General features: G+C 59.5%; 52 protein-coding genes (1 of these 52 cut by a window edge). 25 read left to right on the top strand and 27 right to left on the bottom strand.

Translation table 11 applies throughout. The features are described from left to right. The 3 genes in view from H281_RS0111940 to H281_RS0111930 are tightly spaced (at most 3 nt apart) and all read right to left on the bottom strand, a layout consistent with a single transcriptional unit that may run on beyond the window. On the bottom strand, positions 1–23 hold the 5' portion of the coding sequence (locus H281_RS0111940) for an SEL1-like repeat protein (RefSeq protein WP_020067342.1). It extends 1,285 nt beyond the left edge of the window; only the first 23 of its 1,308 coding nucleotides appear in the window; it begins with the start codon at positions 21–23; its stop codon lies beyond the left edge, outside the window. A 2-nt stretch (positions 24–25) separates the two neighbouring features. Then, the gene (locus H281_RS0111935; protein ID WP_020067341.1) at positions 26–2,011 is read right to left on the bottom strand and encodes a phospholipase D-like domain-containing protein; all 1,986 of its coding nucleotides are present in this window, start codon (positions 2,009–2,011) and stop codon (positions 26–28) included. A 3-nt stretch (positions 2,012–2,014) separates the two neighbouring features. After that, positions 2,015–4,870, bottom strand: coding sequence for a type VI secretion system Vgr family protein (locus tag H281_RS0111930; RefSeq protein ID WP_027804512.1), 2,856 nt, complete (start codon positions 4,868–4,870; stop codon positions 2,015–2,017). Positions 4,871–5,517: 647 nt separating this feature from the next. Between H281_RS0111930 and H281_RS35420 the strand changes: the two genes are divergently transcribed. From H281_RS35420 to eutC, 4 genes are all read left to right on the top strand, one after another. Next, positions 5,518–5,907 (top strand): hypothetical protein, encoded by a 390-nt coding sequence (locus H281_RS35420; protein ID WP_020067339.1) that lies wholly within the window; start codon positions 5,518–5,520, stop codon positions 5,905–5,907. 952 nt (positions 5,908–6,859) lie between these two features. Continuing rightward, positions 6,860–8,263, top strand: coding sequence for an ethanolamine permease (eat, locus tag H281_RS0111915; RefSeq protein ID WP_020067337.1), 1,404 nt, complete (start codon positions 6,860–6,862; stop codon positions 8,261–8,263). Between the two features lie 43 nt (positions 8,264–8,306). Then, positions 8,307–9,701 carry an ethanolamine ammonia-lyase subunit EutB gene (locus H281_RS0111910; protein WP_020067336.1) on the top strand — a complete coding sequence of 465 codons (1,395 nt, stop codon included), beginning with the start codon at positions 8,307–8,309 and terminating at the stop codon, positions 9,699–9,701. After that, positions 9,698–10,525, top strand: coding sequence for an ethanolamine ammonia-lyase subunit EutC (gene eutC / locus H281_RS0111905; protein WP_020067335.1), 828 nt, complete (start codon positions 9,698–9,700; stop codon positions 10,523–10,525). Before H281_RS0111910 ends, eutC begins: the two co-directional genes overlap by 4 nt. Before the next feature lies 1 nt (position 10,526). On the opposite strand, the gene H281_RS0111900 is transcribed toward eutC, so the two are convergent. Beyond that, positions 10,527–10,922, bottom strand: a complete 396-nt coding sequence (locus H281_RS0111900) for a DUF779 domain-containing protein (RefSeq protein WP_020067334.1) — start codon at positions 10,920–10,922, stop codon at positions 10,527–10,529. A 71-nt stretch (positions 10,923–10,993) separates the two neighbouring features. After that, a complete protein-coding gene (gene adh, locus H281_RS0111895) occupies positions 10,994–12,514 on the bottom strand; it encodes an aldehyde dehydrogenase (RefSeq protein WP_020067333.1) in 1,521 nt (506 codons plus the stop codon). Positions 12,515–12,857: 343 nt separating this feature from the next. Here adh and H281_RS0111890 point away from each other — a divergent pair, with 343 nt between their 5' ends. Continuing rightward, positions 12,858–13,919 carry a helix-turn-helix domain-containing protein gene (locus H281_RS0111890; RefSeq protein ID WP_033379547.1) on the top strand — a complete coding sequence of 354 codons (1,062 nt, stop codon included), beginning with the start codon at positions 12,858–12,860 and terminating at the stop codon, positions 13,917–13,919. Positions 13,920–13,956: 37 nt separating this feature from the next. On the opposite strand, the gene H281_RS0111885 is transcribed toward H281_RS0111890, so the two are convergent. Beyond that, a complete protein-coding gene (locus H281_RS0111885; RefSeq protein ID WP_408416060.1) occupies positions 13,957–16,380 on the bottom strand; it encodes a heavy metal translocating P-type ATPase in 2,424 nt (807 codons plus the stop codon). Here H281_RS0111885 and cadR point away from each other — a divergent pair. The 6 genes from cadR (at position 16,331) to H281_RS0111850 (ending at position 21,903) form a co-directional block, all read left to right on the top strand. Further along, positions 16,331–16,762, top strand: a complete 432-nt coding sequence (cadR, locus tag H281_RS0111875) for a Cd(II)/Pb(II)-responsive transcriptional regulator (protein WP_020067329.1) — start codon at positions 16,331–16,333, stop codon at positions 16,760–16,762. The two genes, H281_RS0111885 and cadR, sit on opposite strands and share 50 nt — an antisense overlap. Positions 16,763–16,806: 44 nt before the next feature. Then, on the top strand, positions 16,807–17,007 hold the full coding sequence (locus H281_RS0111870) for a hypothetical protein (protein WP_020067328.1): 201 nt from the start codon (positions 16,807–16,809) through the stop codon (positions 17,005–17,007). Positions 17,008–17,042: 35 nt separating this feature from the next. Then, a complete protein-coding gene (gene dbpA / locus H281_RS0111865) occupies positions 17,043–18,446 on the top strand; it encodes an ATP-dependent RNA helicase DbpA (protein ID WP_020067327.1) in 1,404 nt (467 codons plus the stop codon). Between the two features lie 410 nt (positions 18,447–18,856). Next, the gene (locus H281_RS0111860) at positions 18,857–20,011 is read left to right on the top strand and encodes a pyridoxal phosphate-dependent aminotransferase (protein WP_020067326.1); all 1,155 of its coding nucleotides are present in this window, start codon (positions 18,857–18,859) and stop codon (positions 20,009–20,011) included. A 120-nt stretch (positions 20,012–20,131) separates the two neighbouring features. Then, the gene (locus tag H281_RS0111855; RefSeq protein WP_020067325.1) at positions 20,132–20,926 is read left to right on the top strand and encodes an ABC transporter substrate-binding protein; all 795 of its coding nucleotides are present in this window, start codon (positions 20,132–20,134) and stop codon (positions 20,924–20,926) included. A gap of 131 nt (positions 20,927–21,057) precedes the next feature. After that, positions 21,058–21,903: an AraC family transcriptional regulator gene (locus tag H281_RS0111850; RefSeq protein ID WP_020067324.1), complete on the top strand. Its 846-nt coding sequence runs from the start codon at positions 21,058–21,060 to the stop codon at positions 21,901–21,903. A gap of 18 nt (positions 21,904–21,921) precedes the next feature. On the opposite strand, the gene H281_RS0111845 is transcribed toward H281_RS0111850, so the two are convergent. The 5 genes from H281_RS0111845 to H281_RS0111825 form a co-directional block, all read right to left on the bottom strand. Next, complete coding sequence (locus tag H281_RS0111845; RefSeq protein WP_020067323.1) at positions 21,922–22,509, bottom strand: LysE family translocator; 588 nt, start codon at positions 22,507–22,509, stop codon at positions 21,922–21,924. A 127-nt stretch (positions 22,510–22,636) separates the two neighbouring features. Beyond that, positions 22,637–23,707, bottom strand: coding sequence for a rhodanese-like domain-containing protein (locus H281_RS0111840; RefSeq protein ID WP_027804509.1), 1,071 nt, complete (start codon positions 23,705–23,707; stop codon positions 22,637–22,639). Between the two features lie 77 nt (positions 23,708–23,784). Continuing rightward, on the bottom strand, positions 23,785–24,438 hold the full coding sequence (locus H281_RS0111835; protein WP_020067321.1) for a peroxiredoxin: 654 nt from the start codon (positions 24,436–24,438) through the stop codon (positions 23,785–23,787). A 285-nt stretch (positions 24,439–24,723) separates the two neighbouring features. After that, positions 24,724–25,410 carry a Fe2+-dependent dioxygenase gene (locus H281_RS0111830; RefSeq protein ID WP_020067320.1) on the bottom strand — a complete coding sequence of 229 codons (687 nt, stop codon included), beginning with the start codon at positions 25,408–25,410 and terminating at the stop codon, positions 24,724–24,726. A 94-nt stretch (positions 25,411–25,504) separates the two neighbouring features. Beyond that, positions 25,505–27,718 (bottom strand): TonB-dependent receptor, encoded by a 2,214-nt coding sequence (locus H281_RS0111825; protein ID WP_027804508.1) that lies wholly within the window; start codon positions 27,716–27,718, stop codon positions 25,505–25,507. Between the two features lie 570 nt (positions 27,719–28,288). Here H281_RS0111825 and H281_RS0111820 point away from each other — a divergent pair. The 8 genes from H281_RS0111820 (at position 28,289) to H281_RS0111775 (ending at position 35,811) form a co-directional block, all read left to right on the top strand. Next, the gene (locus H281_RS0111820) at positions 28,289–29,689 is read left to right on the top strand and encodes a tyrosine-type recombinase/integrase (RefSeq protein WP_020067317.1); all 1,401 of its coding nucleotides are present in this window, start codon (positions 28,289–28,291) and stop codon (positions 29,687–29,689) included. Between the two features lies 1 nt (position 29,690). After that, positions 29,691–30,002 carry a hypothetical protein gene (locus H281_RS37650; RefSeq protein WP_020067316.1) on the top strand — a complete coding sequence of 104 codons (312 nt, stop codon included), beginning with the start codon at positions 29,691–29,693 and terminating at the stop codon, positions 30,000–30,002. Positions 30,003–30,135: 133 nt separating this feature from the next. Beyond that, positions 30,136–30,351 (top strand): hypothetical protein, encoded by a 216-nt coding sequence (locus tag H281_RS37645; RefSeq protein WP_408735238.1) that lies wholly within the window; start codon positions 30,136–30,138, stop codon positions 30,349–30,351. Positions 30,352–31,086: 735 nt separating this feature from the next. Then, the gene (locus H281_RS0111800) at positions 31,087–31,890 is read left to right on the top strand and encodes a hypothetical protein (RefSeq protein ID WP_033379529.1); all 804 of its coding nucleotides are present in this window, start codon (positions 31,087–31,089) and stop codon (positions 31,888–31,890) included. 207 nt (positions 31,891–32,097) lie between these two features. Then, positions 32,098–32,328, top strand: a complete 231-nt coding sequence (locus tag H281_RS34580; RefSeq protein WP_020067313.1) for a hypothetical protein — start codon at positions 32,098–32,100, stop codon at positions 32,326–32,328. A 2-nt stretch (positions 32,329–32,330) separates the two neighbouring features. Next, the gene (locus H281_RS0111790) at positions 32,331–33,779 is read left to right on the top strand and encodes a DUF3987 domain-containing protein (RefSeq protein ID WP_020067312.1); all 1,449 of its coding nucleotides are present in this window, start codon (positions 32,331–32,333) and stop codon (positions 33,777–33,779) included. A gap of 344 nt (positions 33,780–34,123) precedes the next feature. Further along, positions 34,124–35,233 (top strand): YagK/YfjJ domain-containing protein, encoded by a 1,110-nt coding sequence (locus tag H281_RS0111780; RefSeq protein WP_164701872.1) that lies wholly within the window; start codon positions 34,124–34,126, stop codon positions 35,231–35,233. Between the two features lie 242 nt (positions 35,234–35,475). After that, positions 35,476–35,811, top strand: a complete 336-nt coding sequence (locus tag H281_RS0111775; RefSeq protein WP_164701870.1) for a hypothetical protein — start codon at positions 35,476–35,478, stop codon at positions 35,809–35,811. 114 nt (positions 35,812–35,925) lie between these two features. Here the strand turns inward: H281_RS0111775 and H281_RS0111770 are convergent, their stop codons facing one another. Genes H281_RS0111770 through H281_RS0111760 form a run of 3 tightly spaced genes read right to left on the bottom strand, consistent with a single transcriptional unit; the run spans position 35,926 to position 39,270 of the window. Next, positions 35,926–36,783 carry a plasmid partitioning protein RepB C-terminal domain-containing protein gene (locus H281_RS0111770; protein ID WP_241077866.1) on the bottom strand — a complete coding sequence of 286 codons (858 nt, stop codon included), beginning with the start codon at positions 36,781–36,783 and terminating at the stop codon, positions 35,926–35,928. A gap of 38 nt (positions 36,784–36,821) precedes the next feature. After that, positions 36,822–37,736: a ParB/RepB/Spo0J family partition protein gene (locus tag H281_RS0111765; RefSeq protein ID WP_020067307.1), complete on the bottom strand. Its 915-nt coding sequence runs from the start codon at positions 37,734–37,736 to the stop codon at positions 36,822–36,824. Further along, a complete protein-coding gene (locus tag H281_RS0111760; protein WP_027804506.1) occupies positions 37,714–39,270 on the bottom strand; it encodes a recombinase family protein in 1,557 nt (518 codons plus the stop codon). Before H281_RS0111760 ends, H281_RS0111765 begins: the two co-directional genes overlap by 23 nt. Positions 39,271–39,401: 131 nt before the next feature. Here H281_RS0111760 and H281_RS0111755 point away from each other — a divergent pair, with 131 nt between their 5' ends. After that, positions 39,402–39,776, top strand: a complete 375-nt coding sequence (locus tag H281_RS0111755) for a hypothetical protein (protein WP_020067305.1) — start codon at positions 39,402–39,404, stop codon at positions 39,774–39,776. A 601-nt stretch (positions 39,777–40,377) separates the two neighbouring features. Here the strand turns inward: H281_RS0111755 and H281_RS0111750 are convergent. After that, entirely contained in the window at positions 40,378–41,433 is a 1,056-nt protein-coding gene (locus H281_RS0111750) for a toxin-antitoxin system YwqK family antitoxin (RefSeq protein WP_051120948.1), read from the bottom strand. A gap of 146 nt (positions 41,434–41,579) precedes the next feature. Then, entirely contained in the window at positions 41,580–43,454 is a 1,875-nt protein-coding gene (locus H281_RS0111745; protein WP_027804505.1) for a hypothetical protein, read from the bottom strand. A gap of 268 nt (positions 43,455–43,722) precedes the next feature. Here H281_RS0111745 and H281_RS0111740 point away from each other — a divergent pair, with 268 nt between their 5' ends. Further along, the gene (locus H281_RS0111740; protein WP_123282665.1) at positions 43,723–44,052 is read left to right on the top strand and encodes a helix-turn-helix domain-containing protein; all 330 of its coding nucleotides are present in this window, start codon (positions 43,723–43,725) and stop codon (positions 44,050–44,052) included. Here the strand turns inward: H281_RS0111740 and H281_RS37270 are convergent. The 8 genes from H281_RS37270 to H281_RS0111700 form a co-directional block, all read right to left on the bottom strand. After that, complete coding sequence (locus H281_RS37270; protein WP_020067301.1) at positions 44,030–44,251, bottom strand: hypothetical protein; 222 nt, start codon at positions 44,249–44,251, stop codon at positions 44,030–44,032. The genes H281_RS0111740 and H281_RS37270 overlap by 23 nt on opposite strands. A 418-nt stretch (positions 44,252–44,669) precedes the next feature. Next, the gene (locus H281_RS0111730; protein ID WP_020067300.1) at positions 44,670–44,951 is read right to left on the bottom strand and encodes a hypothetical protein; all 282 of its coding nucleotides are present in this window, start codon (positions 44,949–44,951) and stop codon (positions 44,670–44,672) included. Continuing rightward, complete coding sequence (locus tag H281_RS34570; protein WP_020067299.1) at positions 44,948–45,334, bottom strand: hypothetical protein; 387 nt, start codon at positions 45,332–45,334, stop codon at positions 44,948–44,950. Before H281_RS34570 ends, H281_RS0111730 begins: the two co-directional genes overlap by 4 nt. A gap of 99 nt (positions 45,335–45,433) precedes the next feature. After that, on the bottom strand, positions 45,434–46,369 hold the full coding sequence (locus H281_RS0111720; protein ID WP_020067298.1) for a hypothetical protein: 936 nt from the start codon (positions 46,367–46,369) through the stop codon (positions 45,434–45,436). Then, positions 46,366–47,292, bottom strand: a complete 927-nt coding sequence (locus H281_RS0111715; RefSeq protein WP_020067297.1) for a recombination directionality factor — start codon at positions 47,290–47,292, stop codon at positions 46,366–46,368. The genes H281_RS0111720 and H281_RS0111715 overlap by 4 nt, the downstream gene beginning before the upstream one ends. Positions 47,293–47,360: 68 nt before the next feature. Continuing rightward, positions 47,361–48,356 carry a YqaJ viral recombinase family nuclease gene (locus H281_RS0111710; RefSeq protein ID WP_020067296.1) on the bottom strand — a complete coding sequence of 332 codons (996 nt, stop codon included), beginning with the start codon at positions 48,354–48,356 and terminating at the stop codon, positions 47,361–47,363. Positions 48,357–48,428: 72 nt separating this feature from the next. Next, positions 48,429–49,394, bottom strand: coding sequence for a DUF932 domain-containing protein (locus H281_RS0111705; RefSeq protein WP_020067295.1), 966 nt, complete (start codon positions 49,392–49,394; stop codon positions 48,429–48,431). 87 nt (positions 49,395–49,481) lie between these two features. Further along, positions 49,482–49,970 carry a hypothetical protein gene (locus tag H281_RS0111700; RefSeq protein WP_020067294.1) on the bottom strand — a complete coding sequence of 163 codons (489 nt, stop codon included), beginning with the start codon at positions 49,968–49,970 and terminating at the stop codon, positions 49,482–49,484. Positions 49,971–50,296: 326 nt separating this feature from the next. On the opposite strand from H281_RS0111700, the gene H281_RS0111695 reads away from it, so the two are divergent. Then, the gene (locus H281_RS0111695) at positions 50,297–50,932 is read left to right on the top strand and encodes a hypothetical protein (RefSeq protein ID WP_020067293.1); all 636 of its coding nucleotides are present in this window, start codon (positions 50,297–50,299) and stop codon (positions 50,930–50,932) included. Positions 50,933–50,993: 61 nt separating this feature from the next. Beyond that, complete coding sequence (locus H281_RS0111690; RefSeq protein WP_020067292.1) at positions 50,994–52,157, top strand: helix-turn-helix domain-containing protein; 1,164 nt, start codon at positions 50,994–50,996, stop codon at positions 52,155–52,157. A gap of 58 nt (positions 52,158–52,215) precedes the next feature. On the opposite strand, the gene H281_RS0111685 is transcribed toward H281_RS0111690, so the two are convergent. After that, positions 52,216–53,553 carry a site-specific DNA-methyltransferase gene (locus H281_RS0111685; protein WP_020067291.1) on the bottom strand — a complete coding sequence of 446 codons (1,338 nt, stop codon included), beginning with the start codon at positions 53,551–53,553 and terminating at the stop codon, positions 52,216–52,218. Positions 53,554–53,629: 76 nt separating this feature from the next. Between H281_RS0111685 and H281_RS35955 the strand changes: the two genes are divergently transcribed. Both H281_RS35955 and H281_RS0111680 read left to right on the top strand, forming a co-directional pair. After that, a complete protein-coding gene (locus tag H281_RS35955; RefSeq protein WP_084690085.1) occupies positions 53,630–54,538 on the top strand; it encodes a DNA adenine methylase in 909 nt (302 codons plus the stop codon). Then, positions 54,538–55,893, top strand: a complete 1,356-nt coding sequence (locus H281_RS0111680; RefSeq protein WP_020067290.1) for an HNH endonuclease — start codon at positions 54,538–54,540, stop codon at positions 55,891–55,893. The genes H281_RS35955 and H281_RS0111680 overlap by 1 nt, the downstream gene beginning before the upstream one ends. Positions 55,894–56,125: 232 nt before the next feature. On the opposite strand, the gene H281_RS0111675 is transcribed toward H281_RS0111680, so the two are convergent. Both H281_RS0111675 and H281_RS0111670 read right to left on the bottom strand, forming a co-directional pair. Continuing rightward, the gene (locus H281_RS0111675; RefSeq protein ID WP_020067289.1) at positions 56,126–56,959 is read right to left on the bottom strand and encodes an ImmA/IrrE family metallo-endopeptidase; all 834 of its coding nucleotides are present in this window, start codon (positions 56,957–56,959) and stop codon (positions 56,126–56,128) included. A gap of 28 nt (positions 56,960–56,987) precedes the next feature. After that, the gene (locus H281_RS0111670) at positions 56,988–57,311 is read right to left on the bottom strand and encodes a helix-turn-helix domain-containing protein (RefSeq protein WP_004536357.1); all 324 of its coding nucleotides are present in this window, start codon (positions 57,309–57,311) and stop codon (positions 56,988–56,990) included. Between the last annotated feature and the right edge of the window lie 141 nt (positions 57,312–57,452).

Genomic DNA, 57,452 nt, shown 5'->3' with positions numbered 1-57,452 from the left:
GCGATCAAACATTTTCCGAGCATGGTCAGTCCGAATAACTGCGAACGTTGGAGGTTCGCATAAAACCAACAAGAGACGCATACGGTGGCTTTTTGCCTGCGCTTTGCAATTCCGTATTGTTTGTAATGATGTCGCGCCACGCGCCAAAAGCTGCTTTGGGGTCATCGCTCGCACCTAAACCAGCAGTGTGAAGACTCCACAACCGGCGCCGTAGATCCCCGGAAACATTTCCATTATCGTGGCAGATGTTCAACTCGCTGTCGGCTTCCATGCTACGCGTATTGATGTTCGCCGAGCCCAACGTCATGAATGCGTCGTCGACGGTCATCAGCTTCGCGTGCACGTATACCGGGAGCCAATTTCCCGGTAGCGAATCGGGAGCGACCAACGTGCAGACATGAACCTTGAGTCCCGTGATCTCCGTTGGAACAATTTGCTTGCTGCGGTCGGCCACGTCGCGGCGCTTTTGTTTGATATCAGCCAGCTTTTGCCAAAGATCCTGTTGAATCATCCGGCTCTGCTGGAGGTACTGCATCGCGCCAGCAACGGATGAAAAGTCGACTCCAGTGGTTTCTACTTTCTTTTCAGCCTGCTGTTCGCGCTCAAGTTGTGCTTCCACATCTTTTTGCTCTTTCGCCAGGCTATCGGTCTGCTCGAGGCGGCTCACCTCAGGGATCGAATCATCGCGGCCCAGCGCATGAAGCATCCGGTACGTATTGACCGTTCCCGTACCTACCGCTGCATCGGTGGAATTCGTGACGACAAAGAGGTAGATAGGATTTTTGGCGAGATCGCGCCCCCAGGTGGCTTGCTGCTTGACGGCCTGTTTGATCTTTTCGGCAAGCGGGGGCCATCTGAAATACTGGTTTTCGATAAAAATGTGCTTTGTGACATTGTTCACTGCCTGCAGATACATCTTTTCGATGTCACGACTTCCCGCCTGTGATTGCGTACGCAGCACCTGCGCCATCAGGGGTGTGTCGCCTGACGTGTTGCGATACGCGCATAGTTGCGTGGGAGAGCGCTTGCGCGATTTGCCCAGACTTTGGCCCGTCGCGTCGTCCCATGCCTGGCAGAAGTTGTCGTTGAGAAATTGCAGCACAGGGCCTGTGACCCGGCTCGAGATATCCTGCCATGGAGAAGGACCGCTGCGCCCAAAGCGGGGATGCATCCGTGCGAAACTGTGCGCGTCAGTATCCCAATACTGATCCAGCATGTTATGGCCCATGACGAAGCCAAGCGCCAGATCAGGGTATTCATAGTCGACCAGCACCATTTTCTGATGATGAGTGGGTTCGAGCGCGCCCATTGAAGCACTATTTTGAGCTGCAGTTCGTGTACTCCGTGCCGAGTCTTCACCGTGCCAAAAGGTACGCCACGCTATTTCTATTCGATTGACCGGGTTGAAGTCTCGCGTGGCGAACTCAAAATTCTTGAATGCCTCTTTCTGATCAATCCGTCGAACTGCCGCGTCAGCCAATGCACCGGGTGTGGGTAGACGCGACGTCACATTGGTCAGGTTGGCACGCCTGTACCACTCGGTGTCGAACTCCCGTTCGGTGTTATTTTGATAGTCGGGTGACAGCATCGACATGTGAGCGTAGACCGATTTACCGAGGTAGGGCTTTACTGCGGTTGCCGCATTGTTACCCGGCATGTTGTTTTCGCTCCACTCCGCCAGATGGATGTCATCCTGCCAGCAGAGCAGTCTCACCTTGACTCCTTCCTCTCCCTTCTGAACGAGGAGTTGCCCAATCGGCACACCACTACCGTTACGCTTGAAAAGCATCGATGGCTGAAAGCCCCAGCAAATGATATCGACGGAATGTTTTGCAAGTACGATTGCGTCATATACCGCGCCGAATGCTTCTTCTCCATTCACCAGCGGTCTGAACGCACAGGGCGCTGGATCGTACTCGGTTTTTTGCACGAACCACGGCAGAGTTGCCGTAGCGCTTTTCGTGCAGTTCAAGGCAATTGGTGTGGTAATGGTCGGATTCGGTGTTGCCATGACCTATGCGTCCGAAGAGGGGTTAAGCAGATCGTTGTATGCCTGCCGATGTACGGCCCGGTCTGCCGAGGCAAATTTGCTCCCCGGCATGCTTTCATGAAATTGGAACCCTTGATTCGCCAGCGTGCCATTGGCCGCATCACCCCGATAGTCGGCGGGCACGGGAACCTCATGAGTAACACCGTTCGCCAGCTCCAGTCTATATTGTTGCGTGGTGACATGATGATCAATGGGAACCTGGCCAGTGCTGTCAATGACCCCTTGCTTTACCAGCGCGCCGTCCGCAAAGAGCTTGTACGGCATACCTTCTGGAATGACACTCGTTGCAGAGGGCGACGCGATGGTGTTGATCATCAATCGCTGAGTGGGCATGTCTTTGAACGACGGGCTGGTGACATCCATCCGCGTTGGGCCGCTAAATGAGTGTTGTGCACCCTTGATATCGATCTTTCCCGGCGCATGAATCTCAATGTTGCCGTCCTTGACCCGGATATATGCACCGCTCGACGTTATAAGAATCTCCTGTTTTGCAGCGGCCTGTAGCACGTCGGTCGCAGAGAGTAGTCTCAACGTTTTCTGGGCAGTCATCTCAACATTGTCTGCGTGCGCCTGAACCTGGACCTTCCCTTTTGCCGCAAAGAATTTCATACCCGCGCTTTGTGCAAACAGGCTGAGCTTTTCCGTCACGCTCGCAATTAGCGACTTGCCCGTCGCAACGTGCGTGCTCTGTCCACTGACCAGATTGACGTGCTGGTCAGCCGTAACATGAACCGACTTCTGCGTTGCGAACGCGATACCCGCGGGCGCAGCCATCAACATCATTGGCTGCCTGAACGTGTTCGCGCTGCCTGTGCCGCCACCTGCCGTGTTACCGCCGGTTGCCATTGCCCCGGTTGTACTGTTTTGTGTGGCATCGGCGAAATTGCGCAGAGCAGCGTGACCGTCCTTCAGACTTTCGGTTTGGGCGGTTTCGCTAGCCTGTGACAGGGCGCTGATCACGCCTTCCGAGTTAGCCAACTGGTTGCTGGCTTCCCGCGCATCAAGCGGCTGACTGACGGCGGGGTGTGCCGAAACATAGAAGCCGCGGCTCGCCCTAAGTGCGCCATATGCATCTGATTTCAGATCGAACCCGCTGCCAAGGTAGCTGCCCCGCATGTTGCCGCTTTGATCGATGAGATACCCCAGATGCAGATGCGCATTCGTGCTGCTGCTATAAAGCTGAATGCGGTTCTGTCCCGTTGCGTCGTCCATCACCATCTGGTTATAGCCGCTGCCCTGATATTCTTTGGATTTGTAGCCAGACAGTAGTCCATTGGAATGCCAGTGCGGTTGCGCCGCGCCGTTATAGACTCGCGCGGTTACCAGTGGTCGATCGCAATCGCCGTCTACCCAATCGACCAGAACCTCTTCGCCGACTCTCGGCACATGGACGGCACCGTATCCGCTGCCCGTATCGGACATGGCGACGCGTACCCAGCAAGTCGACCTCTCGTCGCCGGCATTGAGCCGATCCCAATGAAAATGTACCTTGATCCGATTCAGCGAATCCGTATAGACCTCTTCGTTGCCTGGTCCAACGACGAACGCCGACTGTAGATACATTTTCGGCTTGTTGTGTTCGAATGGGCTGCGATACGGGACGACCTTGCGTTGCGCTTCAATTACAACAAGGAAGAATCCTTCGCTGCCGTCCGCATATATGACCTTTAATTCGTTTTCAGACGCGTGACTGGCACTGACCGACGCCAGTTCGCTCTTTAGGCTATTGGGGAAGTCTGCGGCCTGAGCTGATGCCGGCAGGTTGTTCTCAGCGAACCAGGTGGTCTCGATGATCGCGAATTGCCGGTGCTGCGCGCTATCTGTTTCGTGCTCGGGGTGATTGTCCAGTTGGAACCAGTGGCCGGCATCCGCGCTTCGCGCACCACCTGCACCGAAGTATCGCTTTGCCCTAGATTCCCATTCCTCCATCCGGGTCTTCGAAAGAAGATCGCCGCGGGACTGTTCGCCGTAGGTATAGGCGCCGGTGTATTCGTAGATCTCTGCTTGTTGTGGCAGATTCCCTTGGGTCGTGAGGGTCGGCACAGTCGTGCCTTTCGGATTGTCCGGGGAACTCGGTGCCTTGTAATCGAAGGTGCGTGTTGTGAGCGTCGTGCTTTGCAGTGTCCGCGTGCCGGACCACTGCACGAGCGCGTCGATTTCGCTGTTGGTGCCCGCCCGATAGAACTGAACGGTTTGCGGTGAAAGTGGCGGAAATGAGTCGAGGTTATCTGTGACGACGAGCGTATGCGACTTGCCGTCGGAAGCCTGTTCGAAGTATCCGAAAAGGCCTTCGCTTTCCATTAACCGGTGGACAAAGTTCCAATCGTCCTCATATTGCATGCAGAACGAGCGCGAGGGTAGCGGCTTGCTCAGCGTGAAGCGAAATGCCCCTTGCGCCTGGGGATGCAAGGTAAAGACATCGGCCAGAATCTGGTCCGCGGACTTGTCCTGCCAGATCCGCGCGTCCTTGCGAAAGCGCAGGAAATGCGTCCACGATGCAAAGCCAATCTGGTAGCTTGTCAGTCCGCTTTCCGATCCGAGACGTCGCGCCGTGTGCACGTAGCCATGGTGTGGAAGATAGGATTTGTCAGTTTGCTGGATCCACAACGTGACGGGCTGCGCAATTAAGGTCTTGAGTTCGAGGTTTGCAGATACGGAAACGACGTCGGCAGTAAATTCGAATTGGCGGCCAACGCGTGAATAACCGACAATCCGCTGCGGCAGCAAAATATTTTCGCCGAGTGGGGTGTCCAGTTTCAAGAGGCGCTCACTTTGGGCGAGTCCGCCAGTTATAACCCCGATTATGTCCTGCGCTCCCATGCCGCCTCTTTTTGTTAGCTGACTGAGCCATCGCGCTCAGCGCGAATTCTACAAAACTTCAGACTAATCAGCCAGCCAACTAATATTAACAAGTGTAAAGCGGTATTTATTTCCGCTGCTCGCGTATGTGTTTAGCATATCGGCAAGCTGTCAAACAGTTATTTTGACAGCGTATCCATTTGCAATTTGACTGCAAGACCAAGTTTCTACTGGCGTCAGCCAGATAGCGGGTTTCATCAACTAGGTTGGTAACAATTTCACATGGCAAGTTCGCTGGCGGGGAAGCTGAGAAGCGCGGCAACGTTTCTTCGGAAGCGCTATTCGAAAGACTACGTTGGCTATCCTGAGATGTTTGTTCCCTGTATATGATCACGCTTATTCTGCGCAATGAAGTTTGGGAGTGCAGTTACCCGAAGCAAGTGCTGAAGAACCCAACAAACTGCATCACATCAAAGATCCCAAAGGTCATGGAACACGTTAAGGCAGTACGAAGATCGTTCGCCGCGGCACTCGTGCTATCGGCTCTCTGCGCATGCAATTCGGCTTTCGCTCACCCTCAGGAAAGTTGCATTACAACGTCCGATCTACAGACTTTGCAGCGGGATTTCTTCACGCGTTTTCCCGATGCCAATGCTTTCGCCTGATATGTGGACAAGTCGCGATTCAAATTGCGCACCAATGCGCCCGAGGGACGCCGACTCGAACAAGGGGGGAGCCCGACCGGCGACAAAATCGACTGGCTGATGCGCACATTTAACGATCACAGCGAGCTGTTTTCCGGCTTTGCATTTGAGAAGCCGGACTTCACCTATATGCGGGGAAAGCTCAAAGGTGGCAAGCCGTCAGTCGACAATCTGCGCACATCCAAGCGCTTTCCGAAAGACGAATGCGTTCAGGAAGTCAACTATGACGTGCCCACTGGCCCGTGCGTAATGTTGCAGCAACTGACCAGGCTTTCGATCACCTTTGTGAAAGACGAGCGTCCCCTATCGCTGCGGAGTGTCGAAATGTTCTTCAACGCATGCACAGCCAAATAAGTTCGTCGCCAATGCAAACGGTGCCTTCACTCGCATTGACGTGGTTTGCCTCGAGCACAGGAGGGGCGCGGCGCATCGAAAAAGATGCGGTTTCGGGAGCGAATGGGCTATGAAAATCCGCGGCTGGATTCGTCAGGCATGCAGAATCATCCGCAAAACGGCACATGGCCGAGCAGCGCCGACAATGTGCCTGATCATATTTCGATCCAACTCGGCATTGACCTCTATGCGTCCGCGAAGCCGAACGAGTTGACGACCGACCTTCTGCTTCGCAAGATATCTGCCGTTCCCATGCCTTGGGGCGCAGGTGACGCTGCGGCCAAGAGGCCGCATCAATGCTCCCAGTGACCGACTAGCAAATGCTTTCTCGACGACTTAAATGGATTGTCTTGCTGTGCGCAATCGCGCTGGCTGCATGGTTCTTCTGCCGGCCGGTGATCGTGCTGCACTACTCGGCCGACGCCCAGAAGCCGGTGGCCTATTTCCTGAACGAAAATGATCAAATCACTCGCGGTGAACTGGCACCTGGGCAGACTGAAAAATTCTATACGCCCATGTTTGCATCGCGGGATGCGTGGATCGAATGGTTTCCTTGCCCGCTTTTGATGTTGAAGACGGCGAGTTGTACTGTGGCAGGTGTTGAACCTCTAACAGCTATGTCAGTCGGGTGCGCGTGTCCAAGTAGACGTTGATGATGCTGTTTGGATCCAGCCGAATGCAGCCATGATTTTCTCCACAAGCATCAACGCGCCTGCACATACAAAAATTATAAGAACCAAAGGGGGAGCGCCCACAAACCGCCAGCAAACCACCCACCCCTCCCACCACCCCCATCTTTGCCGAATTTCGATACCACCTCGAATAATGGCTCACTACCATCGGCGAAAGCCTGTCTGCCCGCACACCGCAAAGCCTTGCGGCGTCGAGCAGCGGCAAACTCACGGAGCGCCCGATGAAATCAGAGTCCAGCGGTCAGCACGTCGGTAAAGTCACGCATCACGAGTTGAAGCAGACGCTCGGCACGTGGCAGCTTTGGGGCATCGCGGTTGGCCTCGTGATCTCCGGCGAATATTTTGGCTGGAGCTACGGATGGGCGAGCGCCGGTACGCTCGGCTTCGTCGTCACGGCGATCTTTATTGCCGCGATGTACACGACCTTCATTTTCAGTTTCACCGAACTCACCACGTCGATTCCACACGCGGGCGGACCGTTCGCTTACGCGCGTCACGCGTTCGGTCCGACCGGCGGTTATCTGGCCGGCGCGGCGACGCTCGTCGAATTCGTGTTCGCGCCACCGGCCATTGCGCTCGCAATCGGCGCCTATCTGCACGTGCAGTTTCCTGGCCTCGAGCCGAAACACGCGGCAATGGGCGCGTATCTCATCTTCATGGCGCTGAATATCGTTGGCGTGCAGATCGCGGCGGCTTTCGAGTTGTGCGTGACGTTGCTCGCGATTTTCGAACTGCTCGTCTTTATGGGCGTCGTATCGCCGGGCTTCCAGTGGTCTAACTTCACGAAAGGCGGATGGGCCGGCGCGGATACGTTCAGCATGGGCTCGTTCAACGGCATGTTCGCGGCCATTCCGTTCGCGATCTGGTTCTTCCTCGCAATCGAAGGCGTTGCTATGGCCGCGGAGGAAGCAAAAAACCCGAAACGCTCGATCCCGATTGCCTACGTCGCCGGCATCCTGACGCTCGTCGTGCTGGCCATCGGTGTGATGGTGTTCGCGGGCGCGGCCGGCGACTGGACCAAGCTGTCGAACATCAACGATCCGTTGCCTCAAGCGATGAAGTTCATCGTCGGCGAACACAGCGGCTGGATGCACATGCTCGTCTGGCTCGGCCTGTTCGGTCTGGTCGCGTCGTTTCACGGGATCATCCTCGGCTATTCTCGGCAGATCTTCGCGCTGGCACGCGCGGGCTATCTGCCTGAGTGGCTCTCCAAGGTACATCCGCGCTTCAAGACGCCGCATCGCGCGATTCTGGCCGGCGGCGTGATCGGCATCGCAGCGATCTACAGTGACGAGCTGATCCAGTTCGGCGGGCAGACACTCACGGCGAACATCGTGACGATGTCCGTGTTTGGCGCTATCGTGATGTATATCATCAGTATGTTGTCGCTTTTCAAGCTGCGCCGCACTGAGCCGAACATGGAGCGTCCGTTCCGCGCGCCGCTGTTTCCGCTGTTCCCGGCGTTCGCGCTGGTCGCCGCGGTAATCTGTCTGGCGACCATGGTGTACTTCAACTTTCTGGTGGCAGTAGTGTTCGCAATCTTCCTCGCGCTAGGCTACGTCTATTTCCTGTTGACGCGCCATCAGCGCGAGGCCGCGCCAGCGGACGCATTGCTCGAAGAATGACGGATGAAGCCGCTGCGCGCGCAGCGGCGCTGGAGTCGTAAAAATGAGCTACACGGAGACAATCGGCAGCCGTACCTATCGCTTTGCCGATCTGAAGACACTCATGGCGAAGGCGAGCCCGCAACGCTCCGGCGATCAACTCGCAGGCGTCGCTGCGGCGAGCGAAGAGGAGCGCGTGGCCGCGAAGATGGCCCTCGCCGAAGTGCCGCTACGCACGTTCCTCAACGAAGCGCTGATTCCGTATGAAAGCGACGAAGTCACGCGTCTCGTTATCGACGATCATTCGCCGCAGGCGTTCGCCGAGATTTCGCATCTGACGGTAGGCGACTTTCGCAACTGGCTCCTGAGCACAACGACGAATGCCGATGCGCTCACGCGCATCGCCGCCGGCCTCACGCCTGAAATGGTCGCGGCGGTATCAAAGCTCATGCGCAATCAGGATCTGATCGCGGCGGCGCGCAAGCGTCCGGTGATCACGCGCTTTCGCAACACGGTCGGCTTGCCGGGACACATGTCGGTGCGTTTGCAACCAAATCATCCGACGGATGACGTGAAGGGAATCGCGGCCTCAATGCTCGACGGCCTCATGTACGGCTGTGGCGACGCGATGATCGGCATCAACCCGGCCAGCGACAATCTTGCAGCGATCACCAGACTGCTGGTGATGGTCGATGAATTCCGGCAGCGCTATCAGGTGCCGACACAATCGTGCGTGCTGACGCACGTCACCAACACGATCGCCGCCATCGAAAAAGGTGCGCCCGTCGACCTCGTGTTTCAGTCGATTGCAGGCACCGAAAAAGCGAACGCCGGTTTCGGAATTTCACTCTCGCTGCTTCAAGAAGCGTATGAAGCGGGGCTGTCGCTCAAACGCGGTACTGTGGGCAACAATCTGATGTACTTCGAAACGGGGCAGGGCAGTGCGTTGTCGGCGGACGCGCATTTCGGCGTCGATCAACAGACTTGCGAAGTGCGCGCCTATGCGGTTGCACGTAAGTTCAATCCGTTTCTCGTGAATACCGTGGTGGGTTTTATCGGCCCCGAATATCTGTACGACGGCAAGCAGATCACGCGCGCGGGCCTCGAAGATCATTTTTGCGGCAAGCTGCTGGGCGTGCCGATGGGCTGCGACATCTGCTACACGAATCATGCGGAAGCCGACCAGGACGACATGGACAATCTGCTCACGTTGCTCGGCGTGGCAGGCATCAACTTCATCATGGGCATTCCGGGCGCAGACGATGTGATGCTCAATTATCAGAGCACCTCTTTCCACGATGCACTCTATGTGCGCGATGTTCTCGGCTTGCGCCGCGCACCTGAGTTCGAAGAATGGCTCGAGTCGATGCAGATCGCCGACGCGCGCGGCGCATTGCTGAGCGCGTCGACACAACAACCGTTGCTGGAAGGTGTGCGCGACTGGATGGGTATCGAATGAGCGACTCTGTCGACAAGAACCCCTGGAATGCACTGCGCCAGTTCACCAACGCGCGTATTGCATTGGGTCGAGCAGGCAACAGCCTCCCCACTGCGCCTTTACTCGCGTTCAATCTTTCGCATGCACAAGCGCGCGACGCCGTGCACCATCCGCTCGACACAGACGCATTGCACGCGCAACTGCGTGCGCACAACTTCAGCACGCTAGATGTGCACAGCGCCGCGCCCGACCGCGAGCACTACTTGCGGCGCCCCGACCTTGGCCGGCGCCTATCCGAAGAGAGTCGCGCAGCGCTCGCGCAATTACCCGACGAGTCGCCCGATGTAGTGTTCGTGATCGGCGATGGTTTGTCGGCGTTTGCCGCGTCGAAACAAGCCGTTCCGTTGTTGCAAGCTGTCACTCCGCAACTCGTGGATTGGGCGATCGGCCCTGTTGTCGTCGCGCGGCAGGCACGCGTTGCACTCGGCGACGAGATCGGCGAGTTGCTGAATGCAAAGATCGTCGTAATGCTGATCGGGGAGCGGCCGGGTCTCAGCTCGCCGGATAGTCTCGGCGTCTACATTACCTACGCGCCGAAAGTGGGCTGCAGCGACGCACAACGCAATTGCATTTCAAACGTGCGTCCTGAAGGACTCGACTATCCGCTTGCCGCGCACAAACTACATTATCTGCTTACACATGCACGGCGGCTGGGCGTCACCGGCGTGGGCCTGAAAGACGATAGCGACGCATCGCTGCCGGGCGCGCCGGCAACAGCCGCAATCGGCGCTGAGGCGGCACCAAGCGCAAACCCGAACCCGAATCCAAACTCAACTGCGGAATAACTCACGCATCGACACGCTGTACGGGATGCGCTTCGAGCCACGCATTCTCGTCGTCGTCGAACAAGCGGGAACGCGTCAGAAAGCGCAGACCGCTTGGTCGCTCCAGCGAGAACATGCCACCGTTGCCCGGCACCACGTCGATAATTAACTGCGTGTGCTGCCAGTACTCGAACTGCGAATCGCTCATGTAAAACGGCACGCCTGCCAGGGTGCCGAGTTTCACGTCGGACGAACCGACCATGAATTCGCTCTGCGGAAACAGCATAGGTGCGCTGCCGTCACAGCATCCGGCGGATTGATGAAACAGCACATCGCCATGTTCCGCGCGCAACGAGTCGATCAACTGGATAGCGGCAGGAGTTGCAATTACGCGCGCTACTTCTTTTCCGTCGGTCATCGTACCCTCGCTTAAACACAGCGAGCCGCACAATGCGGCTCGCTGTGTAATTAACACTTCGCAGCGAACGCTTAGAAGAAACCGAGCGGTTTCTCGCTATAGCTGACGAGGAGGTTCTTGGTTTGCTGGTAGTGGTCGAGCATCATCTTGTGATTTTCCCGGCCGATGCCCGATTGCTTGTAGCCGCCAAACGCCGCGTGCGCCGGATACGCGTGATAGCAATTGGTCCACACCCGGCCCGCCTGGATCTGTCGGCCAAAGCGATAAGCGCGCGTGCCGTCGCGAGTCCATACACCGGCGCCCAAACCGTAGAGCGTATCGTTGGCGATCTCGAGTGCTTCCTCTTCGGTCTTGAACGTGGTCACTGAAACAACCGGCCCAAAAATCTCTTCCTGGAAGATGCGCATTTTGTTGTGGCCGCGAAACACGGTCGGCTTCACGTAATAGCCTTTGCTCAACTCGCCGCTCAACGTGTTGCGTTCGCCGCCAATCAGACACTCGGCGCCCTCCTGCTTGCCGAGATCGACATACGACAAAATCTTCTCCAACTGTTCCTGCGAAGCCTGCGCACCGATCATCGTCCGCGTGTCGAGCGGGTGACCTTGCGTGATGGCCGCGACGCGCTTCAATGCTCGCTCCATGAAACTGTCGTAGATCTTTTCGTCGATCAGCACACGCGACGGACACGTACATACTTCGCCCTGATTAAGCGCAAACATCGCGAAGCCTTCGAGCGCCTTGTCGAAGTAGCTGTCGTCCTGATTCATCACGTCGGCGAAGAAAATGTTGGGGCTCTTGCCTCCGAGTTCGAGCGTCACAGGAATGATGTTCTGACTCGCGTACTGCATGATAAGGCGGCCGGTCGTAGTCTCACCGGTAAAGGCGATCTTCGCGATGCGCTTGCTCGAAGCCAGCGGCTTGCCCGCTTCCAGACCGAAGCCGTTCACCACATTCAGCACGCCCGCGGGCAGCAGATCCTGAATCAGTTCCACCAGTACGAGAATCGACGCGGGCGTTTGCTCTGCCGGCTTGAGCACGACACAGTTGCCGGCCGCGAGCGCCGGTGCAAGTTTCCACACCGCCATGAGGATCGGGAAATTCCACGGAATGATCTGACCCACCACGCCGAGCGGTTCGTGGAAGTGATATGCAACGGTGTCGTCGTCGATCTCGGAGATCGAACCTTCCTGAGCACGCACCGCGCCGGCGAAATAGCGGAAATGGTCGATGGCAAGCGGAATATCGGCGGCCATTGTTTCGCGCAGCGGCTTGCCGTTGTCGATCGTTTCAGCAACGGCGAGACGCTGCAAGTTCGCTTCCATCCGGTCCGCAATGCGGTTCAGAATGTTCGCGCGATCGGTCGTCGAGGTTTTACCCCAAGCCGCTTTAGCGCGGTGCGCTGCGTCGAGCGCGAGTTCGACGTCGGCCTCGCGCGAACGTGGGATCGAGGTGAACGGCTCGCCTGTGATCGGCGATACGTTGTCGAAGTATTCGCCCCCTGCGGGCTTCACCCATTCGCCGCCGATAAAGTTCGCATATTGCTTCTTGAAGGGGAATTCGGTCGTCAGAAACTGCATCTCCGCGTGATTCATCTGTGTGCTCCTCACATGTCTGAATGGGCAATAGCCGGCGCGACGTTGCGCTCGGTTGCAATCCGTTGAAGTCGGCCGCGTCACCGTAGAGCCAGATCTATGCCAATGCACCCGGCTGGTGAGACGTGCACGCGCAGCAGGCACCGGCGCACCGGGGCGCGTGTTTTTGCCTCTAGTCGACGGAGGGCGGCGCGTCGTTTCTGATCAACGCGGTTGTTGCTGTTCACGAATTGAACAGCGGCGCGGCGCGTGCCGAGCCAGTCACTGCAGTAAGCAGGCGCGTGCGATCGGCATGGGACTTGCCTTGTTTTTTCTCTTCGATACTCCATTGCGCGGATTCGCCATGACGATCGGAACCCTCAGCAGCAACCCGGCGAGCGCCCCGTGCGCAAGCTCCACGCTCGTGCCGCAGCCAAGCTTTTGCGTGCAGACCCGTGTCGCCCACGACGCAGACGAGCAGGCCCGCAATCTCCATGGCTGGCACCAGACGTACGACCAGTTGACTGCGGGAAGCTTTGTTGGCGGCTTGACGGAGTTGTGCCTGGATCACATGCAGGTGTTCGTTGAAACAACGAGTCACACCTTGAGGCAAACCTGCGAAGTGCAGAAAGACGCGTACTGGTTCGGTATTCCGACGTGCCGCGCGGGCTCCGGTCGCATCGACGCGCAAATCATCGGCGGCGACGCGCTCGCGTTTCGTCCGGGTGGAATCGAGTTCGAACTGCTGACGTCGGCAGGCTACGAGATTTTCGGTGTGGTCGTGAAGGGAGAGATGTTGCGTCGCTACGCGGCGGACGTGGAGCGCGTGAGTCTTGTCGACCCAATGCCGGATACCGAGGTCGTGACGGTCGGCATGGCCCGCAAGGAGCGAATGTGCGCTTTGCTGCGCGAGCTTCTTGCGCATGGTGCTGCGAGCGCTGCGCCGTTGTCGTCGGCTGCGCGGGAGAACTTGCAGGCGTCGGTGCTGGCGGAGCTGTTCGACGCTGGCGCTTTGCCGGCTTCTTCTGAACCGACGGCAATGCCGGCCCGTGCGCGCCGTCAGTCGATCGTCTCTGACGCGCGCGACTATGTGCTCGCCAATCGCGATCGCGCGGTCGGTGTGCCGGAGCTTTGCGAACGTCTGCATGTGAGCCGGCGTACGCTGCAATACTGCTTTCAGGATGTGCTCGGCATGGCGCCGGCAACCTATGTGCGAGCGATCCGCCTGAACGGCGCGCGCCGCGATCTGTGCAATGCGTCGCGAGACTGCCGCTCGGTGCAGGACGTTGCGGCCGCTTGGGGCTTCTGGCACATGAGCCAGTTTGCAACCGATTACCGCAAGCTCTTCGGCATGCGGCCCTCGGATACGTTGAAGGCTGCGATTGGCGCTCAATCCGTCGCGAGCAGCCGTTCATCTGCGCACTAGTTGCCTCACGGCGTGACGCGGGACGCGTTGCGCGTTGCTATTTCCGCAACAAGCGCAGGCCGTTGGCCACTACAAGCAGACTCGCGCCGACATCGGCGAACACTGCCATCCACATGGTGCCGAGACCCATCACGGTCAACACCAGGAACACGCTCTTGATGCCGAGCGCGAGCGCGATGTTCTGCACCAGCACGCCATGCGTCGCTTTGGACAGGCGGATGAAGAGCGGGATCTTGCGCAGGTCGTCGTCCATCAACGCGACGTCCGCGGTTTCGATGGCCGTGCCGGTTCCCATCGCGCCCATTGCAAAGCCAATGTCGGCGCGTGCAAGCGCGGGTGCGTCGTTGATGCCGTCGCCCACCATGCCAATCTTCGCGCCCTCGGCCGACCACTGTGCGATCGCATCGAGTTTGTCTTGCGGCAACTGATTGCCGCGCGCTTCGTCGATACCTACTTGCTCTGCGATTGCGGCAGCGGTATGCGGGTTGTCGCCGGTGAGCATGGCTGTGGCGACGCCCACGCGGTGCAACTCGGCGATAGCGGCGGAGCTTGTCTCCTTTACCGTATCCGCCACGGCAAAGAGCGCGAGGACGCGTTCGGCGTCGCTCAACAACACCACCGTCTTGCCTTGACGTTCGAGCGCGCCGAGCCGCGCTTCGAGTGAAGGCGAGCACCGCCCGAGTTCTTCCGCGAGCCGATGATTGCCCAGCCAGTACGTCAAGCCGTTTATCTCGCCGCGCACGCCGCGCCCCGGAAGTGCTTCGAACGAATCGACAGTGACGTTGCCCACGCCGTCGTTCTTTGCCGCCGCCGCAATTGCCATCGACACAGGATGATCCGAGCGCGCCGCAAGACTCGCGGCAAGCGTGCGGCAACGTGCGGCGTCGGCATCGGCGAGCATTGCGAAATCGGTTTGCACCGGTTTGCCGTGCGTGATCGTGCCGGTTTTATCGAATGCCATGCGGGTCAGCTTGCGCCCTTGTTCGAGAAAAGTGCCACCCTTGATGAGAATGCCTTTGCGCGCGGCTGCGGCCAGACCGCTGACAATCGTTACCGGCGTGGAAATCACGAGCGCGCACGGACACGCGATCACCAGCATCACCAGCGCCTTGTAGATCCACGCTTGCCACAATCCGTCGAAAAAGAGCGGCGGCACGAGCGCCACCAATAGAGCAACGGCGAACACACATGGCGTGTAGACGCGCGCGAACTGATCGACGAAACGTTGTGTGGGCGCTTTGGTGCCTTGCGCTGCTTCAACGGCGTGAATGATGCGCGCAAGCGTCGTGTTGCTGGCCGCCGCGGTCACGCGGTAGTCGAACGAGCCGGTCTGGTTGACGGTGCCTGCGAACACGGCATCTCCGACGGTCTTGTCCACCGGCAGACTTTCTCCCGTGATGGGCGCCTGATCCACGCTAGAACGCCCTGCAACGATATCTCCGTCGAGCGCAATCCGTTCGCCCGGCTTCACGCGAACCAGCGCGTCCGTCGCGATCGCGTTGAGATCGGTGAGGCGCCACGTGCCGTCCGGTTGCTGCACACTCGCCTGTTCGGGCGTGAGTTGCATCAGCCCCTGGATTGCATTGCGGGCGCGGTCGAGCGACTTCGCTTCGATCAGTTCGGCGACGGTGAAGAGCACCATCACCATCGCCGCTTCCGGCCATTGGCGCAGGATCAACGCGCCCGTCACTGCAATGCTCATCAACGCGTTGATGTTCAGGTTGCCGTGGCGAATGGCGAGCCAGCCCTTGCGGTACGTTGTCAGGCCGCAGGAAGCGATCGCGATGATCGCAAGGCTTGCTGCCATCCAGGCGGGCGCGCCGAGCCAGCCCGCGGCCTCTGAAGCTGCCGCAGCGACGCCCGCGAAAGCAAGCGGCCACCAACGCTTCGGCTGTCGAGGCGCGACCGGTTGAGTGAGCTGTTTAGCGCCTTGCCGCGAAGACGGTGAATCCGGACCCGCGATTTCCGGCGTGAAGTCGAGCGAACGAAGCGCGGCGAGAATCGAGTCGAGCGCGCCGTGCGCGTGCACGACGGTCAGTACGCGCTGCATCAGATTGAACTCCATGCTGCGCACGTCCGGCATGCGACTGAATTTCTTGCGGATCAGCGCTTCTTCGGTCGGGCAATCCATTTGCATGATGCGGATCGCGGTGCGCACGTCGTCGCCGATCGCTTCGGACGGCACCAACTGTGCCTCCAATTGCGCGGGCGCATGTGCCGTGGCGCCGCAACAGCCTCCACCCGCATGGTCATGTCGATGCTTTTCGTGGTTATGGGCGCAGGCGTCGTGCTGTGTGGCAGTTTCGGCATGTGCCTCGTGAGCGTGCGGCATGGTGGCTTCCTCGTTCGATTTGTGGTCTAGTAAACACCTTGAAGCCACTACAAGGTCAAGGCCGGTCTCGGGAGGGTCCATGAAAATCGGCGAATTGGCGAAAATCGCCCATTGCACGACCGAAACCATCCGTTTCTACGAGAAGGAAGGGCTATTGCCCGAAGCGGAGCGCACGGAGGCCAATTACCGCAGCTATACCGCGAAGCATGTCGAGCGGCTGCGCTTCATTCGCAACTGCCGCGCGCTCGACATGACTCACGACGAAATTCGCGCGCTGCTGCGTCTCACCGACGCGCCGGGTCACGGCTGCGGCGGCATCAATGATCTGATCGACGAGCATATTGCCCACGTCGATACGCGCATCGACGAACTGCAGCAACTCAAGGCGCAACTGCGCACGCTGCGTGAGCAATGCCACGGCGAACAGGCCGTAGAAGACTGCGGCATCGTTCAAGGTCTCAGCGACATGGACGTGAGCGCGCCGCGTGCGCGGCACACCCATCTCGGGTGATGCGTCCGGTCGAATCAATAATCGAATCCAGTTGGAGAAGCAACGTGTTCACATGTAGAAATCAGTCCTGCGGCGCACAGTGGGATCAGTCAGACGTCGTCATCAAGAACGAGGGACAGGGTCTGCTATTCCGCTGCCCGATGTGCGGCGCGCGCAATTATGTCGAGCGCTTCGAAGGGGACGACGGCTCGGTGCTGTACGAGCAGATGGAAGGCCGCCCCTTTCCCGGCCCCGTCGCCGAATAGTTCCCAGGCCTCAAGCCGATAACGAGCCACCATCTATGAATAGTCCCACCACCGCCGGCGCTCCGTTTAGTGAGTTGCCACTGCCGCCCGCCGCGCTCGCGAATCTCACGCAACTCGGCTACGTCGAGATGACGCCGATCCAGGCCGCGAGCTTGCCGATCGCGCTCGCCGGCCACGATCTGATCGCGCAGGCGAAAACCGGCAGCGGCAAGACCGCGGCGTTTTCGCTAGCGCTGCTCGCGCGTCTGGATGTGCGCAACTTCGCCGTACAGGCCATGGTGCTATGTCCGACGCGCGAACTCGCCGATCAGGTCACGCAGGAGATTCGCCGTCTCGCGCGCGCGGAAGAAAACATCAAGGTGCTGACCTTGTGCGGCGGCACGCCAATGCGTCCGCAAACCGCAAGCCTCGAACACGGCGCGCATATCGTCGTCGGCACGCCGGGCCGGATCATGGATCACCTCGAGCGCGGCAGCCTGCCTTTGCAGTCGCTGAATACACTCGTGCTGGACGAAGCGGACCGCATGCTCGACATGGGTTTCTTCGACGACATTGCAACAGTCGTCAAGCAATGCCCGAAAGAGCGGCAGACGCTGCTGTTCTCGGCGACCTACCCTGAGGGCATCGTCAAGCTCAGTCAGCAATTCCTGCGAAATCCGAAGGAAGTGAAGCTCGCCGAACGGCATGACAATACGAAGATCCGTCAACGCTTCTACGAAGTGACCGAAGACGAACGTCTGCATGCCGTCGGCCTGCTGCTGAACCACTATCGCCCGGTGAGCACGCTGGCGTTCTGCAACACCAAGCAGCAATGCCGCGATCTGCTGGACGTTTTGCGCGCCCAGGGTTTTCATGCGCTCGCGCTGCATGGCGAACTCGATCAGCGCGAACGCGATCAGGTGCTGATCCAGTTCGCGAACCGCAGCTGCTCGGTGCTGGTCGCGACCGACGTCGCTGCGCGTGGCCTCGACATCGCGCAACTGGAGGCAGTAATCAACGTAGACGTGACGCCCGATCCGGAAGTGCATGTACATCGTATTGGCCGCACGGGGCGCGCCGATCAGGAGGGTTGGGCGCTGAGCCTTGCGAGCATGAACGAGATGGGGCGTGTCGGCAGTCTCGAACAGGCGCAAAAACGCGAAGTCGAATGGCATAAGCTGTCTGAACTGACCGCGGCCAGCAACGAGCCGCTATTGCCGCCGATGGAAACGCTGCAGATTCTCGGCGGCCGCAAGGAAAAAATCCGCCCCGGCGACGTTCTCGGCGCGCTGACCGGCGAGGCGGGTTTCGCCGGCTCGCAGATCGGCAAGATCAACGTGACCGAGATGTCGACGTATGTAGCGGTCGAACGCAGCGTGGCGCGTGACGCCGTGCGCAAGCTGAGCGCGGGCAAGGTGAAGGGCAAGAAGGTCAAGGTTCGCTTGATGGACGACGCCTGATTCGGCGGCGAGGTGGCGAGGGCGGCGAGGGCGGCGCGTCGGCAAAGCTATGCTGAGCGCTCTCGCCGCGACCATTGCTGCGGCGCATCGGCCCGAGCCCTGCGTCACGCTGGCCGCTTGCTACGCTGCGCCCGCGCCTGCTAGTGCATCACCTCCGGTCATACCTCCGGGACGTTCGTCTTCGGCCGCAGGTGGGTCTTTCTCCCGTCGAACATCCTGTGCGGCCGTTTCCTAGGGCTCGCGCGCCCTCGCGCATGCCATGACATAAACGCATGCCGCGCATGACAAAGTTTCGATTGTGACGGTTCTTTGGCTGATGCCTAATCACTCAACCGGCACTCGACTGGATTGTTCGGCCGCGCGATCCGCGCCCGCCAGTCCGCCGCCGGATGGAGACAGGGAGAAGCCTTATGCAGAGCGCTACGCAAGCCCGCTCGAAATTGCCTGATGTTGGCACGACAATCTTCACAGTAATCGGTCAACTGGCCGCACAACACGATGCGCTGAACCTGTCGCAGGGCGCGCCGAACTTCGCGCCGGACGCGAAGCTGGTAGACGGCGTCGCGCAGGCTATGCGCGACGGCCATAACCAATACGCGCCGATGGCCGGCATCGCGGCGTTACGCGAAGCGCTCGCCGACAAAGTGCAAACGCTCTACGGCGTGCGCTACGACCCGACGAGCGAAGTGACGGTGATCGCGAGCGCGAGCGAAGGCCTTTATTCGACGATCAGTGCGCTGGTGCACCCGGGCGACGAAGTGATTTACTTCGAGCCTTCGTTTGACAGCTATGGTCCGATCGTTCGGCTGCAAGGCGCGACGCCCGTGCCGATCAAACTGTCGCTGAGCGATTTTCGTGTGAACTGGGACGAGGTCGCCGCCGCGATCACGCCGAAGACTCGCATGATCATCATCAACACGCCGCACAATCCGACCGCTACCGTGTTCAGCGAAGCCGACGTCGCGCGATTGAAAGCGATTACGCGCAACACGGACATTGTGATTCTCGCCGACGAAGTCTACGAACACGTAGTGTTCGACGGCGCTAAACATCAGAGCATGGCGTGCCATAGTGAATTGGCGGAACGCAGCGTCATCGTGTCGTCGTTTGGCAAGTCGTATCACGTCACCGGCTGGCGCGTAGGCTATTGCCTCGCCCCCGCCGAGCTGATGAACGAGATCCGCAAAGTGCATCAGTTCATGGTGTTTTCCGCCGATACACCGATGCAGTACGCCTTTGTGGACGCCTTGTCCAATCGCGAGAGTTACCTCGGCTTGTCCGCGTTTTATCAGCAAAAGCGCGATCTGCTCGCGCATGCGCTTTCCGAATCGCGCTTCGAGTTGTTGCCGAGCGAGGGCAGCTTCTTTATGCTCGCGCGTTTTCGCGGATTCTCCGATGAGAGCGACAGCGATTTCGTGTTGCGCCTGATTCGCGATGCGCGCGTCGCGACGATTCCGCTGTCCGCGTTCTACAGCGACGGCACCGATTCGGGCCTGATTCGCCTGAGCTTTTCGAAAGACGACGCTACGCTGATTGAAGGCGCGCGCCGTTTGTGCGAGATATGAAACTGCCTCTACGTCGGTCGCGCTGGTGGTGTATTTTGAACGCAGTATGATCGTCGCGCCGTATTACATCCACACGAAGCATGCTTGCACTACAACGAAACTGAAGAGAAGGGACCTGCTATGAAACTGCTCAAGCCTCTTTTGGCGCTGGCCTGCGCATTCGCATCGGTGGCGGCCTCGTCTGCTGCCGTTGCCGCCGATACATCGACGCTGCGTTTCGGGCTCGAAGCGCAGTATCCGCCGTTCGAATCCAAAGGTCCTAACGGCGAATTGCAAGGTCTCGATATCGACGTCGGCAATGCTGTGTGCGTCGCTGCGCATATGACGTGCAAGTGGGTCGAGACGTCGTTCGACGGTCTGATTCCGGCGCTGCAAGGCCGCAAATTCGACGCGATCAATTCGGCGATGAACGCAACGGACCAGCGCCGTCAGACGATCGATTTCACAACAGTTGTCTATCGCGTGCCGACGCAACTGATCGCAAAGCGCGACAGCGGCCTGCTGCCCACGCCCGAAGCGTTGAAAGGCAAGCGCGTGGGAGTGTTGCAGGCGTCGATTCAGGAGACGTTCGCGAAGGCGCATTGGGAACCGGCTGGCGTTACCGTCGTCCCGTATCAGGATCAGAACCAGGTTTACACGGACCTCGTCGCGGGACGTCTCGACGCAACGCTCGTGCTGGCGCCCGCAGGACAAACCGGTTTTCTGTCGAAGCCCAACGGCAAGGACTACGCGTTCGTCGGTCAGCCGGTGCGTGACGACAAGATTCTGGGCAGCGGTATCGCATACGGCATCCGAAAAGGCGATACGGCGCTGCGCGAGCGGCTGAACGCGGCGATTGCAAAGGTGCAGGCCGACGGCACCGTCAAAACGCTCGCGGCGAAATACCTGGGCGATATCGACATCTCGGCGAAGTGACGGCTTACGGCTCACGCCAGGCTGGCTAGCGTCTGAGTCCGCTTGTTGACTGAACGTTTGACGGCTACGATAAGTGGCCTCGCTGCGGCTGCTGCTTTTGCGAGGTCCACGTAAAAGCCGGAGGCGCACGAATGAGCGGAACGACAGAGGCGATCAGTCACGCGAAGCGCGACAGCGAGCCGCGTTTCTGGCGTAGCGAGGCGTTGCCGTACATCGAGGCGCGTTCCATCGACGATGGCCGCGAGATCTGCTACGCCAGACACTCTCATGAAACGTTCTCCATCGGCGCGGTCACAGGCGGACGCAGTCTGTACGTGAATCGCCACGCGCGCGAATGGACCGGTGCGGGTGCGGTTGTCCTGATGAATCCCGACGACGTTCACGCGTGCAATCCCGTTGCAGACGAGTGCTGGTCGTATCGCATGCTTCACGTCGACGTTGCCTGGCTCACTGGCCTGCAGCACGAACTGGGCTTCAGCGAAAACCACGCGTTTCGCGCGTTCTCGCAAATCATGACGACAGATACGGCGCTGTTCAATGCACTGAACGGGCTGCATGCGATTCTCGTCGACGCAAAGACGGATCTGCTGCGCAAGCAAAGCGCAGCAATTGCGTTTTTCTCCGAAGTACAACATCGCTTAAATCCCGCACCTCTTTCCGACGACGATGCGAGCCGGCAGCTTGCGCGAGCGGCGGAATTCATCGCTGAAAACTGCAGAAGTCCGCTGAAACTGGAGGACATCTGCAACGCGGCGGGCTTGTCGGCATCGCATCTGATTCGCGCATTCAAGCAGCGCTACGGCATGACGCCGCACGCGTATCTGATCAATCGCCGGATTCAATACAGCCGCGCGCAGCTGAAGCGCGGCCGTCTGATCGCAGACGTCGCGCTCGATGCAGGCTTCGCCGATCAGGCGCATCTTCAGCGCACTTTCAAGCGGCTCGTCGCCGCGACGCCGGGGCAATATCGCAGTTGAGGCCGCTTGTCCGGCGCGTTATGTCGTAAGCAGGTAAAGCGCGCTCGCGGCGAGCAACGCGGCGAGGACCCGATTGAATAGCCTGACTCGCTTTGGCGCCTGCAAGTACTTGCGCAAGAAAGTACCGGCATAAGCCCAGCTTGCAATAGATACATAGCAGATCACGAAATAGATCGCGGTGAACTGCCAGACGAGTGCACCATCGCCTTCGGCTGCGTACGCGCCCATGCCGGCCAGCGAAGCGAGCCATGCTTTTGGATTGAGCCATTGCAGCGCCGCGCCATAGGCGAACGACGGCCCGCGTGAGAGCTTGTCGGCGCCGAGATGGCCGTCGTCGAGCACCAGTTTGCAGGCCATGTACAGCAGAAACGCGACCCCGGCCCATTTGACGATGCTAATGAGATTAGGGAAATGCACGAGCAGTTCATGCAGTCCCAAGCCGATGAGCAGAAGCAGCAACGTAAAGCCGACGGTCGCGCCGCTGACGTGGCGCAGGCTCGCGGCGAATCCGTGCTGTGCGCCGGCGCTCAACGCGACGACATTGACAGGCCCAGGTGAAATGGACGAAGCCAGCGCGAACGCGGCCATGGAAAGCAAAGCGGACATCGGGTGCCTCGATACGTGAATGCGCGGGATTGACGCGGCTTCACGGTATCGGCGGCGAGGCAAGGTGTATTGAAGGAAATTGCTTTTGCGCGGCGCTCGGTTCGCTGGTTCGTGGCCTTTCTGACGCCTACATCGCGGCGTTTTCGACGACGCGGCCTTCCGCGCGCCAACGCAGCATACCGCCGGCGAGATTGGCAACGTCGTTGAATCCTGCTTGCCGCAGTATCACCGTGGCTTGTGCAGAACGGCCGCCCGCACGGCACACCGCAACGATCGGGCGCTCTTTCTTGAGCTCACTCGCACGCGCGGCCAGATCGCCAAGGGAAATAAGCTGGGCCGCGGGAATGCGGCCGAGTGGTCCGTTGAATTCATCTGGCTCGCGCACGTCGACGATCTGCACAGAGCGGAGATTGTCCTCGAGCCATTGCGGACTGATTTCCCAGATACCTGCAAAGGTGTAGGCGAGCGGCGCCCACTCCGGTTCGGCGGTCTGCGTCGGGTCGCTCGTCGCAACGCCGCATTTGAGGTTTGCGGGTACCGCAATGTCGATCTGCTTCGGATGCGGCAGACGCAGGTTCGTCACGTATCCGACAAAATCGTCTTCGCATAGCTCACCGCCGAGGCGCGGATTGAAACGCCGCTCTTCGCCGACACTCGTGACCGTCAAGCCGCGATAGTCGTGGGCAGGGTAAAGCAGGCACGTGTCCGGCTGAATGAATATCTGGTTCTGGACTGAGCGGAACATCGCGTGCGCGTCGCCGTGCTGGAAGTCGGTCCGGCCCGTGCCTCTTATCAACAGGCAATCGCCGGTGAACATCATGCTGCCGTCGTCGAGCGCGAGGCTGATGCAGCCATTTGTGTGACCGGGCGTTGCGCGAACTTCCAGATGGCGCGAGCCGAACACGCATTGCTCGCCATGGTTCAGATAGCGGTCGGCGCCTTGCGCGCCGCTCGCAGCCGATATCGCAATCTGGCTACCTGTGTGCCGTTTGAGAAGCCACGCGCCCGTCACGTGATCGGCATGCACGTGTGTGTCGATCGTGTATAGCAGATGCAGCCCGAGTTCCTCGATGAGTGCTGTATCGCGGCGCACCTGCTCGAAAACCGGATCGATGAGAATGGCCTCGCGCGTTGCGCTGTCGGCAAGAAGATAGGTGTACGTCGACGATTGCTGGTCGAATAGCTGCCGGAAGATCAACACGATTTTGCTCCGTGGCCCGCGTCGTCGAAAAAGACCGGGCGCATGCGATGCGCCCGGTTCATTGCACGGCAATATTACTGCGGCTGTGTGACGAACCGCAGATAAGGCTTCACGGTCTTGAATCCTTCGGGGTACTTCTTCATTGCATCATCGTTCGAGACGGATGTCGGAATGATCACATCCTCTCCGGGCTTCCAGTTCACGGGCGTCGCCACTGTATGTTTTGCGTTGAGCTGCAGCGAATCGAGCAGACGCAGTACTTCGTCGAAGTTGCGCCCTGCGCTCATTGGATACACCAGCATCGCCTTGACCTTCTTGTCCGGTCCGATGATGAACACCGAGCGTACCGTTGCGTTGTCGACTGCGGTGCGCGTGCCGCCGCTCGCGTTCGGGTGGATCATGTCGTAGAGCTTCGCGACATTCAGGTCCGCATCGCCGATCAGCGGGTAGTTGACCGCGTGGCCCTGCGTCTCTTCGATGTCCTTCACCCAGTTCTGGTGATCGCTGACGGGATCGACACTCAGCCCGATGATCTTCGTATTGCGCTTGTCGAATTCGGGTTTGAGGCCGGCCAGATAGCCAAGCTCAGTGGTGCATACCGGCGTGAAATCCTTTGGATGCGAAAACAGAATCACCCAATGGTCGCCGATCCATTCGTGGAAATGAATCGTGCCTTCGGTGGTTTCGGCAGTGAAATCGGGGGCTTCTTCTCCAAGTCGAATCGACATCGTCTTCCTCCATGAGGGTGCGCCGGGCACCGATGCCGCTCGTCGAGGAGGCGGTCCCCGGGCTGCCTGACCGTTCCATCAGGCAATTGCTTGTCTCACATCTGCCTCCTGCCGGTTGGACTGTATTTGCGCGGGAGGACCATGCGAACGCAGCGAATGCAGAATTTTTCGCTGGATGCTGCGAAGCCGAAATACCGATGCGCTACGCGTCGCGCTTAAAGCGTAGGACAAAAATGCGCGCCGCTCTAGCCAGCTTGCAGGACAAATCCGCCGTTTAGTACGACTTTACGTATCGCTCCACATGCGCAGCAGGTTGTGATAGCAGCCGACGAGCGTGCGACGCGCGGCATCGTCCGCGTTCGATGCGTTCAGACGCTGGATCGCGCCGTCCATGTCGAACAGCATCGCGCGCTGCGTATCGTCGCGCACGAGGCTTTGCGCCCAGAAGAAGCTAGACACCCGCGCGCCGCGCGTGACGGGCCGCACCTGGTGCAGACTGGTGCCGGGATAAACGATCGCATGACCGGCGGGCAACTTCACTTCCTGGACGCCGAAGGTGTCTTCGATCAGCAGTTCCCCGCCGTCGTATTCGTCGGGAGGCGTGAGGAAGAGCGTGACCGAGACGTCCGTGCGTACGCGCGCGCCGCTGCCGGGCACGAGACGAATGGCACCGTCCACATGACTGCCGAAATGCATACCGCCTTCATAGCGGTTGAACAGCGGCGGATAGACCTTGTTCGGCAGCACCGCGCTGATAAAAAGAGGGTGCCGCTCGAGCGCCGCGATGATCCGGTCGCCCATTTCCAGCGCAATCGGCGAGCCTTCCGCGATCTGCTGGTTACGCTTGACTGGCGCGCCCTGATAGCCGGCCGTCGCGCGGCCGTCCACCCACGCGTCCGTCGACGCTTCGAGATGCGCGCGCATGGCGGCGGCGTCGCCGGGGCTGAATACGTCAGGTATCGAGACAATCATGGTTGGACTTTCCTGCGAAACCGCGCGCTTTCCCGCTGCCTGACGGAGCGGGAAAGCGCGCGGCGTGAGTGACGTTGGTCGCTCGTTCCGGCGATCAGAAGAACCGGTAGTTTAACGTCGCGAGGAACGTGCGGCCGTTGCCTGGCACCGCGCGTCCGCCGTCCGACGGAATCAGCGCATCGTAGTAGTTCTTGTCCGTGAGATTCAGCACGTTGAACTGGACGTCGTACTTTTTCGCGTGATACGCGGCCATTGCATCCCAACGCGTGTAGCCGCCGACCTTCACGAAATTGTTGTTCGCGGCATAACGCGACGATGTGTAGATCGGGCCGCCGCCAATTTCCCAATGCGGAGTGAACGCATACGTCGTCCACAGCGTCAGCATGTTGCGCGGCGTGTTCGCTGGCGTCTTGCCGGTCGTGCCGTCTAGCGCCTTCAGGATCGTCGCGTCCATGTACGTGTAGCCGCCGAACACTTGCCACTTGTCGGTGATGTGGCCCGCGAGGCCAAGCTGATAGCCACGCACTCGGACGTCGCCGTCGAGCGTGTAACTGCCGTCGGCATTCAGCGTGCGCGCGTTTGTCTTCTCGATGTTGAAGAGCGATTGGGTGACGGACAGGCCGCCGCCCAGCAGATCCCACTTCGCGCCGACCTCATACGACTTGTTGTGCTCGGGCGGCAGGCTCTGCGTGTTGTTCGTGAGCGTGAGCGCTTCGAGCGACGGATTAAACGACGTACCGTACGACACGTAGTAGGACTGCCAGTCGGCCGGCTGCCAGATCACGCCGCCGCGAACGCTCGTGAAGTAGTTTGTTTGCGTGGCGTATGAAGGCGCATTGATCGAGTTATGAATCGACGCTTCGTAGCGGTCCCAGCGAAGGCCGCCCACGATCTTCCAATGTTCGCCGATGGACACCGTGTCGTTCGCGTAGATGCCGACGCCGTTCGCGCTCGACTCCGCAAGGTTCGTCGCGACGGTTTTCGCGTTCGACGGGCGCGTCGTATAAGTCGGGTCGACGAGCGGCACGATAGCGATCGTGTTCGACGGCAGGCCCGGCGTGGTGGTGGCGAAACTCTGGTTACTGTACGTCTCGTGGCTCAGATCGACGCCCGCGACGACATCGTGCTTGATGAAGCCGGTGTTGAACTTGGCCTCGACGTCTGTCGAGTTGTAGACCGAGTGGTCGTTGATGTTGCGGTCCTTGCCTTGCAGCTTCACGAACAGTCGCGACGGATCGATCGTCGTGTAGTTGCCGTTGGTCAACGCCGTCGAGGTAGGCAGCGGACCTGTCAGCACCGACGCCGCGTTCGTCGCGCGTGCTTCCGTGCTGTAGTGGCTGAACTGGGTCTGGTTGCGCAGCTTGAGGTTGTCGTTGAAGCGGTGTTCGATGCGGGCGTTCAGCGTCTGCACGTCCTGGATCGTGCGGTCGTCGGTGAAGCCGTAGAACGTGCCGCGATTCACCGGCGCGGGATGACCGTTCAGCGCCGGAATGCCGTAGTCGGGCTGATCGCGGTTGTGCTGGATCAGCGCGGACAGCGTGATTTCCGTGGGCGTGCCGATGCCGAATTTCACTTCGGGTGCGACGCCGTAGTCCTTGCTCTTCATCACGTCGCGCGACGAACCCAGGCTTTGGCCGAACGCGTTGATCCGGAATGCCGACGTCGATGTGATCGGCGTGTCCAGATCGACCGTCGTGCGGTAGCGGTCGTGCGTGCCGGCCTGCAGGGAGACATCGGCGCGGGGCTTGAGCGTCGGTTGCTTGCTGACCTGATTGATGACGCCGCCCGTGGAGCCGCGCCCGAAGTACAGGGACGACGGGCCGTACAGCACGTCGATCGATTCGAGGTTGAACGTGTCGCGATAGTACTGGCCACGATCGCGGAAGCCGTCGAGGTAGATGTCGGTGCGCGCCGAAAAGCCGCGCAGGTTGATGTTGTTGCCGATCTGCCCGCCTTCAGCGGCACCGATCGTGATGCCCGGCACGTTGCGTAGCGCGTCGGTGAACGAACTTGCGGCCTGCGATTGCAGCACGGCCTTCGGCACCACGACCGCCGCTTGCGGAATGTCGCGCAGCGCGGTCGGCACTTTGGCGCCGACGCTGGAGACGTCAGGCGCGAAGTCCGCGGACCGACTGTTTTGGCCCGTCACCTTGACGGTGGGCAATGTGGCGCTTTCCGCGCTTACGCTCGACGCGGAGGCGGGCGATCCCGGTTGGGCGCCGGTCGCGGGCGTTGCGGTCGATTGAGCGTAGAGCGGCGTCGCGAACGCGACCAGAACGGCCGCCGCGAGAGGCGTGTTTCGGAACATCGATAACCCTGTCGTTGTCGCTATTTTTCTGATTCGACGGATGCCAGCGCCCGTGCGGCACCGGCAGGCGATCTGCCTGCCCCGAGAGGTGATGGACCCATCGTCTTGCTCTCAAATGAGAATCAGTATCATTACACGGATGATAATAGTTCGCAATAATTCGTTACGCATTGGAAATTTTTGTGCGGGCGAATTGGAGGTTGCGCCGTTGGGCGCGGCGATGCGGTGAGGGGATGGTCGGGAGAAGTCGTGCTTTCCGAGCTTTGGGCGGAGAAAGTGCGAGGCGCTGCCGCGGTCTCCCCGGCGCGCCTCAGCAAACGAAAAAGGCCGGTTAGCTTTCGCTAACCGGCCTTTCAAATTCTTTGGTGGGGCGTGAGTGACTCGAACACTCGACCTACGGATTAAGAGTCCGAGCAATATTCACTTCATAGAGTTTGATTGAGTTCCGTGTAGGCATCTAGAACCCAGTAAATATAAGGGTTTGGGCGAGTGATTCACGGATTTTTCCTTGACCTAGTTCCATCGATTCCCGCATGATTTGCCTACACGGTGCCTACATGGAATTTCGGGATGGAAAAGCAGAGTTTCACGGCCGCGCGGGTTGAGGGGTTCAGGTGCGAGCCCGGCAAGCAGCAGACGATCTATTGGGACGCGAAGACGCCGGGCTTTGGGTTGCGCGCTACCGCATCGGGGGCGAAGGCCTACGTCTTCGAATCCCGTCTGTTCGGAAAGACGATTCGACTGACGATCGGCGACGCTCGGGCTTGGGCTCTCAGCCGGGCTCGCACGGAGGCCGCCCGGTTAAAAACCCTGATAGACGACGGCAAGGACCCACGCGAAGTACGGGCAGAGCAACAGGCGGCACACGAGGCGCGTCGTGCCGAAGCGCAACGGCAAGATGCGACGTTTGGCTCGGTATGGGATCAGTACATCGAGAGCCGTAAGGCGTTCTGGGGCGAGCGGCACTATCGCGATCACTTGCAGCATGCCGACGTAGGTGGCCTGCCGAAGAAGCGTGGCAAGGGACTCACCCAACCTGGTCCCTTGGCGGCGCTCCGGCCGCTGAAACTTTCTGAACTGAGCAGCGACCGGATAGCCGGATGGCTCGCAGTCGAATCGAGCGAGCGTCCGACTATGTCGGCCCTGTCGTTTCGTCTGTTGCGAGGATTCATCCGTTGGGCCGACGACATGCCAATCTATAAGGGTATCGTCCCGGCGGATGCGTATAAGGCGCGCGATGTCCGCGATGTTGTCCCGCGCGTCAAGGCAAAGGACGGCGATTCATTGCAGCGCGAGCAACTGACCGTGTGGTTTCGCGAGGTTCGCCAACTCACTAATCCGGTACATAGCGCCTACCTGCAAGGATTGTTGCTTACGGGGGCGCGTCGGGAAGAGTGGGCGGGGTTGCGCTGGGAAGATGTCGATTTCCGCTGGCGCAGCCTTGTACTGGATGACAAAGTTGAGGGAACGGGAGGACGCACGATTCCACTGACGCGATATTTGGCGACGTTGCTAACGAATCTGAAACGGCTGAACGAGACACCGCCAGAGCGGCGGCAGCTTGCGCGCTTGAAGGAGCGCGGTGAGGAATGGATACCTTCGGAATGGGTCTTCTCCAGCAAGACGTCGGAGGACGGCAAAATTGCCGAACCGCGCATCGCGCATAACAAGGCGCTTGCCGCCGCAGGGCTGCCCCACGTCACGCTGCATGGCCTTCGACGTTCCTTCGGCACGCTGTCCGAGTGGGTCGAGGTTCCGGTCGGCGTCGTAGCGCAGATTCAGGGGCATAAGCCGTCTGCTATCGCAGAGAAACACTATCGCCGCCGCCCGCTCGATTTGCTGCGCCTCTGGCATGATCGAATTGAGGCGTGGATGCTGAAACAGGCAGCGGTTCCGTTCACTCCAATGTTGGCCGTCGCCGCAGTTCCCCCGCTCACTCAAACACCGAAGGTTGCCGAGCATGGAAACTGATATGGCCAGCCAGAAGGTCATCATCATTGCCGGCCCAAACGGGGCTGGCAAGACAACGTTCGCCCGTTCGTTCTTACCCGCGGAGGCACAGCTTCCCCGTTTTGTGAATGCTGACCTTATCGCGGCCGGGCTTGCGCCGTTTGCGCCGGAAACTGCAGCGATCAAGGCGGCCCGTTTGATGCTGGAAGAAATCGGGCAGTATGCGCGACGCGGCGAGAGCCTCGCGTTTGAAACCACTCTGTCAGGGTTGGGGTATCTTCGGCATATCCGGCTGTGGCGAGCACACGGCTACCGTGTTAGCTTTTTTTCCTGAGCCTGCCCAATGCGGAAACCGCTATCGCGCGTGTTGCCGAGCGGGGTACGCCAAAGTGGCCACGATATTTCCGAACCGGTCATCCGACGACGCTTTACGGCCGGCCGGAAAAACTTCGTACAGCATTATCGTCATGCAGTGGGACGACTGGGCACTGTACGATAATTCAGGCGATATACCCATCGTGCTGGAATTGGGGGGAAAACTCATGAAGCAGCAAGAACTTTTCAAAGCAAAGAATCCGGATTTGCGCGCGTCGCTTGCCGCCATGCAACGTGCGGCCGAGTTTGCGCGTCGCACGGCCTTGCAACCGATACCGCTATTGTCGTGGTGCAGGACGGCAAACTGATTCGTATCCCGGCCGAGCAACTACGCAACGGGAAACCGGCGTAAATTTCATTCTGTTTAGAGAGGGCGGTTGGCTTGCCCTCGGTGTCGACGTATCCTGCGACAGTTAGAAATCTCGACTGATCGAACCCGCAGGTAAATGAGAAGTCAACCGCATCAAGTCCGATCCGCGCCGCCGATTTTCAGCTATCCGGGCTTCCCGGATTTTCAATGCACTGCGAGCCGTCCTTTCAGGTTCGGCCACAATGCTTCGGGCGAGGCGATCCATTTCTGTTCGAGGCGTTGGGCCCACTTCGCTGCGAACAATCCCGCCGTTGTCAAGCCCAGCAAGGTGCCTCTGATGGCAATCGGGAACAGGACGCACACATTCCGCAGCGCTATACAGCGCACATCACCACGCCATTTCAGTAATCTAGGCCGAGTTCCTGCGCGTTACGAGCGATCTCGTCGAGGTCTGTCTCTTCCTGTGCATTCTCTCTCCACTCGCGTATTGGCGATGAGGTCACGGAATGCGACGCGGCGATGCGTACCTTTAAGTTGGCGGCCTCGATTTCCTTGGATCACAAACGGCCGCGATACATTCGGGATTGCATGCCGCCTCGACTGTCGTGAATCTCCGTTCGCAAGGAGAATCGTGACCTGCCGTCCCGCCCACACGCCGTTACGTCTAGCGGGGCGCTGGCTATGAGCCGTGCGCTGCACGCATTCGTTGAAGCTCTTTATTCAAGGAAGGTATGTGAAGATTGATTTTGTTACCCTTTGGGAGTTGCTGGGTTCTGTCGCGCTTGGCATATCGATAGAAGATGACCCTTTGCCCAGAAGTCTGAATGCGGGAAAAGCGATGGATGGCGGCGATGTATCCACCAACGAATTTGCTCAAGCAGCAGCGAAAGCGCAGCACCGAAAAATGCTGGCAGCCGATTTGCTCTGCCGATGCCTGGGATCTGGCCCAAGAGAACTAGGCCCTGACTGGGTTGAATATGCGCCGACCGGCGATATCTGGGCGACGACGAACGCCCGGGAGGAAGGGCTTAACTTGCTGGGCCTGTATCTCCGGGGGACCCAGGAAGAGTGGTCTTCGCGCCAACGGCAATTACGTCAGAACTCACGGTGGGGAACAGCGCCGGCTTTTTCCTATGTCCCTGACATGCAACGCTTTCGGGAAATAGGGTTTGAACGAGGTGATCTCATCTGCTTCCTAAATGAGCGAGGCATTCGGCATTCACTCGGCGAGCTTTATCCGATCAAAGGCAGGAACCAGTTACAACTCGCATTGGCTCCAGATTTCCGTGATCCACTGCGCGACGAGTTGCGCGAAGCGTGGATACGTGCGATCGATAAGAATGATTACAAAAGCGTTTTCAAGGCACTGGCATTGCTGGCCGATGAACGCAAAGACGACCCTCGCTCACCACTGAAAGGCTATTTGAAATCTCTTGATGTCGTCGTATATGAATATTTCGACGACGATGGCGACAAGACCAATAGACATTTTAAAGAGGAAACCATGCGTGGGAGGTTGAGGAACAAGTCAGACTGACCGATCCACGTGGTGCCGAAACCGACGCACCAAATTGAGGCGTGGTAAGAACTGGACGTATCGCCTTTGCCTACCCTCTTTTTTAAATAATCGCCCCAAGCGATTCGCATGGAGCCAGATGGAAACGAATCAAAGTATTGCGATTCGAATCTGGCTTCCGTGCGACGTGAAGCCTGTTTGATTTCATATCTGCTTGGGAGATTTTTTATGACGTTGTCTATCGCGGCTGCATTGGAGCGCCGCTACCTCTCGACCGAAGAGTTCGCCGCACGGATGCTGGTTTTGCGCCAGACCGTGTTGAAGGCTTATTCGCGCGACGGCGCTTATTGCTCCGTTCGTCCGATCCGCTTGCCGAATCGCCGCCTCGCGTGGCCGGAAGAAGAAGTCGACAAACTGTTCGGCACCACGCCGGCCGCTTCTTCGACGACGGGGGCGTAATCATGAACCCGATTTACTCCGGTTATGCCACCGATAGCAAGAGCCGCATCGGCGGGATCGACTCGCACACGACGCTGTACGGTGCGGACCAGTTCCACCTGCCGGACTTCCCGCTCGACATCCTGCCCCCGACGATGCACCGCACGGCAACGGAACTGATCCGTCGCGGCGCGCATTCCGGGATCGTTGCAGCGTTGGTGCCGCACTTCGCTTCGCTGTGCGTGCAACCGCTCGTCGATAGCGAAATGCCTCAAGGCGGAACTGCCCGGACGACGAGTTTTGTCTACCTCAATGCCGCATCGGGTTTGGGCAAAAGCGCCGTGCGCCAGTTGCTGGAGCAGCCGTTCGTCTCCTGCCAGCAGGCATGCGAGGCGAACGACGCGCACAAGCTGCATCAATACGAGGTAGCCGCTTTGTCGCGAGGCGCGCCGGGTGCCTTCGCCGACAATGAGCGCAGCGATGACGGACCGGTTTACGCAACGAAGCTGCTGACCGATCCGACGCCCGAAAGCATCTTCGATCAATCCGGGCAGTGCTCCTCGCTCAGCGTGTCCGACGACGAGGGCCAATTTCTGAGGGCGCCGTGGTTCCAGCGTAGCCTGTCCACGTATATCCGCATGCTCGACGGGCAGCCGCAGGCACCCGCGCGCGCAACGAAATCCTCGCCGATGATCGTTGACGCGTGCGGCAGCATCCTGATCTCGGTGCAACCGGAAGATACGGCCGGGTTCGATGCCCGGCACGGCCGGATTTTCCGGCTGAAAGGCTTGGCTTCGCGCGGGTCGATGATCCAGATCCCCGAAAGCACCCCCCGGTTCATCGACGTGGACAACCTGCCGGCACCGCCGAATCTCGATGTCTGGCGCGATCAGGTCACGGGTTTCCTGGGTGAAGCGCTCGTCCGGGCAAAGTCCGGCGTCACGACGCGGCGCGTGATCCGCAGCACGCCGCAGGCGAAGCGCTGCGTGGTCGCATTGCACAACGAGTACCTGCGCCGGGGCATGCCCGGCGGCGACCTCGCGGCGCTGCCCGAGCATGCCCCGCGTCAGATGGAGCGGGCGGTGAAGTTCGCGGTGGCCATGCACGCGTTCGAGCAGCTTCTGGGCGAGGTGAGCAGCGAAACGATGGAGCGCGCAGCGCAGATGGTGCGCTGGGGAACGGAGCACTACAAGCACCGTTTCATGCCCCAGCGAAAGGTCTCGACTATCGAACAAAACGCTCAGTTGTTGCACGTTGAATTGATCCAACTCGTCGGGAAGACGCGCCAGCGAGAGTTCGAGCTGCGCTGGCTAGTGGACACCGCACCGAACATGGGCCTGAGCCCGAGTCAGGCAAAGCGCGCGTTCGATTTCGTCTGCGAAGTGGGTTACGCGCGATATTTCAAGCGCGGCAATCGCACCTGGATCGAGCTGTCGCCCGAGTATTACCCGACTATTTACTTCTCGCATTGACCCCGAGCCAGCAGGCCATCCTGCGGGCCTGATGACGGATCGCCCGGCACCCGGCATCTTTCTGCGGCACGTTTCTGTGCGTCTGGTGCGGCGCGGATTTCACACGTGCAGCGGCACATTACGGTTACGTCATGCACGTAGCAGGGAGAGATTCGCCAGTCGGTCGTTCTGGTTAATTAATAAGATAGCAATTTAACTGAGGATAACGAATGAATAAGCATGATGAAGATGACGATCGAGGTGAAGGTGGCGAGGACGCTTCCATACCTATCGATGATGGTAATAAAAAAGATATCGATGCAGCTGATACCGGCAGTGACGCTGGTATCAGCGACGAGGTCGCCATGGATCAGCGTATGCACTCGGTCATGCTCAAGAACGGAAAGCGTAGCCAATTGCCGATGTCAATTGCGAACTTGCCGATGATCGATGTCATCGCACGGTTAATGCTGAAAGGCAATGAGCCGTTCTTCACGGTGAGCGAAAAGAGCGGCAACAAGCGGGTGACGTCGGAAGCGAAGCACGCGGCCAGCTTTCTGTCGGCGCTGCGCCAGATCCCGTACCTCTATTCGAGTGCGTTGACGTTTCCGCCGCACATCGAGAAGTTGTTCGAAGTGTTCCGCACGCATCCGATCCGCTGCTGCACCTGCCTGAATCCGCGAAGCTTGGTATTCGATGGTCAGCTCGAAGCCGAAGTCGCAGAAGACTTCCGTCGCACCTATCGGGCGGAAGCCGACTGGGCGGGGACGCGCAGAAAGCTCGACGACTGGGATCGGAGATCGGAAACAAACTTCGCTCGCCTCGAACGGTACTTGAACGCCTTGTGCAACGCCTATGCCCGCGTCGTGACGGTTCGCGTCGATTTCTATTACCACGCGGCAAGTATCGAGCCGGAGAAGGAGCGTGAGGTGATCGCGCAGGCAGAGCAGGCGCACGCGGAGGGCGTGAGCGCGTATCTCGGCGGTAACGATCAGGATCTGCCCGGTAACGGTCTGGCTCGCATCGGTATCGAAGAAGTGATGCGCGACCGTGATCGGCTGTTTGAGAACATGCGCGGCAAGTCTTCGTTGTTCGAGCACAAGATCGGGCACGTGTGGCGCATCGAGTATGCGCTGGTTGGCGGGTACCACATGCACGCGGCATTTTTCTTCGACGGCTCGCAGATTCAGCAGCACGAATGGCTCGCGCAGCAGATTTGCGATTACTGGCGCGAGGTAATCACGGAAGGCCGCGGCTACGCGCATAACTGCAACCGTAATCGCTACCCGGATTACGTGCTCGGTCCGACGGACTATTACGACCACGACAAGCGTGGCCGCCTGCTGAAGCGCCTGGCGTACCTCGCGAAGGAGGATCAACTCGTGTACGCGAAGCCGACGAAGAAGTGCAAGCTGTTCGGCACGGGGCGTTTGCCCAGACCGAAGTTCGGGGGTCGCAGGCGCAGCAGGGAATAAGGCTTGAATGGTATTCGGGCAACAAAATCCGCGCTGATATGGTGCGGGGTTTTGTTGTCGTGCATATCCGATTTGGTTCCTGGGCCTGTAGGACAAGGCTCAGTGCCAGACTCGGGACAGACCATTGGTCAATGCCGGTTTTCGGAATTTCAATGTGCGAGTGGCGTTCAGGCGGGCGATGCCGGACGAATGCTTGCTAGCTGATGTCTCAGGTTATTTTTTAATGAGGTTCAAAGATGGGTATGAGTGAAGGGTTTGCGCATGAAAAGAAGCGGGTCGGCTCGATCGACATCGAAGCGTTGAAGGCAAGCTTGCAGCAGTTGCAACCGACTCGTCAGCCGGCCAAGATCGATGTGCTGCGCGATCTGTGGGAAGTGGTTGACCACATGCACGGCATCGGCGTGCCATATGCCGACATTGCTACGCACCTGACGGCAGAAACGAACATCGAGTTCAAGGAGGCGGCGTTGAAAAGCATGCTGTCGAAGCTGCGCAAGGAAGCAAGGGCGCAGGCGGAGCGTGACGTGGCGGACGCATTGCCGACCGGCCAGTCATCCGAAACTTCGCGTTACGAGTAAGGTTCCGCGTCGTTACCATTCACGACAGACGGGTAACGTTGCGTTAGCGGCGCGTTACCCGTCCGTCCTGATATGCCAGATCGGCGTCGCCTCGAGTCCGTTGTCGCAGCCGGTCTACTCCCGCTCCAATGCCCGATTATCTGCGGCGATCGCGTCGATCGTCGCCACCACGCTGGACAGAAGGTCTTCGTGGTACCGCTTCAGATGACTGCGGATGTTCTCGTTGCGCAGCAAACGGGTAATGAATCCCTTCGCCACGACGAGTGAGAGCATGGTGTCGCCGATAGTGTCTTCCACGGCCATGCTGTCCTGTTGCAGGCGCTCCATTTCGGCTTCCATCCGGGATATGTCTTCCGGCGAGATTTCTTCCTGCTTCTTCGGCTTGGCCTTGTCCGTCAGCGCATCGGTGCGCGTGGTCACGAGGATCATTTCTGCATAGGACTTCGTGAACTTGTTCGCGGCGATCATCATCTCGGCTGCTTCAATCTGACGGAACGGCTTCATCTTGCGCAGTACAGCGAAAACGGCGGGGATCACCTGCCGATCCTTCAGCAACCGGGCCGCTTCCGGCGCAATGCCATCAAGCAGATGGGCTTTCTCACGCACACGTTTCACGTCGATGTCGAGCACTTGAGCAATCCGTTCTTCCGATGCCCCTTTGGCAAGCGCCGCACGGATCATGCGATGCTCCTGTACCGACGCGATGCGGGTGATCTGCCGGTTGAACGTGAACCCTTCGTCGTCGAGCGAGACCATGCAGCGGGCCTTTGCATGCCCGAGCTGTTTTAGGGCTTCGAGCCGCAGGCGACCATCGAGTAGATCGAAATGGCTTTCGCGATCCCGTGACGGATGAACGGCCAGTGGCTCGATTACGCCCAGCTCGCGGATTGAACTGAGGATCGTCCGGAACTTCGGCGTTTCCAGCACCTTGGCGCGGATCGGCACGAGAGGATGAATCTGGTCGAGCTGCACCTCGATAATTGTCGGGTCGAATCCATGTCTGACCGTGCTCATGGCAGTATCTCCGGTGGAATACGACGGGCTATGACTTCGGGAATATCGCTGATCTGCTCGGCGCGCAGCAGGGTACGGAAATGTTCGTCAGTCAGAAAGTGCCGCATGGCCGACGTGATCAGCAGCAGGCGTTCTTCCTGGACCCGTGCCTTCTGGATATTGAGTTGCTGTCGCCGCACTTCCGTTTTGTAAATGCGCAGCAGCTTCTGCGGCGTGGGCTTGTCATCGCGGGCGATAGGTTTCGGGTAGTACGCTTTCCCGAGTGCCTCTCGTTTACTGATCAGCTTGCGAACGCGCAGCAGTTGTTCGCCCTTGAGTGTGCCTTGCTCGTAGGCTTCCAGCAGGGCCTTTTGAAGGTCTTCGCTTGATGCGCGCGAGATTTCGACTGCGAGCGAGATTGGTACGATACTTTTCTCCACTGCACGCACGAGACGTTGTTCGCCGTTATCGAGCAGGTGGAGGATGCTGCTGATATAGCTGGTATCAAGATTCGTTTTCCGGGCGATCTGCTCCGAGCTATACCCTCTGGCGCGCAGGACCTGAATGCCACTCAGCAACTCTTCGGTCGTATGTCGCCGGCGCGCGATGTTTTCGGTCAGCGAAATCAGGAAGCGATCAACTTGCGGCGCATCGAAGATACAGCACGGAATCATCGTCTCGCCTAGGTGCTTCAGTGCTTCAAGACGCCCCTGCCCGCAGAGCACTTCGTACCAGTCTCCCTCCTCATCTTTCCCGCCATGCGCCACACTGATCGGCCGCTTCAGTCCGACCACGGCGATGTTCTCCACCAGTTGCGAAAAAAACAGCGGATTGCGTGTGCGCGGATTGAGCACGCGTAGCCGGTCGGCAGAGATCGGCGTGATCTTGTGCGACGACGACAGCGCAGGCTCACGTACTTGGTTGCCATCCATGAATTCCTCCACGTAGCGGTGCTCGGCGGCCGAGATAGACAAGCATCGACAGGTCGTCGTAGCGATACGCATCGAAGCCCTGCTCGTTGTAGTCTCCGAGACGGAGTTGTTCTGACCGGAGATCAATGGCCGGAAGCAGGTAGTAGTCGCGAATCGATTGCGCGTCAGATTCCATCCGCACAGCGACCGTGATGTCGGGTTTCAACGTGGTATCGAACCGAACGGTCCAGCGGTTGGTTCCCGCCTCCGTCGTGCGGCATCGGCACAGAGCGAGCGAAACGGTAAATTCATCGTTGACTCGCAGGAGATCGGTTGCCGAGTCACGTTCCACCCTTGTCCCAGCGGCTGTCATGGCGCTCATCGCATCCGAAACGATTCCCGGGTGCAACTCGCGCAGACGCCGGTTGATTTCGAGATAGCGGTAGTCCCGGTCAGGGGTGTAGCCAATCAGGGTGTATGTGCGGATCAGGCTGCCGAAGCGGCTAGCAAACGCACTGCTCGACGGGCAGTCTGTTGTTTCGTCGATGACGATGCCGGACAGGTAGCCGTGGCGAAGCAATACGCGGCCTAGCGCGGCTAACATTTCTTGGTCCGTAAGTCGGTACGAGCGCGCAAGGATGATCTGGCGTGCGGCGTTGAACATCAGCCGGTCAACGATCGCGTCGAATGCATTATCGGCTCGCGCCCATGCTGCCGGCGGATTTTTGACCCGCTCTTCCTTGAGCTTGAACGAGGTCCGGTTCCACACGTTGTCACCGACGTATTTGTCGTTGATTAGGATCTGGTGAACGGTGCCGCGTGTCCAGGCGGTTTCGCGATCTGTGCGTTTGCCTTCACGATTCAGCAGGACCGCGATTTCCGATTCTGTCAGCCCGTCTTCGACGAACGCCTTGTATATCCAGCGTACGGTATCGGTTTCCTCGACTGGGCCGGGTACAAGGATCACACGGTCGGTCTGGATCGACTTGTGCTCGCCGGGTTTCAGCTCCGCCTTATGCGTGCCAGTATGATCGATCAGCATGCGGCGCAGACCGTAGCCGGCTGGGCCGCCTTGCCGCACGCCAGTCTGTATAAGGCGCATTTGGCCTGCATGCACCTTGACGCTCAGCTCTCGGCTGTACTCGCCAGCCATCGTACGCTTCACATTTTTTATGATGCTGGACACCGCACTGCCATCGTTCTCGAACTGCTCCGCGCAATACAACACGCGCACACCCGCCTGCTTGCAGCGGATTTCGTAGCTGGCGCTCTCGTCGGGGTCTTGGAAGCGGCCCCACCGGCTTACGTCGTACACCAGGATAACTGAATAGTCCGCCTGGCCGGACTCCACATCACGCAGCAGCGCCTTCAACTGATCGCGGCCTTCGAGCCTCAGTCCGCTTTTCCCTTCATCCGCGTATATCTTGACGATTTGCAGGTCGCGCGCTGCCGCGAAGGCGAAGATCACGTCCTGCTGGTTTTCAGTCGAGTATTGCTGGTGCTCGGTGGACATACGCACGTAGGCAGCTGCCCGTGCCAAGCTGCCAGCATCCACTGCACGATCGTTTCGCACCCGTCGAATCACCGCGTTCCCCGTTTCTCTGAAAAGCCGCGCATTTCAATTCCTGCACGTTCCATCACCAATCACGTAGAGGTCGAATCAATATACTTTCGGAGGTCGGAAAGATGTTGCGGGAAACACGCAAAAAGTTGCCAAGTGGACAAAACCTAGGACTCACCGCCCGCGAATATGCGGTGGCGATCGAAGTGGCACTGAAGAGGGAGACCGGCACATCCCGGCATGCAGTGAAGACCTTGGCACGCATGACGCACGCGAGCGAGCGTACGGTTCAGAACTGGCTATCGGGGGTGCGTGGGCCGAACGGCGTACACCTTATCCTGTTGGCGCAAAATTTTGCGTCGGTTCGATCGGCAATCATGTTTCTTGCAGGACAAGGGATGCAGCAATCTGCCGATATTGAAGCTGTGGTTCGATTACTGTTTGAAGCGATTGCCATGCTTACGAACCGCGGGGAAGTCGGCTCACATCCGATCGATTAAAAAATGAGTGACTAACAGCGCTGCTCAACATCCATAACACCTTGCGACTGAGCCGTGACGACTGGCGAAAAACCATCTCCCCGGATTTGATCAGTGCACACACTGACGCAGCTTCGTCGCCTCCACGGGTTCATGAACGCGCCGGAGTCGGCCATCGCGGACGCTCCGCGTATTAGTGCGGCTCGAAGGCACCGGGGACGATTTCGCTATGACTCTGCCGGTCTTCGCAGAGGCACGCGACGTGCATACATCTCGTAATTTGCGATCGGATGGCGGGTTTCGGGTTGTTGCTGACGCTTGAATGCCTGAAGGGCGCCGCATCTGAAGGGCGGCTAATGGTTGATAGTGTTGAAAAACTTGGCGAGCAAGAATTCAGCGAGGTTTTCAGGGGTCTTCCTGCCTTTGACCGATGCTCACGAGCGGCTTGCAGGGCGATCTGAGAGGCCAACTTTCTCGCGAACTGGTCCGGCGTCGCGGAGAAAGAGTTTTTCAACACTATCGGTTGTTTGCCGACGGCGTTACCGAAAAAAAAGTAGCCGACTAAGTGTCGAGCCAGCAGGTCCAAGACCTGCCGACTCCAGCGATGGCGAAGACGCGTGTTTCAGTTAGTCGGCGGGGCGGTCTCGGATGAGACGGTCGCCGTTAGCGGAGCCAGTTCAGGAGCCGCCGGTTCGACGGCGGGCTGAGCCGCGGTGCCCGGATTTGCGTTCGGGTTTTCCCTGCAATATGCCCGTGCGACATCCTCGCGACCGATCGTGTAGTCGCCGGCGTCCTTGACGTCATTGATTACGTGTTCGATGCACCCGATCAGCTCGGGGCTGTCAGGTACCTTGGCCCCGTTCACGTAGTCTCGCTCGTACACGAGTCGTCCGTCCGGGTCCCATGCCCTGGTTGTTCCCGTCAACTGTCCGTTGGCATACTGGCCGTACTGTCTCGGCTTGCCGGTGTCGGGATAGAAGAGTTCTTCGACCCCTTCCTTTGCGCCGTGAATAAACTTCACGTGATGGGTCACCTGCTTGCCGTCCGGGGCGTATTCGGTGAAATCGCCATCGTACTTTCCCTGCGAAAGCGTGGCGTGGAGGGTGCGGTTTCCGGTATCAGGATCGAAGCCTTCTTCCTCGCCGTCCGGCCGACCGTGACTCCAGTGCAGAACGTGCACGAGCTGATGCGTGCCCGGCCTGTGCATTTCCTGCTTACCGTCAGGTTGACCGTCAACGAACGACACGCTGGTGAGCGCGGTCTTTCCGTCTTCGTCATTGACGGTCAGCATATCGGTCAACACGCCGGCGCTGAATGACGCCTCGGCTCGTACGGTGTCCGACTGCGGAGTCTTGCAGACCGTCTTGCCGTCGAGTGCCCCATCGCGCACATGCACGTCGCACAACGCGACGTTGTACAGGCCCGGCACCGGGATCTTGACGGCGGTGTTGAAGATCTGCATCGCCGTGCTGAAACCGGGTTGCGACATCAGGACATGATTGAACGGGACGTTCGTCACCTGGCCCGAGAACGGCGTATTCGAGTCGCCGGCGTAGACCTTGCCGTTGTTAATGTCCGCATTGCGGAAGTCGAGCACCTTGTCGCCGCATGCAGCGACAAGCAGGGATGTGATGATGGCGGCAAGCGCCACGCAGCTTGTTGAGACGTGAGGTTTCATGATTGGAGGTTGGGAAATGAAGAACAAGACAGGCACAGGCCGGCTTGGTGGGGCCGTTCCGACCCATGCCTGCCGCGATGGACGGGGAAATGAAATGCGATGCGGCGAACCCCGGCCCGCCGCATCTGGGGAACGGCGGATGTAGATCAGTCAGCGAGACCCATGGACTTTGCCGCGGCGACCATCGAAGCCGCGATCGTGTTCAATACCGACGCCGGGAATTGCGCGTCCGTCTGAACCACACTGGCCGGGTAATCGAAGCCGGACAGCAGGCTTCCGTTGACGAGCGCAACCGCGAGGTTGCCGCCCGCAAGGATCGCGCGGCGAACGTTGTCGTCGATGTCGCTGTAGGTCGAAAGGGCTGCGACCTGAGCATTCGGCAACGTGATCACCATCACGTTTGCATTGGTCGGACTGACGCTCCAGCTGCCGTTGACCGGCAACGTCAAGCCGGGCGACCCGCAGGCCGGAACGCCGATGTCGGCGTGCGGCTGCTGGTTCGGATTGGCGATGAGCTGCGCGACGCCGTTCGCCTGGATGCTCAGGAGAATGCATGAGCGGTTCTGAACCGTCGTTGACACATCGATCTGCGTACCGACGGCCTGCTGGACCGACGTATTCGACCCGACATGGCCGTCAAGCGTTGCAACATTGATGGCGAGACCGGTATCGGGTTGCACAGAATATCCGGCCGTGCTGTCCGCGCCGCCAATCCAGGGAGGATCAATGCCGGTTGCCGGGATCAGCACCTGGTCGTGGGCATGGCTTAGGGTGCCGATGTACGCGGTCGTGCCGGACGGGAACATGCCCGTCATGGCATTGCGCACTGCGGAGTAATCAGCCGAAACGGACAGGGCGCTCGAAAGCGGCTGGCCACTCACGTCCACCGATTTGTACGCCAGCGTGACGGTGTCGCCGGTATTGGCGTCCGTGCCGGTGAGCGTCGAGCCGACGTTCGACAGGCTGTACGACGGATGCAACCGATCGGGCGACAGGTAGGCCGTGAAGGTGCCATCGGTTTTCTGCAGATAGCCGCCGCTCGCATTCGACATCGAGATCAGGCTGCCCGTCCGGTCACCGTTCAGGTCGCTGTCGATGACATCGCCAGCCGGGTTGGTAATCCAGCTATCCACAGTCGCAATCCAGGCTTCCTGGCTCACGGTCAGCGTCGAACCCGACAGCGTGTAGCGGTTGCGGAACGGATAGCCCGAGTAGTCGGGATAGTCCGCGTCGCCGAAAATCACACCATTGCCCAGATAGCCTTCCATCGAGTAAAGCGGGCTGGCGAGGATCTGGCTCGCGTTTGCCGAAGTGCCGAGTGCGGCTTCTTCCGCGGCAAGGATGGACGGCGTGGTCGAAAGAACGGCGGGAGAGCCGGAATCGACGATCGCATTGAGGACGCCCTGCGTGCCTGTGATGGAGCCGCCTGCGTACTGGATGACTGCCTGGACCGTTTGCTGGGCAAGCGAGAGCGCGGCGCTGTTGCCTGCTGCCACGTAGTCGCTGTCGGGAGCGACGCCGGCAAGCTGCTGGACAGCCGCCGTGGCATAGCCCTGCGAAACCCCCTTGGCCATCTGCGCGACAACCATCGATGTCAGCGGCGTGACGTTCTGGTTCGCGCCCGCCACAACGGCCGACAGCGTAAAGCCGGATGTGAAGGTTTTGCCCGAGGTTGCATCGGTTGTGCCGGCCGGCACAATGGCGAGCAGATGCTTTCCGGTCATGTCTGCCGTGACCTTGAGCGTATAACTGCCGGTGCCGTCTGTCGTGGCCGTGGGCAGTGAGTTGTCGCAGGCTCCCTGCCCGTTATCGAAACAGATCGTCGCGCTCCCGAGGTAGCCGTCGATCGCCTTTCCGGAAATTGTCGTGGTGGCGGACGGGCTACCGCCCGTACCTGTGCCGGAGCCTGGCGAACCTCCGCCGCTGCCACTGCCGCCACCTCCACCACAGGCAGCAAGCATGGCGGATGCAACGGCGCTCAGCGCAAATCGGATGGTTCCCCTGCCGGGTCTGGTCTTCATTGTTTCTGGTTCCTTGTTCTGATGGTTGGCGGGTACCGCTAAAGCAAAAAAAGAAAGGATCAGGGGCGGGCACGGCCGACCGCGCCAGTGGGTGCCCGGGCGCCCGTGTTTGCAGTGTTTACTCTACAAATGCGCGCGCAACTGTCGCGTGCGACAAAGCTCTCGACGCTATATCGGCAGCTCCAGAAGAAAATGAAGAGTAAACACGACATCAAATGTCGTGTTTACAACGTCGAGAATCAATCGACAGCCGGGCATTCTGCCTGGCATGGCTACCCGTCGTCCTTCACCCTCTCCGAACACCCCTGCCCCGATCTCCGTTGCCCTCGGCCAACGCATCAAGCAATGCCGGCATGAGGCCGACAAGTCGCAGGAGACGCTGGCCTTCGAGGCCCATGTGGACCGGACATATATCTCTGCGATCGAGCGCGGCATCGCCAATCCGTCCGTCGAAACGCTGGCCAACATCTGCCATGTGCTGGGCGTCACGCTCGCCGAGCTGTTCGCGCCGCTGGACGGGGTGTCGCTCGCGCCGACCGGCAAGCGTCGGGCCAACGCGGCGACGCCGCCCGAGATCAGACGCAGCCGGCTTCGCTAGCGCCATCTTCCGGTCGGCGGATCGACACCGCGCCGTCCACGTCTGCCTGCACGGTCGCTTCGGCCGTGATGTACGAGGCATGAGGCTTTCCGGATTCCAGCCGCGCGTTGCACGCAGCCAGTACCGGCATGGCGCCTGCCGGATCAAGCAGCAGAAGTGCCTTGGGGACGGTGTCCCGCTCTTCGATTCCCGCGACCAAGTGCGGCGGTGCCGTTCACCGGTTCGACGGTTGACGATCCAGACGATGACCGGCCATCCTGCGGCCAGTTCCCCCGCGCAGAAGCGCAGGATCTCATCGGCGGAGCCTTCGCACTCGACAGGCTGCACACCGGCATCGAGTTCCCAGACGAAACTGACTAGTTCCGAAGGCGTCAACCCATGCAGGTAATGCGGCCAGGCCCGATCCCAGAAGTGTGCAACGGGGCCACTCGCATAGCCGCGTACGTCGACCGGATCGGACAGCTTGCCGAGCATGGCGAGCGCCATTGCCGCGCAATGCAAAGCGCTGCCGCTGTCCCACATCCCCTGCCGGCTGAAGAGCGGTTGACGGCTTCCGGCAAGCCCCAGTCGCCGCCCCGGATACAGCGCCGGATGAAGCTTCTGGATCAGGGTGGACATCAATAGTCCTCCGGCAGCAGGATCGTCGTGACCGAGCGATCGGCTTCGGTGATGATCCAGACCTTGCCGCCGCCCGGTATCACATAGCTCGACAGCAGGCGTCTGCGGAGCAGCAAGGCCAGCTCGTTGCTGGCGATGTCGGCGATGCCCAACTCACCCCAGTCACCGCGCAGATGCCGTCCCAGCAGGACGGTCGGCGAAATCCCGGCCTGTTCCAGCACGGACTGGGCGGCCGGGGTAATGACGGGCTGGCCCATCCGGAAACGCGGGCGATTGCTCATGCGCACCTCCTGACCGGATGGTTGATCGTCGGCCATCGCGGGTAACAGGCATGAGCAGTCGCGGGCGGGCACTGCGGTGCATTGCGGGAAACCAGTTGCCCGATCAGCTCGATGGTGGTGTTCGAGCGATCCCATTCGGTGGTCACGATGAGGCGCGCGCCGTCCGGCAGCGGGTAGATCGACAGCAGGCGCAGGCCGGCCGCGACCGACAGGTCGTTCTGCGCACTGTCGTCGTCGGAGACGATGCCCCAATCCCCGGCGATGTGCCGCATCATGACGCTGATGATGGGAATCTGGTTGGCTCGCAGTGTCTGCAGGGCTTCGAGTGTGACCAGGAGCCGGCCCGGATGAAAAAGCGGTTTGAGACGGATAGTGTCGTTCATTGATGGCTCCAGAATCAGGGCGAGCACGGGCCTCCGGAGGAACCGGATGCGTGATCGCAGGATGTGAAGAAGGGAGACCGGGCGCAGGACGCGCCCGCTTTATGCTGTCGGCTCGATGACCAGCTTGCGCAGCGAGGCGGCTTTCGCCTGCGAGCAGCCGAGGTGCTGGCGGATGCTCGTGACGGTCGGGCGCAGGAGGCCGGCCTCGATGTCGCGACGCAGTTTCATGACTTCGGTTTCGGGTTCGGTCACGGCAGGAGCGATAGCCACGATAGGCACGTCAGCCGTAGTCATGTCGGATACATCGTTCGTGATTGCGGGTACGTGGCCGCGACGATCCGTGATGGGCGATGTGCCCTGCGGCAGCAGCGCGATCGACCACAGCAGGCATGCTGTGCTTTCGAGCACGGCCGCGAAAGCGAGACTCACGTACAGATCGAGTCTCGTATTGGTGACGCCCCGCAGCGCGGCCAGCCGTGCCGAGACCGGGTCGTCACGCGCGGCGTCACGATGCGAGGCGTTACCGTCTTCGATGGCCTGATACCGTCGCACGTCCGCCGCTTCGGCGTCGAGCGCATCGAGCCGGGCGGCCAGTGAGGTTCTTCGTACGCGTAGCGTCGGGCAGTCACGGATGCAGTGCTGCGCATCGGCGACGGCCTGATCGGCTGCAACCGAGGCCCGTTCCGCCATGACGGCCGTCAGCGACCGGTGAGCCGGCACGCTGGCGACGGACACGGCCGACACGCGTACCTCGCCCGCATGCGACTGCGACAGCAGAAAGAATGTCGCGTGCCCCCACGATGCCGCTGCCATGCAGCCGAGCCACAGCAGCGTACCGATACCGCGCACTGAGAGCGGCGCAGAACGGCATAGTGCGGGCAGCAGATGAGCGCCGCCGACCAGCACGACGCTCACCGCAACCCACACCAGCCGCTCCGACAGCCATCCGCCGCGCTGCCAGCCGGCCAACACCGACATGCAGACGGCAGTGCCGGTTGCCGCGACAGCCAGAGCGAGAGCCGGACGACGGATCATGCGGCCTTCCCGCCAAGCAATGCGGCGCGCTGATCCAGCCGGTCTTTCAGGCCGGATGCCGCAGGCGTTCCGCCAGCATCGGCGTGGGCGTTGCCGTCACCGTGACCAGGGTCGTCACGGGACTGGGCCGGATAGAACTCGTCCGCGACGGCGGCACCGTCCTCGATACTGTCCTCGAACGCGCCGTTACCGAAGCCGGCCCGCGCAGCGGCGTCGAGTGCGGCCTGGTCGAAGCCGGCCGCGCGACGTCGCGCATCCAGCTCGCGCGCTTCGGTGACGGCTGCTTCGAGCGAGCTGCCCGTGCGCATGCCGAGATCCACGTAATAGATGGCCGAACGGTAGCTCTGCGTGGTGGACTTGCCGCGCAGCTTCAGTTCCAGCGGCAGGCAGGCGAGCAGGTTGCCCGATACGGCAGCGAAGTAATGCAGGCGTGCGGCGAGCGTGCGGATCGAGTTGTACGAGGTGGTGCGGAAGATGAACGAGCCCATCTCGTCTTCGTCGCCGATCAGCACGTTCAGCCGGCCGTAGGGCTTGCAGGCGCCGCCCTGACCGAATGCACAGCCGTCCGGTGACGGGCACGGCAGGTCTTCGATACCAGCGTCCGTAGCGCGGCGGCAGGTTTCGCCGTTACCGACGCAGACAGGCCGTCCGGTCTCGCGGTCGAAACATGAGTACTCGGCACGCAGGTTCAGGTCGGGATCGTTGAACAGGAACCGCACGGGGATCGCCCGCAGTTTGCCGGTGGTGGCTTTACGCAGTTCCTCGTTGAGCGGATGCAACATCCAGCCGTCGCGGTTCTGGATCTGGGTCGTGAGAGTAAATTGGTCATCTTTTTCCGGCAGGCGTTTGCCGTTCTTCTCAACGACACGACCGATGGAAATCCGCCCGATAACGGGCGGGGTGATGCTCAAGCCTTTCAGCATGAACTTCTCCTGTAAATGTAAGCAGTGGGGAATGAAACGGGAGAGGGAGACGCGCGATCGGCAGGGAGTCAGGTGTTCACGAGAAAGCGGCGTGAACCCGGTTTCGTGATGGCATACTGCGCGGCAAGCTCGGGGTGGTCGGCCAGTAGCCGTTGCAGATCGATGCCGGAGCCGTCCCGGCTGCGTCTGAACGACACCGAACCCGTCTCGAACTCGGCCCGGTCGGCCTCACCCATCGCCTGCTGGATGGTCTGCTTCAGTTTCGATTCGACGACCTGGCGGCTCTCGATATCGGCGCGCACGGCGACCAGATCGGCGAACGTGGACGAGAGCGACCTGTCGCCCGTGAAATCGACCGTGCCGCCTGCGCCCGGATACAGGCAGCGCAGTGCGCGATCCGCCGAGTCCGAGCCGTCGGCGGGCGGTGGCGTACCGGTTTCGACGTAGCGCCAGAATGCCGCTTCGAGTTCGATCAGCCGCGCGATCAGCGCGTCGTCGCGCATTACCCGGTGCACCTCGAGCTTCTGGCCGCAGAGGAGCACGGCTACATCGGCCGCCTGTCTACCCGTGACCGCGAGCTGGTGCTGAACCTGCAATTGCACGTACTCGGGCACGCCGTCACGCCACGGACGCGCGCCGAACTCCCCCGCCGTCTTGCACTCGAGCAGCTGCACGTCGCGGTTGCCCACGACTTCACGATCGACGTTCGCCAGCATGAACGGTATCTGCGGATGCTGGAGCACGGCATTGACACGCCGGACACGATTGCCGGTCTGCTTCGTATAGGACGCGGCAACGATGGGCTCAAGCAGCGTGCCCCAATACACGGGCTCGGTCGTATCGTTCGCGTCCGGCTTCGGCAGGGTCGCATCGCGTCCGGTCTTGATGAGCCAGAGTTCGAGCGGACTCATATACGGCGAAAGCCCTACGGCTGCGGCCGCATCGGAGCCTCCGATCCCGTTTTTTCTCACCGATAACCAGTCCTCGCGCGAGAGGGACTTCGTTTCGACGAGCCGTAATGCGGGTCGATGCCGACCGCGCCCGACCGATTCAGGCAAAGCCATTTGTAACCTCCAGAAAGCAGAAGGCCCGGCGGGAAGATCCCGGCCGGGCCGTATGACGTGATGGACATGGGTTCAGGCAACCAGCTTCATCGCCTCATCCCACGCGCGCTGCTTGATTACATTGCCGGCGCCGAACCAGGCGGCGTCGCGCCGGTGATCCTCGCTGCGAGCACGGCGCTGGTGATCGACAAATTCCGTGATCGAATTCACGAGCCCCCACGCCGTACCGGATGCCGAGGCGAGCGTCGCGCCCTTGCCTCGGCCGGCGAACAGCGATTGCACGACTCGGACTGCGCTGTCGTTGGTGGTCGGCATAGAGACGCCGGAGCTGGCCGGATAGGTCAGCACGCGACGGAAGAACGCCTCGGCTGCGGCGTTGTTCACCTTGCGATCCGCCAGGGCTTTCATCCGCACCATGAAACCGTCCCACGACGAGATCGCGATGCCGAGTTGACGCTTGACGGCTTGAGCGTCGAACTGCGAGCGGTGTGGGACCTTCACCGCGCCAGCCGAATCGCCAAGGGCGATCTGGAGTGTGTTGTTGCACACCACGCGAACGGATGTGAACTGGGCGGTAGTCGCCAGCGTGCCGTCGCAGGCGGTGGCGAGCAGTAGATAACCGTTTACCTCGTCACGCCCCTTGAGCGAGACGGACTGACCGGTACGGGCGAGTGCCCACAGTTTCTTGCCGTCCTTGAGCACGCCGGCCGTTTCCAGTTCGAAGCCGCCGACTTCTGTGAGGTCGCGATAGAACTCGAGGATTTCTCGAGGTTGCACGACCTGATAGCGTGACGAGACGACGGACAGTGGAGCCTTCGTATCCGAGCGGTACAGTACGCGCTGTTCGGGAAATGCGTGGATCGAGCCGAGACCGGAACCGGCTTGTCCGGCGACGAAACGAACATCGGCCGATTCGATCGTCCAGTCCATGCCGGTCTGGCGAGCCCAGACTTCGATCGGTTGTTTCGGGGAAAGCTGATTGCCAAGGCCGTGCCACGGCATTTCGCCAACGTAGGCCATCGATTGAACCAAGTGCATTTATAAAACCTCCAGACAAGTGCATAAAGCCCGGCACGCGGCCGGGCAGTAGGGGAAACAGGGGAAAGGGAAAACCGGAAAGCTGGGTTAGTCCAGCCGGACCGAAAAGATGTGCCCGCAGGCGCGGCAACGCCAGTTGTCGAGCACCTTTTGATCAACGGTTTCGCCGAGCGCCGCGCCAGTCGCACAGCCGGCTGCAGCGCCGGCCAGACCCGCGATGATTGCTGCAGCGATGCTGCCGCACAGCATGCCAAATGGGCCGCCGAGTGCACCGACTGCGGCACCTATCTCTGCGCCGGACAGGGCTGCGGCGGCCGCACTGGTACCGCCGGCAGTGGCGCCTATTGCACCGCCGATTCGTCGCGCAATGTGACGAGGCTCCGTGCGGAACGACTCGCACGTAGGGCATGCGTAGATCACGTCGCCCGTATCCGGACGGTAGCGAGGTAGCTCCTGCCCGAATGGGCGGGACGATTCCTGCGAAGGCTCATGACCGCGCAGGCGCATGTGTTCGCGCAGCGATCCGTCTTCGTTGTCATCGTCGAAGGGGGGATAGGGCAGATGGCGATCAGGCATGGCTAGCCATTGCCTTTCGCCGGATGTGACTCGCGTAGCAACCGACGCACATCGTCCACAGCGTGCCTAGAACGAAGCAGATCACGAATGCGACCAGATAATCGAGGGGTGGGGTAGGAAGCATCACCGGACTCCTGAGGGGGTTCGCCGGTACGCAATCGCAGCGGCGGAGCAGCAGTCTTCTGCGTACTCGGGTGCGTGATATAGGGCTGAAAAGAAATTGGATCGTCAGTCCTGTGTTGTGGCCTCGAGTTGCTCTTCTGACTTCCGGTTTTAATTCCACAATTGTGGTAGAGTAATCGGAAGTCAACTTCTCGGGCATGCCCATGTTTGCCGCTGTGGTCTTTCACGAGCCAGCCGATGTCGATACCCGATTGGCGCAATTGCAGCTTGACCGGCAGGTGCTCATCGAAGCAGTGTTGCAGGCGATTCTGTACCGGGCGCGTCTCACGGCTCACCATCCCAGGCTGTATCGTCATTCCGTGCTGACCAATGAGACAGTTGCCGCCCTGCGGGATTTTCTCATTCCGCGTGGTTGGGAAAAGCAAGATGAAGGCAACTACGAGTTGGTCGTTAATCCGGCGCTTGCTGTCGCAATCGCTGTCGCATCGGGCGATGATGCAACGGGCATCAAAGACCGCACGCCGTCCAATAAGAGCGAAAAAGGTCCACGTACCGTCAAGGCGGTGGACGACAACCGGACGGCGGATCTGTTTCCTGAGACCCTGCCGCCCGTAGAAGAGGAACAGCGCGCTCTGGACACGTGGATATTGCTGCATCATTTCAAAATCGACGAGCTCCATCTTGAACTGTCTCGCCCGAACGGTTACGACTCGACACAGCGTTTCGTGACTTCGTGGTCTGAACGCATTGTGCTCGGTGCGATTGAGTTGGACGGTAGTCCCGCGGTGTCGCCAATTCCCCAATCGCCGGACGTCGACGTGGCTGTGAGCCGTAAGTAGCGCAATCAGGTAAGTGATGTTCAATTCAAAGCGATTCTCGCTCGCGCGGCGGCGACGAGGTATGACCAAACGGGAAGTTGCTGAACGCATTGGCGTCAGCGAGCGGTCGGTGTCCGCGTACGAAAAGGGAGACCAGGAGCCGGAGCCGACCAATATGCAGCGTATTGCGGCCGCGCTCGGCTTCCCCGAAGCGTTCTTTTTCGCCGGCGATCCGAGCGAGCTATCGGGTAGCGTCGCAAGCTTCCGGTCGATGTCGAAGATGAGCGCGCGCCAGCGCGACAGTGCGCTGGGTTCCGGCGCGATTGGGCTCATGCTCAACGAGTGGCTGGAGCGAAATTTCAACCTGCCGGCTCCCGATCTTCCCGACCTCGGGCGCGAGCCCGGTACGTTGACGGACCCAGCGCGTTTGGAAGATTTCGAGGAGGATATTCCGTTCCCCTCTATTTCTACGGCCTATGGCCCGGAGGCGGCGGCTGAAGCGCTGCGTTCGCAATGGGGGCTTGGCGAGCTGCCGGTTAAGAATGTGATAGCCCTGTTGGAATCAAAGGGCGTGCGCGTATTCTCGCTCGCGATTGACGCGAAAGAAGTCGACGCATTCTCCATGTGGCATGGTGGTACGCCCTTCATGTTCTTGAACACGTATAAATCGGCTGAACACTGCCGGTTCGATGCGGCACATGAGTTGGGCCATCTGGTCCTGCATCGACATGGGCAAACCCAAGGGCCGGAGTTGGAGCGTGAAGCGAATGCGTTTGCATCAGCGTTCCTCATGCCCCGCAAGAGTGTTCTGGCTTATGCGCCTCGTGTGACGACGTTGCCGGGGCTGGTACGCGCGAAACATCACTGGAAAGTGTCGGTTGCGGCGTTGAACTACCGAGTGCACGCGCTTGGACTCACGAGCGCATGGATCTACAGGACGTTGTGTATTCAACTGGCAGAAGCCGGCTACCGCACAAACGAGCCGGAGCCTATGGCGCATGAAAAGTCCCAAGTGCTAGAGAAGGTGTTCAAAGCATTGCGCGATGAAGGAACGTCAAGATCCGATGTTGCCCACGCTCTTGCGGTTCCGCCGAAAGAAATCGACTCCCTGACGTTTAACCTGATGCTGAGCGTGTTGACAGGACGCGGGGAGGGGGCGCACTTGGACAAGGGTGCAGCGCGCGACAGACTTCGTGTGATCCATGCACGCGACAGCTCTGCCTCAAAACGAGATAAGCGTACCTGACGTTTGTGATCGAGCGGGCCGCGCAGCTTAAGGCCCACACGCGGCCACGGCCCGGTCATCAAGCCGCGACAGACCGTTTTTCTTTGGGTATTGACAAGGTCCTGATTTCCTCTAGAGCCACAAGGCGTCGTTTAAGGGTTTCGGGTTGAAATTTTTTTGCTAGCTTCCCTAGCCGCGGTGAAACTTGGACGGTCTCGAAGTTACCTCCACCGACCCAAGATGTGGTCTCGGTGACACCACCGGGGTCATTGCCGTCGACTATTCGCTGCATCCTCGGTAGTAGAAAATCAAGGACTGTCTGTGCATTACGTTCGGCCACCATCCATCGACGGCGCATCTTGTGTGCGACCGCGGCAGTTGTCCCGCTACCGCCAAATATATCGACCACGAGTTCCCCTGGATTGGTTGCGATGTGGATGATTCGCTCCAGTAGCGACTCAGGTTTGGGAGTGTCAAACACTTCCATCTCTGGGAACATCGCCATTAAGTGACGCTTTGCGTCATCATTCGTTCCCGTATCTGTGGCACCCCACACTGTGAATGGCACCAGTCCTCTAAGTTGATGCGCGAATAGTTTCAAACGTGGTGACCCATCACCACCTTTAGGAAACCAAAGGCGATCATCGGCAAGTAAGTCGAGATAAGTTTGCTCGGTAGCGTACCAAGAACGTCCTCGCGGGGGGCGCAGCACTTGCCCTGTGGGAGTAACGATGTCGTACTGCTGCGCCTTGCGATATCCGGGGGCGGTGAAAGGCGCGTCAGACCACGGCCCACGTGGATCATCGTCGCGGTTCTGCAACTGAGTCTCGTCTTTCAGTAGCAGATTTCTTGAGGTCTTCCACCGCTTAGGGCCGCTTGGTGCGTACACCAAAATCGTGTCGTGGTTCGACGAGAAGGCGGCGCGGGAATCGCGAGTGGTCTTCTTTTGCCACACGACTGACGCAACAAATGCCTGGTCGCCGAAGACCTCGTCCATGATTGCGCGAGCGCGGTGCACTTCGCTGTCGTCCAGGTGCACCCAAATGCTCGCATCTTCGGCAAGAAGCGGACGCAGTGCCGCCAGACGGTCCCGCATCATGCTTAGCCACATCGACCGTTGCATGGTGTCGTTATACTGGCGGAAATTGACCTGCGTGTTGAATGGCGGATCAATGTAGACGAGTCGAATGCCGCTGTCGAGGACGGTTGTTTGGGCCTTTAGCGCTTCGAGAACGTCCGAACCATCCCCGATCGCTAGGACATTGCTGGTAGCGCTCAGCGGGCGCGCTGTGAGCAGTTCAAGCTTGAGCGGCTCAAGCAGGCGACGGTCCGTTGGATGTATCCACTCGTAGCTTGCCTCCCCCGACGCCTTCAGCAGTTGCTCCTTGTTTGGCCAAACAAGTTGGATGTCGGACATGTGAGCTCCGAGTCTGGGAGGATCGTGGATAACCCTGTATTATGCGCCTTTGATACCTAAAGCAAAAGAGAATTTCATGACGCAGGCTGTTTTGGACATGCTGACTGAGGCGCAGTATGTAGCCACGACCGATCCGAAGCCGATCAAGCCGTTCATTAGGTGGGCCGGCGGGAAGTCGCGCTTGCTCCCGCGCATCCTCCCATACGTACCTGCCAGCATCAACAATTACTACGAGCCATTTCTTGGCGGAGGAGCCGTCTTCCTAGCGTGTGCTTCCCGTGTATCTGGCCGTTCGCATCTCGCAGATCTCAATGAGCACCTTATCGCGGCTTGGGTTGCGATGAGAGACCATCAATCGGAACTTCGACCATTGTTGGCTTGGTATTTGAAAAATGATTCGAAAGAGTTCTACTACGAAATTCGCTCGAATACAGCATCTTCTTGTACCGTAGAGAAGGGTGCACGTTTTCTATACTTGAATGGCGTATCATGGAATCATCTTTGGAGAGAAAACTCTCGAACAGGCGCCATGAATGTGCCTTGGGGCGATCGTCGTTTCAAGCTCATTGATGACAACACGATGAATTCGATCGGTGGGCTCCTGGCCCGAGCGGATCTTACTGTGGCTGATTTTCGAGAAGTGCTGTGCAGCGCCATGCCTGGCGATTTTGTGTACCTTGATCCACCATACTTACCTGTTTTTTCCCGGCCGGATGTCGAAAAAGAACCGACAGCAAAATTTAACAAATACACAGCAAAGACTTTCGAAATAGCAGACCTCGTTGCGCTAGCGGAACTTTGTGAGGATTTGTCGCGACGTGGCGTGCGGTGGGTTATGTCCAATCGTGATACTGAATCGGTGCGATCGTTATTCCCGAGCGCCGAAATTGTCCGATTCACGACGCATCGGTCGCTAGCTGCTCAGAGTCGGCGAGAAGTGGAAGCGCATCAATCACCGGAAGCGATTATTATTGGGAGAGCCTAATGGCCGCGCAGCCGGTTGAATGGGTGCTCGTTGTTTATTATGGTCCGTCAGCGCATCGTGCGACCTATGGGCGATTGAGTAATACGAAGTACACCAAGGACTATATTCAGCTTTCAAAGAAAAAAGGCTTTCTCGACGCACTTCTCAGACTATTCCCGGTGAATGTGGGTGATGAAGGGGCAGTGCCGCTTACGTATAAGTGGCCGGCGGGAACGACACCGGGCGCTCTGGTCTTTAACTCTGCGGATCGCCCGCACCTTAAATGGGAAACCAGCCTTGGCGCTCCACACGCGTGGAAGATGGCGCCTACTCCGAGGGAAGATACTGCGGAGACCATTCCTGGCAATCCGACTCATACCGATTTCGAGTCTGCTGAAAACGAGTTGGAACTGCTTGCCAGCCGTGGTGCTGGTCAGCCCTATTTGATGGCTATCAAGCTTCACGATGAGCCGACGACGCTGCATTTGCGCGCATACTTAAGCGGTCCGAGCTCGGAATACGCATGGGCCAATCTCGATATCGCACCGCCTGCGATTCGGGAACTCGCCGCTAGAACTTCGCAAGGTTCAGCCTTAGCATCAGAAACTTTTGCCAGCGGAGGCACCGTTCCCAGTACTGCAGTTAAGCACGCCCTTTCAAGACTCGAATCCTCGGATGCGCCCGCTGACGTCTTGGATGAATTAGACGCTGATACGGCCAGAGGGCTCGCAGCTTATCTACGACACCCGGGATATGGGCTGTTTTTTGATCCATCTCAAAATCACAGCGCGTGGATACTTCCCGCGTCGATTTCGGAGAAGCTTGCAACATCGGTTGGTGTGTTTCTCGACGTGCTCGACGCACGATACCCTGCGGCGAGACAAGGAGATGCTGCGGCGGAGGCCGCAGAGCCAGATCCCGGAGAGGTCGAAGTATTCGAGGAGCAAATCAAGGACCAAGACTATAGCGTTGCAGATTCAGTTGTAACGGCCAAGACTCGTGGGAGTGCGCAAAGAGCATTTGCTAGCGCGGTCAAATCCAACTACGGATATCGATGCGCAATTACCGGAATTGAGAGCAAAGATTTCCTTGTCGCTTCGCATATAGTGCCGTGGAGCCAAGATCAAAGCATACGGCTTGACCCGTCGAACGGAATTTGCCTGTCGCTGCTCATGGACCGCGCATTTGAGCTAGGGCATCTACTGATCGAGGATGACCTCACAGTTCGAATCGACTGGACGAAGGTGGGGGATGACGCAATGCTTCGGCGTCAGCTTGAGCCGCACGATGGTCAAAAAGTAACACCACCGGCGGTGGCGGCCCCGCGTGTGGCATACCTTCAACGACGTAGGACGCTTGTCGCTCAAACTGGCTAATTCCGCAGGGTGACTACTTTTCAACCGTAGGAACGTTGTGAAGCTGTTCCCCGAGGGACCTACTAATCCAAATCAACTGCCCCATGCTTGGCTTGCACCCGCCGCTGCTCCGTTCGACGAAGCCGGTGAGCGTTGGATTCGAAGGTGCCCAGACGAACAAAGCGGGGCTTCAAGGGGCTTCCCGCTCAGATCGTCCGCGTGGCACCATGCCTTACGACGGCGATGGCACCGCTCAAGCGCTCGGTGCTCCCGTGAGGGGAGGCAGCAACTCATCATCATCTGTGTCCCACGCCGCTCCATCGAGCAACAAAAGCGAAATGCTCATGTCGTAACGATCTGATACGACCGCCATCTCGCGAGTTGTCGAGTGGGGAAACCAAATCCCACTTTCATGTTCAATCCCGTCCCGGGCGTCGACGCTAAAAGTCGCCGAGCGCGGCTGCATAACCAGCGATTGCTTCGGCAGTTCCATACCTTCGTGAAGATGACCGAAGCCGAACCGCTTCGCACTCGTACTGCCTTTCCACCAGTGAAGCATCCCTTCGCGGGCGAAAACGATGATCGCGGAGTGCTCGGTGAAATCGATCCACTTCAGAATGGCCGCCGTCAAAGATACCCCGTATCGGGCGGAGCACTCACCGAGCACGTCAAGGGTGATGTGCTTTCCCTTTACCTGTTCGCGGAAATCATCAATCGGCATGAGCAGATACGAGGCGAACAGATCTGCCTCGCGCTCGATGGCCTTTGCAGCCAGTCCAAGCGTCGCGCTCTGGGAACATCGGAATGCATCCTCGCGCGTGCGATGCAGCACGTAGTGGCCGAACTCATGGCCGATCGTGAAGTTCGCTCGTCCAGGGATGTCTTCATTGGGAGCATGCAGGATCACCCATTCTTCCCTTTTGGGGAGCCAGAACAGTCCACCCTCGAAGCCGTCGAGATCCTGGGCTAGAACTTCGCCGATAGGGCGAGCCGGCGACACCTGCCGTGACCATTCAATGGCCAGTTCGCCAGCCCGGATCGGAAAGGCTGCGCCATGTACAGCCCGCCAGAGCTGCACCAGCTTCATTGCTTCGCGTTGCGGCGATAGAGGCTGATCAGTCACGTTTTCGGTCGAGAACTTCGAGGATGTCCTGGAGCTGCTTTTTAACGGGCTCGTCCAGCTGCTCATACTTTCGGAAAAACGCCTCGTCGGCAACCTTCCTGGACGGCTCGGTTTGCGTGTCGTCCAGCAGATACGCGGAGGTGACGCCGAGCGCTCGCGCGATCGCATCGATCCTGTCGGCCGACGGGCGCGCCTTTTCTTTATTCTCCAGCTCCCAGATCGATGACTTGGACGCGCTAACCTGAAGGGCCAGCTGATCGAGCGTGAGCCCTTGCCGTTTCCGCAGCGTGCGGATCTTTTCGCCTAGAGTGGGCATGATGTTCGGAATTTCGATAAAAAAAATGCTTGACTTCGAGCATTCTGAAGTCCAGTATTTTCATTGTCGGACTTCCGAACCGAAAAGGCAAGAAGACCGAACGCCTTTTCGCGTGCGGGTCCGGTGGTCGGATTCGGCGCG

This window comes from Paraburkholderia caledonica, from assembly GCF_000383275.1.
Lineage (GTDB): Bacteria > Pseudomonadota > Gammaproteobacteria > Burkholderiales > Burkholderiaceae > Paraburkholderia > Paraburkholderia caledonica.
This window is presented reverse-complemented; position numbering and strand designations above follow the sequence as displayed.

Coding starts and splice junctions, on each gene's coding strand:
- H281_RS34570 (WP_020067299.1), bottom strand. CDS start 45,334: ATGAACGACACTATCCGTCTCAAACCGCTTTTTCATCCGGGCCGGCTC.
- H281_RS0111820 (WP_020067317.1), top strand. CDS start 28,289: ATGGAAAAGCAGAGTTTCACGGCCGCGCGGGTTGAGGGGTTCAGGTGC.
- H281_RS0111740 (WP_123282665.1), top strand. CDS start 43,723: ATGGCTACCCGTCGTCCTTCACCCTCTCCGAACACCCCTGCCCCGATC.
- H281_RS0111755 (WP_020067305.1), top strand. CDS start 39,402: ATGTTGCGGGAAACACGCAAAAAGTTGCCAAGTGGACAAAACCTAGGA.
- H281_RS0111890 (WP_033379547.1), top strand. CDS start 12,858: ATGACGATCGGAACCCTCAGCAGCAACCCGGCGAGCGCCCCGTGCGCA.
- H281_RS35955 (WP_084690085.1), top strand. CDS start 53,630: ATGACGCAGGCTGTTTTGGACATGCTGACTGAGGCGCAGTATGTAGCC.
- H281_RS0111685 (WP_020067291.1), bottom strand. CDS start 53,553: ATGTCCGACATCCAACTTGTTTGGCCAAACAAGGAGCAACTGCTGAAG.
- H281_RS0111765 (WP_020067307.1), bottom strand. CDS start 37,736: ATGGATGGCAACCAAGTACGTGAGCCTGCGCTGTCGTCGTCGCACAAG.
- H281_RS0111780 (WP_164701872.1), top strand. CDS start 34,124: ATGGATCAGCGTATGCACTCGGTCATGCTCAAGAACGGAAAGCGTAGC.
- H281_RS0111680 (WP_020067290.1), top strand. CDS start 54,538: ATGGCCGCGCAGCCGGTTGAATGGGTGCTCGTTGTTTATTATGGTCCG.
- H281_RS0111700 (WP_020067294.1), bottom strand. CDS start 49,970: ATGCCTGATCGCCATCTGCCCTATCCCCCCTTCGACGATGACAACGAA.
- H281_RS37645 (WP_408735238.1), top strand. CDS start 30,136: ATGCAGTGGGACGACTGGGCACTGTACGATAATTCAGGCGATATACCC.
- H281_RS0111720 (WP_020067298.1), bottom strand. CDS start 46,369: ATGATCCGTCGTCCGGCTCTCGCTCTGGCTGTCGCGGCAACCGGCACT.
- H281_RS0111860 (WP_020067326.1), top strand. CDS start 18,857: ATGCAGAGCGCTACGCAAGCCCGCTCGAAATTGCCTGATGTTGGCACG.
- H281_RS0111690 (WP_020067292.1), top strand. CDS start 50,994: ATGACCAAACGGGAAGTTGCTGAACGCATTGGCGTCAGCGAGCGGTCG.
- H281_RS0111715 (WP_020067297.1), bottom strand. CDS start 47,292: ATGCTGAAAGGCTTGAGCATCACCCCGCCCGTTATCGGGCGGATTTCC.
- H281_RS34580 (WP_020067313.1), top strand. CDS start 32,098: ATGACGTTGTCTATCGCGGCTGCATTGGAGCGCCGCTACCTCTCGACC.
- H281_RS0111730 (WP_020067300.1), bottom strand. CDS start 44,951: ATGAGCAATCGCCCGCGTTTCCGGATGGGCCAGCCCGTCATTACCCCG.
- H281_RS0111885 (WP_408416060.1), bottom strand. CDS start 16,380: ATGGTTTCGGTCGTGCAATGGGCGATTTTCGCCAATTCGCCGATTTTC.
- H281_RS0111750 (WP_051120948.1), bottom strand. CDS start 41,433: ATGAAACCTCACGTCTCAACAAGCTGCGTGGCGCTTGCCGCCATCATC.
- eutC (WP_020067335.1), top strand. CDS start 9,698: ATGAGCGACTCTGTCGACAAGAACCCCTGGAATGCACTGCGCCAGTTC.
- H281_RS0111900 (WP_020067334.1), bottom strand. CDS start 10,922: ATGACCGACGGAAAAGAAGTAGCGCGCGTAATTGCAACTCCTGCCGCT.
- H281_RS0111850 (WP_020067324.1), top strand. CDS start 21,058: ATGAGCGGAACGACAGAGGCGATCAGTCACGCGAAGCGCGACAGCGAG.
- H281_RS0111670 (WP_004536357.1), bottom strand. CDS start 57,311: ATGCCCACTCTAGGCGAAAAGATCCGCACGCTGCGGAAACGGCAAGGG.
- H281_RS0111745 (WP_027804505.1), bottom strand. CDS start 43,454: ATGAAGACCAGACCCGGCAGGGGAACCATCCGATTTGCGCTGAGCGCC.
- H281_RS0111845 (WP_020067323.1), bottom strand. CDS start 22,509: ATGTCCGCTTTGCTTTCCATGGCCGCGTTCGCGCTGGCTTCGTCCATT.
- H281_RS0111675 (WP_020067289.1), bottom strand. CDS start 56,959: ATGAAGCTGGTGCAGCTCTGGCGGGCTGTACATGGCGCAGCCTTTCCG.
- H281_RS0111830 (WP_020067320.1), bottom strand. CDS start 25,410: ATGATTGTCTCGATACCTGACGTATTCAGCCCCGGCGACGCCGCCGCC.
- H281_RS0111935 (WP_020067341.1), bottom strand. CDS start 2,011: ATGGCAACACCGAATCCGACCATTACCACACCAATTGCCTTGAACTGC.
- H281_RS0111855 (WP_020067325.1), top strand. CDS start 20,132: ATGAAACTGCTCAAGCCTCTTTTGGCGCTGGCCTGCGCATTCGCATCG.
- H281_RS0111775 (WP_164701870.1), top strand. CDS start 35,476: ATGAGTGAAGGGTTTGCGCATGAAAAGAAGCGGGTCGGCTCGATCGAC.
- H281_RS0111930 (WP_027804512.1), bottom strand. CDS start 4,870: ATGGGAGCGCAGGACATAATCGGGGTTATAACTGGCGGACTCGCCCAA.
- dbpA (WP_020067327.1), top strand. CDS start 17,043: ATGAATAGTCCCACCACCGCCGGCGCTCCGTTTAGTGAGTTGCCACTG.
- H281_RS37650 (WP_020067316.1), top strand. CDS start 29,691: ATGGCCAGCCAGAAGGTCATCATCATTGCCGGCCCAAACGGGGCTGGC.
- H281_RS0111695 (WP_020067293.1), top strand. CDS start 50,297: ATGTTTGCCGCTGTGGTCTTTCACGAGCCAGCCGATGTCGATACCCGA.
- H281_RS0111790 (WP_020067312.1), top strand. CDS start 32,331: ATGAACCCGATTTACTCCGGTTATGCCACCGATAGCAAGAGCCGCATC.
- cadR (WP_020067329.1), top strand. CDS start 16,331: ATGAAAATCGGCGAATTGGCGAAAATCGCCCATTGCACGACCGAAACC.
- H281_RS0111710 (WP_020067296.1), bottom strand. CDS start 48,356: ATGGCTTTGCCTGAATCGGTCGGGCGCGGTCGGCATCGACCCGCATTA.
- H281_RS0111825 (WP_027804508.1), bottom strand. CDS start 27,718: ATGTTCCGAAACACGCCTCTCGCGGCGGCCGTTCTGGTCGCGTTCGCG.
- H281_RS0111910 (WP_020067336.1), top strand. CDS start 8,307: ATGAGCTACACGGAGACAATCGGCAGCCGTACCTATCGCTTTGCCGAT.
- H281_RS0111835 (WP_020067321.1), bottom strand. CDS start 24,438: ATGTCGATTCGACTTGGAGAAGAAGCCCCCGATTTCACTGCCGAAACC.
- H281_RS0111705 (WP_020067295.1), bottom strand. CDS start 49,394: ATGCACTTGGTTCAATCGATGGCCTACGTTGGCGAAATGCCGTGGCAC.
- adh (WP_020067333.1), bottom strand. CDS start 12,514: ATGAATCACGCGGAGATGCAGTTTCTGACGACCGAATTCCCCTTCAAG.
- eat (WP_020067337.1), top strand. CDS start 6,860: ATGAAATCAGAGTCCAGCGGTCAGCACGTCGGTAAAGTCACGCATCAC.